Origin of the sequence: Martelella mediterranea (assembly GCF_004342225.1) — a bacterium.
GTDB classification, from domain to species: Bacteria; Pseudomonadota; Alphaproteobacteria; order Rhizobiales; family Rhizobiaceae; genus Martelella; species Martelella mediterranea_B.
The window spans coordinates 1-55,321 of the sequence record NZ_SMAR01000018.1; the positions used below are offsets into that span (position 1 = coordinate 1).

Below are 55,321 nucleotides of genomic sequence, written 5' to 3' on the forward strand. Positions count from 1 at the left end.
AGCAGGCCGAAAGCCCTATCCACACCCGCAGCTGCAAGATTGCCGCCAAGCCCGTTCATGGCGATGTTGTCGTTGGCGGCAAAGCCCTGCATCAGGCCGCCCATCGACCCCAAACCGCCGCCCACGCCACCATTGACGATCACGGTGGCGGCGGAAACGTTCATCGCGCCGACATTTTGACCGGTCAAGGCACCCAGCAGGCCGCCACCGGTCGAACCATTCATGATGTCGTCAAGCGTACCGTTATTGCCGCCAAGAAACCGGTTTTTGAGCGGATTGTTGATGGTCAGGTCCATCAGGGTCTGACCGATGCTCGATGTCAGATTGTCAAAGATCGATGCAAAATCACCGTTCTTGAGATCATCGAAATTGAAAATCGCATCGATGGCGCTTTCACCGGCCGACTTGACCTCGCCCCACGCATCGCGCATCCGTTCAAGTTCGCTTGTCTGGTCAGCGATGGCGCGCACATTCTGGATGCGCTGTTGTGACTCCTGAGAGCCAAGAGCCAGACCATCGCGGCGGATTGCCTGCATTTCTTCCAGCACAGCCAGTTCCCGGCGGCGTGCGTTTTCGCTGGCTCCGACAAGCGCGATTTCGGCGCGCAACTGCTCGGCTTCTTCCCCCTGGCTTCGAAGCGCTTCATACTGTGCCTGCCGGCGGTCCATCGCACTGGTCAGCTCAGCCTCGGCCGCAGCCAGTGCCAGCCGCGTCTGCCCGGCCTCACTGTCGAGAGCAATGCCCTCGCGTGTCAGGCGGTTTCTTTCTTCCAGGACGGCTAACGCACGGCGCTGTTCGGCTGATGTCGCGCCGATCAAGGCCATCTGGGTTTTCAGGCTTTCGATATTTTCCTGACGCGTCCGGATTGCATCGCGATTGCTTTGTGCCCGGTCGAGTTCGCTCTCGGCATCGGCGAGCGCTCTCGCTTGTTCGATGCCTTTGGCATACTCAGCATCACCGGGATTGTAGCCATCTTTCTTGAGACGCTTTTGCGCTTCCAGAACAGCGATCGCACGGCGGCGTTCGGCGGTTTCGGCACCAACGAGGCCAATCCGCGTCTGCAGAATGTCGAGTTCCTGTTGACCGGCGCGCAAAGCCTGTTCATTGGCGGCACGCCGTTGTTCTTCGGCAGCAGCCTCATAGGCCGTGCGCAGGCCTTCAACGGCCTCGGTCAATGCCTTCTTGTTCTCAATCCCGGCACTGTCGGCGGCCGCGATCAACGGGCGCAGCTGCAGCTCTTCCTGCAGCAATCGATTGACGTCAGAAGCGGGAATGAGGCCGGCTGCGACTTCCGCATTCAACCTGGCGCGGATTTCCGTCTCGATATTGATCTGGTCGGTCTTAGCCTTTGCACCGGCAATCGTGCTGGCAATGACATTGTTATAGGCCCGCTCGGCGTCTTCGTTGATCTTCGCCTGGCTGACTTCCTTCCCGGAATATTCCAGCCGTTTTCGCCGGGCCTCAAGTTCAGCGCGAAGCTGCGGGTTTCGCTCATTGGCAATCTGGATATCGAGGCGGTCCAGCTCATTGAGGGTTGCCTGCTTGTCAATCAGGCCGTCAAGTGCATGTTCCTTGGCTTCGAGCGCTTTGTTAAGCCGGTCACCTTCGCCTTCTTCGATGTCTTCCGGGGTCAGGTTGCCAATGCCCAACTGAATTCTGGCGATCTGGTTCTGGTAGGTCTCGATCTGGTTGGTTGTCGAAAGCGCCGGCGATGCATCGGCGATCGTTGAAGCAGCGGTGACCTTCTGACGTGCCTCGGCCTGTTGTCTTTTCTCTTCCGCCGCATTCAGACGCGATGTCAGAATACCGATCTGCAGCTCGTTTTCGGCCAGATCACGATACATCTGGCCACGCATCGCACCGGCAAACGGCCCTGTGTCTTCACGGCGAATACGCGCATAAAGATCGGCCTGCTCGGCCTGTAAATCCGACAATCTTTGTTCGTCAGAAGGACCGTCAATGGCGCGGTTGATACCACCGCCGATCGTGCCAAAGAAATTGCTGGCGTCTTCCCGCATGGACTTCCATGCACGGCCAAGGCGCGTCGATGCCTCACCGGCGTCGGCCAGTTTTTCCGGCAATTGATCAATCAAAAGCGCCTGTGCTTCCACAAGCCGGTTCTGTTCGGCCAGATTGCGCACCTGCCGGGCGGTCGCGGCATCAATCAGATTATACTGTTTTGACAGTGTGTCGGCGGCTTTTGCCGGATCGGCAAACATATCTGCAAGTGCCGATGCGGTATCGGCAGCGGCAATGCCCATCGTTGCGGCAAAGTCGTCTGATAGCCCGATCAGAGCTTCAAAATTCTCCGAGCCGATCTTGCCCGTTCGAAGAAACGCTGTCTGCATCGAGCGGGCGGCGGTTACAGAGATCCCGGCCGCAGCAGCACCGGCTTCAGCCGAGGCTTCCATTTCAGACATTGTCCCGGCGATTGCCCGACCAAGGCCGCTCGCCGCTGTCTGAACCGCCTTGGTCGAAGTCAGATAGTTGTTATAGGCAATCGCACCGAGCGCTGTTGCGGCCGTCAATCCGGCAATCCCGGCCGTCACCGGCGTGATGACACGTCCAAGACCGCTGAGGATCGACCCGAAATCCTGCATTGCCGTATTGACGCCGCCCTGACCGGCGTAAATCTGGAAGATCTGCGGTCCCTGCTGCGCAAGGATCATCCCCGGGTTCATACCCATAGCCGCCGTCTGGCCAATATCGAAAAGCTGATAGGTCAGGTTCTGACGGCGGAAACGACCTTCTCTGTCAGAGAACATGTCCGCGCCAGCCATCGCTGTGTTCCGGCCTTTGATGGCGTCAATCGTGGCAAGTGTGGCCTGACGCTGGCGGCTGATCGCTGCCGTCATCTCGTCGGCCGAGATCGCACCGGCGCGATGGGCCTGACGGATCTCCGAGACTTCCTGTTTGTAGCGTTGGGTGACCGCATAAAGTGGATTGTATTTGGCGCGCAGTCCGTCGAGCTGGGCACCATAGGCGGCGATATCTTCACCGGAGCGCGCCGGCAGGCCGGTGACACCGAGAAGGGCATCGGTCTGTTCACGAAAGCTGGTATCTACGAAGTTGTTGTAGGCGGCCTGTCGCTGACGGATGGAATTGACGGCATTCCGGTTGGCAAGCTCTTCGCGCTCGGTTGCGGCAACCCACTGGTCGATTGAGATTGCGCCGATCCGATAGGCCTCATCAATGCGGCCGATTTCTGCATTGTGCTGGCGTTCGGCGGCAAAAAGCGGACTATAGCGGGCGCGGACCTCATCGAGCCGGTCACCAAAGGCTGCCAGCGTCGTATTGGCAGCGGAAACACCAGACCCGATCCGGTCAAGCCCGGTCGATGTGGCGATCACGCCCTGAAGCGCGGTTTGCGCACTCGCCGCTGCCCCGGCAAATGCAGAAAAGCCTTGAGCGGCTTCGCTGCCAAAAGCCTCGGCAGCGCGGCCGGTTGTCTGAAGGGCCTGATTGACTTCCTGCGTTGCCGTCTTCGCCTGGGAATTATCGGCGGTGAAGACCATGGAAAACTTGAACGGCTGCGCCATCAGACACCTCCGCCGTTCAGGATTGCAAGCGCGGACGCTTCCATGACCTGAAGATCCGAAAACACAGGGTCAGAAAATGACATGCGCCGCAAGACAACATCGACAGCATTATAGTCGAGGCCGATCCAGATCAGGCCGGCGAGACCGGCAGCAACACGCCATTGCGTAGCGACTGCCAAAAACGCCTTCATGCTGTCGCGATTGCTCGCCATGATTTCCATTGCCTCGATATCGGTGTCTTCGGTCGGGATGCTGACCGCCAAGCCCATTTCGGCGAACTCGGCGGCGGCTTCTCCATCCATCGTGACCGGCTGTTGCGGATCAGCCCGGCCAATATGGGCGCACGCCCAGGCGCGCGCCGCCTTCTTCAGTTTCCCAGGCGGGCTTCCTCACCGGAAAGGGATTCCCGATAGGCGCGGTAAAGGGCCTGACGGAACCAGCTCTTGTTGATGGCACGTTTGAAGTTGTCTGCGGTGAAGGTGAACGGGTTGCCGTCATCGTCTTCGACACCGCGCCAGCCCTTGACGACGTCGGTGAGCTGCTGGCGCTCATGCTCGATTTGTTCACGTGCGGTTTTCAGTGTCTCGGACTTTTCGAGGCGCGCGATGGCCTCGTCCTGGCTTTCCGGTTCAAAGAAGACTTCAAGCTCCTGTTCGAGATAGCGACCGGCCCGGTCCGGGTCGGGAACGCGAACGACGACAGGCCACCAGTAGCGATCGATATCGGTCAGGATAAATTTCATCGTGGGTTTCCTTCTAACGGTTATGAGCGCAGCAAAAGCTGACGCGATGGCGGTTTGGCTCAGCGAACAGTGATCTTGAAATCGTCGAGACCGGCGTCAGGGGTGAAGGCCAGCGGCAGCGAATAGGTCGTGACATTGCTGGTCTGCCCATAGGTCGGCCGACCGATCTCGACAGCGGGAGCCGTGACCTCGACAATGTTTCCCTCAGTCGTGCCATGCACAAAGGAAAGCGGACCCAATGCGCCGCTCTTGGCGATATCGAACCAGTTGATGACCGAAAGCGGACGGGCTTCAACCACGGCCGTTCCGCTGACAGACCGGTCCGAGATCAGGATATATTCATCGCCGAAAGGAAAACGCGGGGTCAGTTCATTGCCAAGATCAATCGACAGGCTGTCACCCGTCGCTGTCCAGCCATGAAGGGTCATGACTGAGTTGTCCTTTGTGACCGCAACCGGCTTCATCCAACCGGCTTTTGTCACCGCAGGCATGGCCGCGTCATCGCTGATCGTGCCAAGCAGGCCAACGCATGTGAAACGATAGCGCGGGACAGACGTCACATCGAGCGTCAACGCGACGGACGCATGAACGCCGAGCATGACATGTTGAACACCGTCAAGCTTGAAATAGATCGATGCCGATTCAACACCGTCTTCGACGATGTCATATTCGACCGATGTGTCGGCGGTAATGGTCTGGGCAAAGCCGCAGGCGCGAAGCAGCGCGTCATATTTCGGGGCGGTTCCTGCTGTCCCTGACCCTGCTATTTCAACGTCAAAGACAAGCCGCGCATAAAGGCCGGTGAGGATCACACCCTGATTGCCCATGTATGGCAGCATCAGATCGCGGGAAAGCTCCTGGCCTTCCATCGGCGTCATTTCGACATTTGCGGCGAGAATGCCTTCGGCGGCAGTTGGCGCGGCATCAGTGGCATAGGTGTCCTCGATCTTGACGAGAATGGCCTTCTTCTGCCAGCGGCGTACATCGGAAGCGGGCATGGTTATTTTCCTTTCCCGGTGGCGCTCTTCGACGCCGCGTTGGTGTTGGTGGTCTCAGTGGTGTTGACCGTCGGTTCGGGATCGCCGGCAGGCTGCGGCGGTTCCTTCGAGATAGGCTTCAGCACCTTGGTTTTGGGGTCGCGGGTGTAGCAACCGCCCTTGTTCGGCCGTTTCATGTTTCAGCTCCTTCGAGATAACGGGTTGTCTGCCATGTCTGGACATAGACGGTGACGTTGTTGCCGAGCGGGGAGGCTTCGCCGCCGACAAGGGCCATCGGCTCGGCGTATTCGTCCGGCTGCCAACCGGCCAGAACGCCTTCGATCGCGGACCTGACGCTTTCGAAATGGGCGACGCGATCAGCGCCCCTGGCATCAGTGTGATGACGGATGACAACGGCAACGAGGAACTGAGCGTCGACCAGCTGACGAAAGCCACCGGTCGCGAGCATGTTGTCACGGCCACGTTCGGACCACGGGACGAGAAAAGTCGTGCCGCTTTTCGACGCCGTTCCACGGGCAACCGCGTCCAGGTTCTCTGCAAGCTCAACGGCAATGATCGGATCACCGGCGGTGCGAAGTTGGGCCGCAATCGTCTCAAGCATTGTTCCAGCCTTTCAGGATCGCGCCGGCATGCGATGTCGGGGCATCGGCGTTCAGATAGTCGCCGCCGTTGGCAGAGGCGTCAGGTGTTGAGCCATCGGCAATCGTCAGCGTGATTGCGCCGCGCGCAACATCCTTCAGCGCCGCGATGGCGTCCTTGTAGTCATTGACGACATAGTCTGGCGGGCCTTCATGGTGCAGGCGATAACGCGCGATCGAAACCGCCCAGGTTCTGACGAGATCGGGGACGCTTGCGAGCGGCAGACTGTATTTTCCGGCCAGATAGCCATCGATGATGTTGCCGGCATGGGCAAAAGCTGCATCGATGACGTCCGGGTCCGCCGCGCCGTTTCCGTCGCGGTCGGCAATCTGGAGGATTTCAACCTCGCCAGCCCGTTCGATCAGATCGTCAAGCGCGCCATACATGATTGTCAGGCCTCATCTTCCGGCAGTGCCACACGACCAGGCTGAAACACAGCCCGGTTTGCCGCCATGAAACCCTGTTCGATCGACGTGCGGGCAAGGGCCAGCCAGCGCTTATCAATGTTCTGGTCGGAGGCCATGGCGTCGAACTGGCGTAGAACACGCTCTTCCAGTTCCTTGTTGTGATTGACGGTGGCGATCTTGTCGCCCTGCTGTGGTCGGTAGCCTTTAACCGGCAGCCCGTTAGAAACTTGATCGTGCATGGCGTCCTCTAACGTTTGAGAGAAGTCCGGAGGCGACCGAAGCCGCCGCCGGCAGGAAGGGTTCAGTCCTTCGAGGCGGAGGGTTTGCGGGTCTTCGCCGTCTTGTTTTTTCCGCTGGTCGCACCCTGGGAGGTGTTCGTAGTGGCGGGAACGGTCTTTTCGCCGTCCCCGCCGGATGCGGAACCCGAAGACGTTGCTTCGCCCGCACTGGTATCGGTTGCGTCCGGCTGCGTTTCATCGGACGGCGGGCCTGACGCATCACTTTTCGCGTCGGGTTCGGGCTTCTCCGGATCGGGCTTGTCATCCGACCCGGTGGCACCGTCCTCGTTGTCAGAGGCGTTCTCGCCGCCCTCGAAACTGAGGGCCGCTGCTGACGCCTCCAGTTCGGCGATCCGCGTATTGGCGTCGTCGAGGAGGCCGATCAGCTCGGCGACTTCCCTCTTCAAGTCGCGGATCTGCGCCGCATCATCGAGCGCGTCCCGCGACAAGGCTTCGGGCGGCGGGGCAGCGATGCCTTCACGGATCAGCTCAATGGCGAGCGGTCGCGATACAGTGACCGTGTCGCCATCGCGGCGGCGTTTCCCGGCAATCTTCGCCGGCGTGTTAACGATCAGTACAACCTGGTCATCCATCAGACGCTGGCCCCCGCATTGGTGAACAAGAAGCCCGCCATGGCACTGGTCAGAAGCGGCGCACGTTCGGTTGTCGTCGGATAAATCCAGGACGAGATGGTCTTATCGAACCACGGTTGTTCGACCATGGGGTAACCGCGAAGCCGATATGTGTAGCCGTAAGAGGGAACCTGATAGGTGTCGCCGGCAGACGGCACATAGGCGAGCACAGCATCATTGCCCCAGACATCGAGCGCCAGATCATCCTCGTCGGCATTTTCAGGCAAGTAGACGGCTTTGCCGATGACCACGCGCTCAATGTCGAAATAGCGTGCAAGCATTTCATCGGTAACGCTGTCGGCCGACGTGTACTTGAACTGCTCCTTGATTTTCGGATGGTTTTTGAGAGCATTTCCGGCGGTCGGGCCGAGCGCGAGCGTGTTCGGATAGCGCCCGGTTGACCCACGAACCGATTCTTTGCCGGCATCGATATCAGCCTTCGGGTCACTGTTGACACCGTCGGTCCAGCGATCCGTGCCGGCAAGCGTGATCTTGTGATTGGCATCATAGCTGTCTGCATTGCGTGCCAGATTGGCGGCGGTTACTTCATCGCCCAGCGCCATGATATCCAGTACCGTATCGACTGCACCGGCACCCAGATCGATACCGGGAACCGTCTCAGCCTCTTCTTGGTGCTCGCGCGGAACAATGCCATCGAGCGCATCCTGGATGAGGGCAAGCGGATCGTCTGCATAGCCATACTGAACTCGCTTGCGGGCAGCACCGGGTGCACGGCGGGTATTCAGCAGGCGGAACGATTCCTTGCCGAACTTGATCACCCGCATCGAGCGGTTGGTGACCGTAACGATCGGAAACAGCACAGATGAGATCATCAGAGCGTTGCGATAGCCAACGGCGTGGGTTGTGAGGATCGGATCAATGACGGCTGCGCCGCGCTGATTCATGGGTGCCATGTGAGACTGCTCCTGTTAGCGGATAAGGATTTCGACCCACTCGCCATCGGCGGCGTCGGTCAGTGCGGTGGAAAAGACGTTGACGCTGGTTTCGTCGGCGGCCTGGACGCCGCCGGCTGCAGCCGAGACCAGTCCATCGCCTGCCTCGATCGCACCGAACGCCTTGACGCGCTCAAGCCCGATAGCCGTGGCCGCGACATCGAGGCCGATGGTGGCCGGTACCTGGGCAACACCTTTGACCGGCGCATCGTCGGCCGTAATCTTGCCGTCATCGAAGCCGATCAGGTCAGAGGCGGCCAACGCCGTGGTTGCGGTAATGGTGAGAGAAAGGACGGCGTGAAACTGTCGCATCGTAATCTCCTTCAGGATACGGCGTGCACGGCGGCGAGATAGGCCGTACCCGGATGGTTTTTCTGATAGGCCAGCGCCTTTTCGTGCGTGGCAAGGCGGTCGGGATCGACGGCTTTACCGTCAGACGCGAACGAGGCGCGGCCGTCACCGGAGGATGGTCCGTCACCAAGATCAAGCGCGCCGTAATCGACGATCTTCGGCAAGGCTTCCATGAGATCGGTAAGCGCCTTGCGCGGCGAGACCTTTTCCTCGCCCTCGGCAAAGGAGACCGATGCTTCGTCGGGCAGAGCATCGAGGATGGCGACGAGCTTGTCTTTTGCCGCCGGGATCAGTTTCTGGTCGGCAACCAGCTTTTCGGCAAAGGCAACATGGCCGTCATGGGCCATTTTCCGTTCGCTTTTGCTGATGGCGTCTTCGCGGGCCGCAAGTTTGGCCTCACGTTCGGCGAATGCGGGATCGTTCTTCGTTGTCACGGAGGGTGTCCTTTCAGGGGTTGGTGCGGCAAAGGCCGGACGACCGGGTTTGTCGATTTCGATTTCATCGAGCCAGTCAATCCGCCACGTCGGGATCGCCTTGTCGGCTTCTTCCAGGCTAAATTTCTCGATGATGAAGTCCCGAAGGCCGCGCAGGATATTCGCGGTCTCTTCAAAGCCACGTTCGCCAAAATCGGCAGAAAACGTCACGGTTGACCCGGTGTTGCCGAACTGAACATTCTTCAGGCCGGAAACAGCAGGCGCTGCCCCGCCTAAAAAGCCGACATGACGTGGGTACCATGTCCCTTTTTGGGGATTGGCTTCGCTGTCGGGTCGAAAGAAGGAAAGCGAGACCTTCTTGTAGCGGCCGGCTTTGACCGCAGTGGAAAAATCAGGGTCGATATCGGAAAGGTTGGCGAACAGCCGATCGGCGCTGGCGTCGTAATCAAAACTGTCGATCCAGCCATAAGCGGGCGCGTCGGTCGTGGGGTGACCGACAACGACCGGTGCAGGTGCCGTCTCACGATCGTAAGAATCGGCGATCGCGCTCAGGTCCGATGCGGAATACGTGATCGGATCGCCGTTCATCGGCGTGAAAGTACCGCTGCGGAAAACCTCGATACGGGCTTGGGTGGATTCGTTCGTCATGGTGCCTCCGGACAATCTGGAAGCCACTTTGACGTCGTCATAAAAAAGAACCGCCCGGAATTAAGTTCCGCACGGTTCACTTTCTCGATCTGGCGCGACAATGGCCCTGATCGGTTCCGATTGCAAGATTACATCCGCCCCTGACACGCAAATAGCCTCACAATCGATTTCTAACGGGGGTCTAACGCGACCCTTTCCGGTTTTCGGTATGTCCGGGCGGATCGTGACCGCGATGGCGCTCCTGAAGCCTCTCGTGAAATTTCGCTATTCTGTCTCAAGCCAACGTTCCGCAATCGCGATAATCGCGACCTGGTCATCCGCATTGATGCCGAGATAGGGGCGCGCCGGAATGTGAACCGTATATGAGCCGACCGTGACGTCCCTGGCGAAATTGGACTGCGCTTTTTTCCGGAAGCGCTGGTCGAGCGTTTCCGTCCGTGCATCGTAATGCTGATAGATCGTGCGGGTGTGAGAAGGGATGGTGATGTCGCCGCCCAACTGATGGATGGCTGCGTAGGGCATGGGCGAACCGATCCGGATATCACTGTTGCTCGCGACAAGGTTGATCGATCCGGCCAGTCGCCCCTCTGCCCGCAGGATGTGGACTGGGGTTTGTCCCTTGCTTTCACGGTTGCGGATCGTTTTATCCTTCAGCCGTTGCCATGGTTCGCCGTCCGGTCCGCTTTCCTTCTCAAAATTCTCCCGCGTGGCATTGATTAAATGCTCGCCAACTTCACGGTAAAAGCCCTGTGGCTGATTCATCATGGCGACCAGTCGTTCCAGCCGCGTGCGTATCGAACCGTCAGATAGGCTGAGTTTGTAACTGATGCCGCTCATGGACTTGTCTCTCCGTTCGTACTATATTGCACCTGTCAGGCACGCGATGACCGGTGATGGTCCAGGTAGCTACCTGACAACAGGGCCGGATCACTCCCGGCCCTTTTTCTTATCGCTTGTAAACCAGCTTTCCACCGCGCCGGCGATCAAGCGCCTTGAAGTCAGGATCGCCTTTCTTCGTCGTTGGATTATAACTGGTAATGGCATCCCAATAACGTTCCCCGATTTCGAAAACGATCTGGATGCCGGTCTTGCGATCGACACGGATATAGCGGCGATCGACAACAAGCTCTTCTGTGTCCTGGTCCCTGGCACTGGCTTTTCGTGCCACGCCCATCCAGATTTCATCCGGATCGAGCAAGGTTTCAGCCATAAGCGGTGTGAGCCGATGCCGGCCGCGCTTCAAGACCTTGAACGCGCCGGAGCGATCACGGAACAGCTGATCGGATACGGGAACTTTCGTGCCGGCCTTGTCCTCGAACAGGACCGCCTTTCCAATATCCGCACCGAACGGTTTGAGAAACGCCCGGACATAATCCTCAGGCTCAAGTCCTTCCTTCATCGGTTTGGCCTTGAATGGCCTTGCAGTTTTCAACAACTCATCAATCGGTTCGGGGTCGTCGATCGCAACGGCCTGGCGTGGGTTTGTCAGTTGCGTGTCGCCATCATCCAGCAGGGCCTGGGGCGTAAGGCCGCGCTCCCAGAGATCGCCCGGCATATAATCCCAGCCAAACCCGATGCCCTGCGGCTTTTCCGACAGCTGACCGGTCATCGGATCGATGAAGGGCTGCATCAGATCTTCAGGGGCCTTGTCTGGGCCGTCCTTGCCGCGCCGTTTCAGGTCATCATAAGAAAGTGTGCGAACGCCGCAGGAGCAAAGCCAGCCGTTTGGCGGATAGTGCTTTTCCCACCAGGCATGATCATGACGCAGGACCAGGCCGTGCCATGCAACATGCGACGGCCGTGGCGACTTCGGAACACGCGTTTCGCCGTGGCGATATTCCCAGAACGGCCGCAGCTTGATCACGTCCGGGTCGCGCATCTGTTTCAGCCGGCCTGCCATATAGGATGTGCGGATATTGGTCTCGAAGATCACACGTGTGCGCCAGCCACGTTCGCCCTTGTATTGCCAGCCGTAACGGTCAACGATCTGATCAAAGTCCTTGCGGAAACCCTCCAGCGTACCGCCGTTCTCAATCGCTTCACCAATGGCCGTCTGAAAATCACTGACGATGGCCATATCGTTTGCACCGGCCACGACGAAAGCGCGGTCATGAATACCGCGCATGGCATCCGTCCAGGCTTTGGTCGGCTTGCCACGTTTCTGGCGAAAGAATTCAATCTGTTCTGCAAAAGACTGGTTGATAACCTCGAAAGCATCATCGGCAAAGGACGCTTCCGCATCGGTAAACACAGCTTCGCGGCCATAGAGCGCCGACAGCTCAAGCGCCTCGCCGATCGGGCGGGCAAGGGCTGCGGGCGACCATCTGGCGGCAAGTTTCAGCAGTGCGCGCTGTGCATCGGCCAGATCGGAAGCCGCGTCAATCGCCCGGCGAACAGCGTTGATCCGACGTGCAACAAGCCCTTCGGCCGCATCCTCAAGGCTGTTGGTCAGTTGCTCGACGGGATCGTCATCGGCCGCGAAACAGGCCGGATTATTCAGTTTTTTTTTGAGCGATCACCGAACAGTTGGGCAAACATCGGGCTTTCTTCCACCGCCTGTCGCAGATCCCGGCCGCGCTTCCCGCCTTCCATAAACGCAAACCGGGCCTCGACCAGCCGCTCGATCGCAGTTTCGGTCAGATGATCGACAATCCCGGACCCCACGATCATCTCACGTGCGGCTTCGTCATCGTCGATCATGCCGGCTGTCCTGAGCACCGCGACGAGGGCCTTATCGGAAGCACTGGCAGCATCGGCTTTGGATTTTCGCGTTTCAGCGGCCTGTTTTTCATCTTCCGGTTTGACGCGCCAGATATCCGGCACGCCTGCACCAGGGAAATTATAATCGATCAGCCATTGCGCCAACTGGCTCTTGAGCGTTCCCGAAAGCATATCGCCGTCAGAGCCGACCAGCAGGGACAGGATATCGGCATGGGTTTCTGACGCTGCCCTGGAACCGTTTGCACCGATATCGGTTGTGAGCGTTTCGCCGTTGATGCAAATTGTGATCTGCTTGTCCCAATAGGCGAGCCATTCGCCATAGGAGACGCTACCGGATCGTGCCGCTTCGAGAAAACTGACATCGGTATCCATGGGCACCACCGAGGCGGCGCTGGTGCGCATTCGCGTCAGTGTATTCAGGAGTTTGCGCTGTTCGGCCGGCAGGCTGCCGAGCGGGGTTTTGCCGACAATGGTCGGGCCTGCAAATTTATCAAGGTAATGAAGCCAGAAGGCGACACCCTCCCGCTTGAACAACACCGCCCAGAACAGCCGGCTGCCAAGACCAAGGCCATAAGGATTGTTGCCCTTTACGCCAAAGCGGTGAACGATGAACTTGCGCTGCGGCAGCTCGATGCCCTTTGACATGTTCTGCCAGGTCAACAAACGTGGCTGCCAGTCCTCGCCGAAAACGAATCGGCGCTGATCATGGCTGACAATACGTTCGGGAATAATCCGGTTTCCATCGCGCTTCCAGACGATCTCACTGACGGCAAACCCTTTCAGCGTTGCGTCCAGGAGGCCTTCGCAAATGTCGTCAAACTGCAGTTTCTGAAGCGTCTGTCTGACAAAATCAGCAGCTTCGATATCGCGGGGCTTGTCACTGGCGGCATCGACATCCCAATCACGCGCAAGTAAAAGCCGCTTTCGCTTCTGCAGAACGGCATAGGCATGAGTGTCACGCTCAATCTGGTCATAGATCTTCAGCCCAAGACCACCACCGCGCTCGATCAGCGTGTCATCGGCAGGCTGAAGGGTTTCGTTGAAAAACGGAATGGTGATGTCATTGCGCGCGTCGGCAATCAGACCTTTCGCGTCAGACGACAGGTTCTTGCGTGTCTCAGTCGTTGTTTCAGACGTCATAGGCGGTATCCTTGTAGCGTATCGCTGCCGCCGGTTGATCCGCCCGTTAAGATACCGGAGCTATGTCCGGCGGATGCGCCGCCTGAATAGTGCACGGCGTTCTGCCAAAGCATATCGAGGCAGTCGGGTCCGTCATCGTGGTCGGCATTCGGCCATTGCTGCAACTGGTCGATCAGGGTCTGTTGTGTGGAATTGATGCGGATCAGCCCGGCAGAAATCGGCAGTTGCAGGCGTTCGATGCGCAACATCTTGTCGGTATTCGGGGTGATCGGTACCGCTGACAGGGCGACACCCTGTTTTGCCGCCGTCTGCATCAGCGATGTACGCAGGAATTCCTGAAACTGGATGGTTTCGACAAACCATAAAAGACAGCCATATTCACGCTGAAACGCGATGATGTCCGATATGATAACATCGGGCAAGCGTCGCCGGATCGAGGCAACGGCAAGATCCATCGTGCCTGTCAGACGATCTATTCCACCAACGAGAATGGCCGACGGATCGCGGCCCTTGCCCTTTTTGCCAAGCGAGGGGTCAACCGCACCGAAAAACAGTAAGTCCCGGCGTTCAAGCACCCAGAAAGTCAGGTCGCCAAACGGGTTCCCGTCCGAAATCGGCTGGTTCTGATACTCAGACGCAAAGCCATCGTGAGACCCGGCGCGCTCGCTCATGAGGAAGTAAAGCGGCTGAACCGAGGGCCAGTTTACGACTGCACCGGCGTCCATGTCGGCCCGGTTATCGTTATAAAATAGCTGAGCCGCCTCGTTGCCCTCATTGCGCAGTTCTTCTTCCCAAAGCTCCCAGAGGTCCATCCTGTCGGGCCACTGGACGATCGCCTGAAACTTCGTGGTGCTCCAGACATGAGATTTCGATGCGCGCACGATGACCGCATCAAAATGCAGCACCGTGCCAACCCAGATCACGTCCATGGAGCCATCCGGCGGTCCAACCTTGAGCGCAGCACGGTTGATCCAGTTCTCAAGCTTCTGACGTTGTTCCGGAGATCGAACAGCCTCATCGTTTTCCAGATCGTCAAAGAACATCAGATCCGGACGAAATGGCCCATGCCGGCGACCACGGATCTTCTGCAACGCGCCAAGGCCTTCAATGCGAACATTGTTGCGGGTAACGATTTCGCCCTCACGCCAGACACGGCCTTCACCACAAGCGTCAGGAAAATCGTAGGACAGACGCGGGTTTGTGGTCAGTTCAGCCTTGATCGCTTCGATCAGCAAGGCCGCCTGAGCGTAAACATCGCAGACTTCCAGAATATAACGCTTGCGACCGGTCACGATGCAATAAAGCGCAAAGCCGAGTGAAAGGTGTGTGGATTTCGAGGAACCACGCGGGGCAATGAACAGGTCCCGCACACCTTTCGGACTGCCAAGGATTTCCGGGCAACGCGCAAAGATAGCCTCATGAAACAGACTGTGGTCACCACGTACATAATGCGGCAAGTAGATTTCCATGAACGACCGGAAGCCGGTTTCGGGATCTCTGATCTTGCGAAGCCGTTCCTGCCTGGCTTTGGGGTCGGCGGGAAACGCCTCGATCGACAGCTCGATCCAGCGCGAGAAATCACTGGCCATTTCGGCCAGTGAGGTCCGCAGTTCCTTGGCCGAGACCGGCGCTTTAAGCCTGGGTTTTCTCATGAGTGATAAAGCCCTGCGAGCCGTTCACCGAACGGCTCGATGATTTCGAGGATGACACCGGCGTGGTGTGGAAATTCTTCGCGAACAAATTCCAGAAGGTGGCGCATAACGTCCTGAGCAACACCCATTTCGGAAATCGTCGGCGCAAGCTTGCCCGCCGAAGACGTCATCTTCGTCATCGCATCGGCCAGCGCGACCAGGTGTTTTACCTTGTCCGCGACGGTCAATTCACCGTGTTTGATTTCATCAAGCACGGCCTCGGCCATGATCATGAAATCTTCAACCACTGTGGAGACGACGGTCTCGATACCTTCGCCGGCGATAATCGATGCAGAACGCAGCATATCCCAATTGTCGCCGTCGGTTTTGGCGGACTTTTTCCAGCGCGAAATCGTTGCCTGGGAAACACCGCGAACCTGCGAAATCGTGGCGATGGTCATACGCCGGTTGATGTAGTCAGAGCGGACTTTCCGCTTCAGATCAGGATCAGAAGCCATTGAGACCACCCTTCACAACAAATGTAACGATCGCGCCGATGATGCCTGCGGCAAACAGCCAGACGATCTTCGACAGAATATTTTCGATTTTGGTCAAGGAGGCCTGAATGCCACGCAGCCGTTCATCCAGCACGGCCGCATCCATTTCGACCTTGCTGAGGCGTAAGTTCAGCGTGTCGATACGATCATGCGCCATATCAACGCGCTCCTTGATCGCATGAACCATGTCAGTCAATTTTACCCCCGTTCGCGACTTCTGCGGCCGCGTTTGCATTGTCGATACTGTTGACCGCGCCAGCTCGGCGTCTGTCACAGGTTTTGATGGCCAACCGGTCATTGCCCCATAGATTTGTGACATCTTCCTCGTTCAGACCACCTTCGGCAGGCAGGCTGGACATGAGGTCGAGACACGACTGGCGTGATGCATCAGGCACCATGACCTTTGTTGTCACGGTTCTGATGACTGGTTGAGGATCAGCGGGGGAGCAGGCGGACACGGTCAGAGCCGAGACCGCAAGCATCACCGCCCGGCAGTGCCGCATTGGCTTCCTCCAATTCGTCAAGTTGATCTCTGGCGGCCTTTTCGGCCGCTTTGATTTGCCGGTCCGTTTCAAGAACCTGTTCTGATAACGCCTTTTCCAGTTGGATGATTTCGAGGTTCGAAGCGGCAAGTTCAGCTTTCCAGTGGGCATCACGCTCATCGCGGGCAGCGACAACCCGGTCATCGATCAGATCGGAAACCTTGCCAATCGCCATGCGTGCCGAAACCCCACCGACGGCAATGAACAGCGCAGCCAGCAACCACGGCGCTGTCTTCTTCGAAAACAGGCTTGAGAGAAGTGCCATCATCATGCACCTCCGGCCTGCTCACGCGGGATTTTTGCCAACGTGCGCAGATCCCTTGAACCGGTGACCCGGTGAATGCCGAGCATGGCAGCGATCAATCCGGCCATGATCGGGATAACCGTTGGGGCCAGCGCCTGTGCACCCTTTGAACCAAGTGAGGCAGCGACCACGATCACGAAAATCACGAGCCAGGCACAGCCGTGCGAGACAGCCAGATACCGTTTCGAAGATCGGTATTGTGGCTTCTGTGGTGAGAAATCCTGAATTTGTTCAGCCGAGATACGCACCATGAACCCACCCTCGAACACCGTTTAGCGGACCATCGCTGACTTCGACCAACCGCCAGTCATCATCTGCCGACAGAATTTTGACAGTCGTGTTCCTTTCGAGCGCACCGGGCGGATCGATCCTTGCGTAATCGATGCCGGGGCCTTTGCGAATATTGAGACGTGACGCTGTTACGGACTTCACGCGCGGGGCCGGGTTACGGTCGCCGAGAAGCGTGCGAAAAGAATCCATAGGAAACGCAGGGCCGGGGTCTGTTTTCCAGCCCCGCGTGTCGATTTCCTCATGGCTGACAATCGCGCTGATTGGATACTGGTCGGTCAAGGCCTTCAGGATGGCATGACCGGTGTCCAACTGCGCTTTCGTATAGTTCGGCCAGGCATAAACCAGCCCACCAACACGCGGGTGCGATGCCTGGATAAAACCGCCAGCCGCATCCAGCTCATCTTTACTGCGGCGATGCCCGTAAGGGTCAATCCATTGATCATTCCCGTCAGGGCTTAACGGGCCGGAGTTGACAAACTCGATACCGATCGCGTGATCGTTCAGGCTTTGCAGGTCACCATAGCGCGAAGGTCCGGCATGCCAGGCAACGCGATCAAACGGCGCGATCTGCCAGGCCGTTCCATCCCGGTCAATAACAACATGGGCGCTGGAGCCTTTATTGGAGGTTCCACCGGCCGCGCCCATCAGCCAGTCGCGACTGCCTTCACCGTTCCAGCCGGTCGTATAGTGCATGACGATCATCGACGGGTTAAGCGTGCGGCCTGCCGACAGATTGCTTGTCTGCTTATACCAGATTGAAGGAATACGGTGGTTCTTGACAGTCATTTCCCGGTGCATCAACGTTCTCCGCAGGCGATTTGGAAGCTGCAGCGACGTTGCGCATTCGCGAATACAAATCAGCCCGGAAGAGTGTTCCGGGCTGCTAGTCTGAAAAAAGGTCTGGATGGTCAGGCGGCGGGTCATTCGCCATTTTGCGCACCCACCTTTGGGTGATTCCGAGGCGGCGGGCGATTTCACCGCGTGTCAGTCCCTCTGCCTCAAGCCGTTGGATTTCGGCTTTTGCATTTCTGCGTGGCCGGCAATGAGGAACAGACAACGTCCCGCCTGCCATATAATTGCAGACTTTGTACCCGTCTTCTTTGCCAAGCGCCACAATAACCGGGTGATTATCCGACGGATTGCCTGGAAATTTGATTTCACGGCCACCAAACACCGCCACGATCTTCAGCGCAAGGCGCATGCCGATTGCCTCGCCGATCTCTTCGATCGAGCCTGGCAGATTGTCGCGATGATCGGGAAGCGAATTCATTTTCCGCGCGTCTCCATGACCTTCAGCGCTTCGATGATCGGGCTGGCTTCATCATAGGTCAGCAAATCCGGGTCTTCTTTTGGTGAACGGGCGCTGACAAAAGCGCGCAAAGCCTTGCGCGAACCGTCAGAAATAACGCCACGGCGATGGCAGCTCTTCCAAAGCGCATGGATCATCCGGATATAGGGCCTGGTTGAAACCGGCAGGGACTTGCCGCCGGAACGAACACGAAAGCCCCGGCGCTTCATTTCTTCGACAACATCAATGCGCTGGCGCTCGCTCATGGCACGAAGCGAATCCCGTCCCGTCACACGGACAAGAAGCGCACGATACGCATCCTCTTCGAGGCCAAGCTGTTGCTTTGCAATGTTGATGATCGCTGTGGTGTTCATGATGGCACCACGTCTTTTTGACGGGCATCGCCGGGAAAGAAATAGGGAACCACAATGCGGGCATAGACCGGCAAAACCTGCCAGCCCTCTTTCTGTTTCTCGGCCCAGAGACCAGGCGTTCCTGCAAAGACGCTTTCAACGGCCGCGTCCGAACTCGCACGGTAGCTGTGGCCAAGGACCGTGCCGGCAGGCGTTACCAGGGCAAAACCCTGCGACGAGGAAGGTGCATATAACTTCATACGCCGCCTGCCTTTCCGGCTTCTGAATTCTCCGAACTTTGATGGTGCGCGTACCGCAGCTTCTGTAAGATGGCTTTGGGAAATTCATCAATCGTCGCCAGGCAAATGTCTCCGCCCTGCGCCATCAGGGTGTAGACGACAACAAAGTCTCTCAATTCCTTCATAAGAAGGTCGCGGTTCGACGTAGCAGGATCAGCTGGATGAAAACTCTCGTAGCCATGCCGGAGAATTTTGCCGACGATCTGGACGATCTCGCCAGCTTCTTCAGCCAGCATAGCAAGGCGTTCCGCTTCGGCAGGTGATAGTTTGTTGTAATGCTCGCTCATTACAGGCCTGCCTTTCCATCAACGTGAAGGAACATGCCCTGATCGGGGAAAGCCCATCTGTGCCATTGTCTGAAAGCAACCAATGCTTCCTCTTCGCTGTCCGCTTCAGGAATACCGGGAACCAACAGTGTCTCGCCGTCATAGGCATGACGCGCCCGGACACGAACCTTCTGCATCAGTTCGTCGTCACCGTCTGCAAAGACCATCACTCCTAAAGGAACGTTATCCAGGCAGTCAGCAAATTCGATAACGCCTCGGCGGTCACAGAATGCCAACTTTCTCATCACGCACCTACCTTTCCGAATGCCTGGTCAATTTGGTCGGCCAAACTGCCGCCAATTTTTCGAAGATCCGCGTTCTCAAACATTTTCGTGGCACCAGACCAGCCGCTATCGGTGTCCGGCCAAGGACCGAAACACATGGTTGGCTCAACGCCGTGGCGTTCGGAAATCTGCAACGCAATGACGGGACCGGACCGGCCTTCATCATCTTCATCGCGGCGCAGTGTCATCAGAACCTGGCCGAATTCGTGCGTCTCAAGGCGGGCGAAATCTCGCGTCATCGGTCCACCCTCACGCATTTGCCAGATCAAGGGCAACGCGGCGATCACTGCCGTTTTCCTTGTCGGTGCAATAGAAGTTTGCATATTCCTTGGAGGCCATGACCCGGACGCTGTCGGAGATGATGTCCATGGCTTTTTGCCATTCGCCGGTATCATCCTCGATCTTCAGCCGACGCAAACCGAGAATGCGATCGGTATTGATCTTGCCGGCCTTGTCGACCTGAAAGGCCTGATCGACTAAAGCGCGGATATTGTCGTTAGAACCGACGGACCAGCGGCGAATACAGCCATCAATAACCTCTTTGGCAACTTCCAGCGCCGGGCCGAAGGTGAGCGTTTCGCCAACCTTGATCGACAGACGAAGCGACGTGTCGACGGTGGAAAAGGTGATGTTGCCTTTCTTGCCGCCCTTTTTAACGCCGTATTTTTCAGCGAGCAGTTCACGCATGGCCAGCGCCTCGGTGAAGATTTCTTCACGAAACGCCGCAAGCTTTTCATTCATCCGAGCCGCCTTCGCACTCAGGCGGCGAACCATTTCATCCTCCTCGATGTCTTCCGGTTTGATCGCGGACAAGGGTTTCATGTCACCCTTGGCCAGCGCCACGTAATCAACGCCGTTGATTTTCTCGATCGGCAGTTCGGTCTCAATATTATGTTTCAAGGGTTTTCTCCTTCACTTAGGCAGCGTCGTTGCCATCTGGCGGCTCGCTGCCGCCGTCTGTTCCAAAATCGACATGAATGATGTTTTGAGGTGTGCGGCCATCCTGAAAGTGCAGCATCAGGCAGGCCAAGGTTGTCAGCATACGAGCAAGCGTTGCCGTTACATCCGGACCATATTCAAGATCGGAGCAAGCACGCCGTTTGATGTCTTCCGCTGATCGCTGCAACTGATCGGCACTGGCGATAATAACGTCACGCTCAGCCATGTTTGACCTCCTCCGATCTGGTTTCGGTCGGTGTGATCAACATGCCGTCGAGCGGGACATGCGGGTGTCCGGAGAGCAGGAGAATACGGTTTTCCATTTCACGCGCCTCCATCTCGAACATATGAAGCAGAAGGGTCATTTCCGGATCTTCCTGGAAGGTCGTCTTGCGCAGGTTGCGCATCGTGTCCGACAGCATGGCCAGCCCCTTTGTTGCTGTTGTTTTGCATATCGCCCTGTCTACCCGGATTGAGCGGGCAGGCCCGGCATGCCGCCCATTGCTTCAGCCTGACGGGATCAGACATGGTCATCGGGGCGTCACGGTTGTCCTGGCATTGCTCGTTGGAAATCGATGTATGAAGGTGAGCGCACCAGACCCGGCTGCCATAAAGCGCCATCACGCGAGCGGCGATCTTGACGGCCACCTTTTCCAGTCGGGCGGTATATTTTCCCGCGATGATAAGTGAGACAGCCGGGCGGGATATGCCAAGCTCCCTGGCAATGGCGGACTTGGTGCGCCCCGGTTTATCTGCTTCGGCGCGCAATGTCTCAATCCATTCAGGATCGGCCAGCGGCATCAGTTGTTCTTGTCGCACGATACGTCCTCCCGCAGATTGTAGTCGTAGATCGTGTGTTTTCCCGGTCTGTAGACGGGGGCGACCGGTCCGGTGTTGCGCACCAGGCGATAGCGTTTGAAACCGTTGGAGGTTATCCGCGTGCCCTTCTGGCGGATCGGCATTTCGATCACATAACCGGCTTGAACCAGAGCACGGACATAGCGTCCGGCGTTAGAGGTGGCATCGCGATCATTGCGGGAAGCCGCGACAACAATATCACCGAGGGTGAAGGATGCCGACATGCGCATAGTGGCCCATGCGCGCTGGCGCAGGGTGTCACGCCATGGCCTGGATGCTTTGCCCGTATGGGGGCCGGTCGGTCCACTGGTGAGAACAACGCCTTCGTCGCGGGCTTTTACGCCCTCAGCCGTCAGCTGATAGCAACCGACCTCAGCGCGCTCGACAAATCCCCGCATGATCAGTTTCGACATGGTTTTGGATATCTGACGCCGCGTCAGACCCAGATCGTTTTCTAACGTGTCTATCGTCAGGCAAACGCCATCGCGAAGGTGATGAAGCACTTTGATCAGAAGCTCGCCGGGCGCGTGGGTGGTGCGTTCGTCGGACATTAATATGCCTCCGGAACATAGATCGGGGTGCCGCTTGCCCGGTCGTTCATCAGCTTCTCGCCAGCCATATCAGCCATTGATATGCCGTCCGCGCCGATCTCAATACGGAAGCCGAAACGCTCGATGCTGGCGATGGCTTCCAGAACCTCGCGGTTATAGCCCTTCGACATTTTCGCCACGAATTTCATAAGGTCATCGGCGACTTTGATCTCGCAGCGGCTTTCGATCAGTTTGCGGACATCATCTTCCTTCATCGGGTCAAAGCGAACCTTCTGGCTGACGCGCGATGCGACCTGGGGGAAGCGTTTCAGATTGTCGTTGACCTTGCCCATGCCGACAAAAATGGTCGGCAATTCGAGCAGATCGGAAATATCACGGCACGTTTCCAGAATGGCGGGGCGTGACGAGCAATGGTCGAACTCATCGATAACGAGACTGAAGGATCTTCGGTTCTGGATTGCCAGTTGCTGACGGTCGGCCAGCTCCGAGATGACCTTGGTGTATTTCTGCTCAATCCCGCGCGGCTTCTCGACATTAAGCGCATCGAGCAGTTCGTTCAGCATCCATTTCGGGTGCCACTCCTTTTTGGCCCGAAGATAGATGGAGCCGGTCTGGGCAACATGGTGCTGCATGGTCGTTGTCTTTCCAAGTCCGGGCGCGCCGTCGACAACCACGATGCAGGCCTCTTCCGCGCCGCGTTCTTCCAGCGCGGAAAGGGCGGACAGGTAGTCTTTGACGTTGGCGGTCTCGACAAACACGTTTTTCATGCTATTTTCCTTCTCTCTTGTTGTGGGTGTCAGGCAGCGGTCGCACGGAGGAGGTTTCGAAGCGCCTCCAGATCGATGCCTGACATTCTCAAAACTTCACGCGCTGCCGGTCTGTTGAGGCACGAGCGCAGTACGCGAAGCTGGTTTTCTGAAAGTTTCTCCGGATTTTCCAATGCGAAGGCTGCCAGTTCCTCATCCGTGCGAATGAGGTTGCGTTTAGGTTTGGCCGGCGCTGTCTTTTCCTTGTTGTCGACAACAAGATGCGGTGCGGCTTCCGGTGCGGTGAGCGGCTCCATGGGAATGACGCTGGATTCGTTGAGCAAAGCTGCCGGAACGAATTCTTCCTCGATTTCCCGACGCTTTTTGTCGACCCTGTTGAGGCGTCCCTTGAAGCGTTTCTCTTCTGCCGCACGCTGGGCCGTTAAAGGCACATAGTCGCGACGATTGCCGTGGAAGTCTGCAACACAGATCAGACGACCAGGCTGGCCTTCTTCACGGTCGATTTCACGCACCCACACCTTGGACGCATCAGCGAAGTCATAGCCGACCATGACCTCTTCGTCGTGGTAAGCCTCAAGGGCTTGGTGGAAGTACTCGTTGTTGTTCCAGAAGACCTGAGACCGGCGGGCAACGCGGATTTCATAAGGACGGAACAGGTCGTCGACCTCGTCCTCGCTGACCGCGACCGGTTCAAAGCCGTCGCGAACATGCAACTGCCAGAATTCGTCGGGCGAATAGTGCCGGTATTTTCCGGTTGTCTCGTCTCGATAACGCGGGAGCCCGTCGTGGGCCGTGGCGTTGTATTCGGCAACCGCTTCTTCGCACATAGCGTGGAAATCATCCCATGTGGGCAACAAGCGAGACGCGCCGAATTCCGTGATGTCGGATCGTGTCTGCTTGTGGGCAATTTGTGCAGCTTCCTTGTCCATCTCCTTGCCGAGATAGGTCGGTAGCTTGCGCGCCAGTCGGTTCCATGCTGTCCGGTTGAAGCGTTCGATGATGCCCTTTGCCTGGGAATTATAAGGCAATGCGTGCATCTTGGTGATCGAGAGCCGTCCCATCAGGCCGTTGACATCGGCGTCGAAGGTTTTGTTTTTGTAACCGGGGCCTCGGTCAACGTAGAAGATTGCAGGAATGCCATGACCGCAGCAGGAGTTGCGCAGCGCTTCGGTAACAGCAATGACGTTTTCCTTGAACGAAACCGCATAGCCGACACAACGGCGTGTCGCGACATCCAGAATGGACGTGATCTCTGGCTTGATCGCCCTGCGGCTGACGGGGTGTTCGATCTCCGCATCGAAAGTCTTGCCGTCAGCGGTGTAGATCGTTGTCGGAAGCAGATTCTCCGTCGAGCGCGTGATATAGGCCATACGTGACCGCAGTGTCAGAAGCCCTTCGCGACCGACATTACGCTCGATATCGTTGAGCTTGCGTTTCAGCGTATAACGAACCTGATCGATCGTCAGAGAGGTTTCAGGATTGGCCTTTTTGAAAGCAGAAAGCGCTTCTGTGGCCGTCGGTTTCGTGGGCTTGGCGTAAAAACTTAAGAATGCCCTGAATTCGTCAGAGACCGGTTCGTCTTCCTTCGTCAGGGCCGGGGCAAGGGCCGTGATGCCGCCTTTGTCCCTAACGGAAAACCAGCGCTGCACGGTTCTGGTGGAGACACGATAATCGCCGCCACACCGATCATTGGCGAGCTTCAGAGTGTTTTCGGAAAGACCGAATCCGTTGGGGTCAGAAAGCAAAGACGGACGCTCAATAAGCAGACGCTCGCGATCGTTTAACGGTTCTCCGGCATTGGCCTTTTCGAGTGCTTCTGTGCGCTCGAAATGCTCTTCCTGAGCGCGAACAAACATCAGGATGGCCTCTCTGCGCGCGGCCATGCCATTCATGGCGACATAGCGGTCGATCGCGACGAGGATTTCGCCGCGCGCTTCCATCGCGTTGCGTTGACGGAATCTGAGAGAGGTGACAGGGATCAGAGATGCGCGCTTCTGGGCGAGTTGATTATGCTGGTTCTGAACGGCAAGCTGCGTCTCTTTCGTTTCGATGCCGTGAAGCGTCGCTGACATAACGTCGGGCAGAAGCGAACGGTGATATTCACGACCGCCGCCACCTTCGCTTCCTTTTCGCATGCGGCAAAGGTTGTCTGGGAGGCCGTTCCAGCCGTATTCGGCCGCCCTGTCCCTGACCCCTCTTTCCGAATTAGGAAAGCTCTTCAAACCTCGCGCCTTTGCGATGTCGGCCAGTTCTCTGGCCGTGAACCATTCCTTGATCATGACTGAGCCTCCGCATCACGGCGGCAGCGCTCTCGCTCTCTGCGGGCAATCCCGTAGAATTCGTTCCAGGCGATATTGGCACACTGGCGTAGCTCATCACTGACAGGTCTTCCGGCACGGCGATTGCGGTCATACGTATTCAATGACTTTCTTAAGTTGCAATAGGCTGAGCGCTCATCGCAATCAGGTAACGTGCAGGAAAAGCAGGGGTGTTTGACAGTCATTTTAGCGACGTCCTTTCCTTCTGGCAGCCAGCACTTGGCGGCGCGCTTGCATTTCTTCGATGTGATCTTCGAGGAGACGCTCCTCGATCAGGTCGGCGTATTCCGCCTCGATCACGGTCAGCCCGAACTCACCGGGGACGAATCCGAGCAGGTCTTTTGCATCGGTGGCGCGGACAAGAGCGATAAAGGCATCAAGCGGAATGCGGTGACCTTCCGAACTTTCTGATGTCCATTTGTAGAGCGTGGTTGCACTGATATCCCGTCCGAGAAAGGTGCTCATCTCAGCCGCGATTTCGTCACGCCCCATGCCGTCCTCGCGCGCATCGCGCAGAGCCTGCCCGACAAGCCGGGCGATCTTGCCGTCCAGCCGTCCGCGACCGATCACGTCTTCGCTGTAGCCAACCGAGATCTTCGGTGGCTCCCACGAAAACAGATCTTTGGTGAGCGGGTCGCGGCGGCGGGCCATGATCAGATGCGCCCCCGGCGCTTCAGTGAGGCCAGTACGCGGTCCTCATTCGCCAGCACCAGCCGGTCGAACGTCTCGTCTGGCAACGCAGAGATCGTCCTGGATATGGTGAGGAACTTCTTCTCGATCGGCGCGACGGCCACACCGTTATTGAGATAGTCGAGAGCCTCCTGGACGCTCTTCGCTCCATTATCTTCCGAGAGAATAAGGTCGAGAATCTTCTTCTGCAGCGGTCCTGCCTGCGCCGACAAAAGCTTCAGTTCTGACTGCTTTTCGGCGATTGCCGTTCCGGCCAGGCGGATGCGGCTGGCCTGTGTCAGATCCTTCCAGATTTTTACAGCGATCTGGATGGCACGGGTCGATAGGCCTATTTTTTCTGCAACATCGGTAGCAAACGAAAAGATTTCGTTTGCTGATCCGTGGCGGGCGAGCGCACCAGCCGTTCCGGCTTTGGTTTCCGGATACAGTCTCTCATAGGCCTGTTTCAGTTCGTAAAGATGATGGCAGCGGTCGAGCGCGTTCAGCTCGTTGCGGCCGAGGTTCTCCATGACTTCTTCAAGTCTGGCCTCATCATCGTTGGCAGCGTCAGAAAGGCGCGCCCGGATATTGGCAAGTCCGATCAGCCTGTGCGCGTCAACGCGGTGCAGGCCGGTGACAAGACGGTAGCCGTCATCCGTTTTGCGCACTGTGATAGCATTGGTCAGGCCGGAGGTGGCGATCAACTGACCGAGTGCTCTGGACCAGTCTTTATCAAGATTGCGAGCGCGGTCATCAGGGATTTCAATCTGATCGATTGGAAGTTCAAATTCACCGATTTGCATTGTCATACGTCTTCTCCGGCGGAGCGGTAGTAAGGGTTATCTTCTTCATTTTTGGAAATGCGACGTTTCTGTTCCGCATGGGCTTTCCGCCAGATTGCAGTCGTCACCCACCAGATCAGCAGGAGAGCTGTCAGGATCATCCAAAAAGCGATACCTGGTGCGACGGGTGCAGAAAGGGCGGAAAGCAACGATCTGATCACTTTCAACTCTCAGGTTTTTTGTCGATGTATTTGGTGCCGCAAAATGGACAGTAGCTCGCAAGCATGGAAACTGCCTTGGCCTTGCCACGCCCGGTCTCAATCTGACGGGTTTGAATATGTGGGCGGACGCCATCGACATAATGGAAGATGATGTCTGTCTGAATTTCGGTATTGCGCTCTGCAAGCTTGGCTTCGATGTCTTCCAGGCAATTGCATGTCATGCTGCACCGCCTTCCGGAGCCATAAGCGCCCGCAATTGCGTGTCGACAATCTGCTCCGCGGTTTTCTGGATATCCCGGCTAAGCGCGTTTGCGGTATCCCGGATCAGCTGTTCACGCACATTTTTGAGAGAGGCAGCCACATCGGTTTCGACACTGGAATACAAAGGCGTCAGCGGAGGCAGGCGTCCTTCTTCAGTGACAAACGGGTCGGCTGATGGTGTGGGAATAGGAGGCGGAGCTTCGCCCCGTTCTTTCTCGGCCTGCCGGGGCTTATTGTTCTTTCCGGACCTGACGGCTGCGGCGGCTTCATCTGCACCACCTGGTCGTTTAACGTCACCGGCTGCAATAGCCTTCACCCACGCGTAAAACACTTCACGCGTTGGCGGCTTTTCGCCAATGCCTTCAAATTCTTTGGAAAGGCTGCGGAAGACGGCAGCGTCAGAGAAATGACCACCGGCGATATTATCATAAGCCGATTGCAGGCCCGGAATGCACCATTTTGGCAGTTTCTCGAAATAAGCGAGGGACGTCTTGGTCATGATACTGACCTCCAAAACTCGATGATCGTGGATGCAGCGCTTGCCCACTTGCAAACTGCAATGACAAAAGCGGTGATGGCGACAAAAGCGAGCAGCTCACGTGCAAGGTCGCCGATGGTTACAGCGCATTCGCTCATGCTGCCGCCCTCACGCTGCGAAAACGCAAAGCGATGGAGCGCATCAGTTCAAATTCAAACTGATTGATAAGCGCTACAATGACGGCCTGATCGGCATTCAACTTCGCGAAACTTTCCTCAATATCGAAACTTGGAACGACAGCATCAGGACCGAAACCAAACACACCGGGGCCGTATTCCGCCCCTGCATTCAGGATCGTATGCACCGCACGGCGTTGAAGAGCGCTTGGCTCAAATGCTTCCGGATTGGTGTCGACGTGTGATCCGAGGATGATTGCCTTCGCCTGATCAAGCGTCATCAGTGGCGCAGGTGTGTCAGAAAAGGACACGCGTTCTGACATAAAGGCGGTCATGCGGCCCTCCTGCTGTCAGAAACATCATCTGATTTTTGACTTTCTAACGGTCCCCATTTTCGGCTATCGTAGATGCGGGACTTCGTTTGGGGGTACCGGTCGGGCCACAGCTCTTTGGCATCCGCGCCGATGAAATCGGCAATGATCTGCTGATCGATGCTGTTTTTCTGGCGTGAGACTTTGCGGAATGAATTCGGATTGCGGCCATTGCGAAGGGCGAGCTGTTCGAGCGTCATCCCGCGCTCATGGATTTGCCAGAGGATACGTTTCCAGGTCCAGTTGGTCGGCTTACTCATACGGAACTCCTGCCTGAAAGCGGGCGGTGCAACGCCCGCTTTCTTTAGGTTGGTTTGGAACAACTGCACCCCGCTGCTATGGGGTGCTGTGAATAGGTATAATCCACGAATGGGATTTTGTAAATCTCAATCGTTGATTATCGGTGGGAAAAATTGGCGCGCGACGAGAAGATAAAAACAGATCTTGGTCAAAGACTTAGAGATATTCGTGCGCATTTCGGCGACCCGGATCGTGAGGTTTTTTGTCAACGTTTGGGAATAAGTAAGGGGTCGCTTGGAAATTATGAAAGAGGGGATCGTATTCCTGATTCTCTCGTTTTACAGGCCTATCGGCGAGAGCTAGGTGTGGATGCGAATTGGCTGCTGACCGGTGAAGGCGAACCTTTTGCCAGCACCAACCACTCGTTAAATGCGAAGCTATCTGAAGAAATTGTAGATGTTCAGTTTCAAGATTTGCGTGTGTCAGCCGGGCCAGGGTTGACGGTAATCGACGAGCGTAGTGCTGAAATGATTGGTATGAGCCGCCGGATACTAAACGAACTTGGGCTTTCACCACTCCAAACGTTAATTATGATGGTTGACGGTGATTCAATGTCACCTTCAATTACGGATGGTGCTGTCATATTCGTGAATCGCAACGAGCAATATATGCGAGAGGGCCGTGTCTATGTTTTATCTTTGGCAGGGGACTTGGTCGTAAAACGCATTCAACTCGATCTAGACGGCGGCATCACTCTTCTGTCGGATGCAGATGGACCGGCATTTCCACCACGAAGAATTGATCCGGTTGATGTTGAGCGCATAAAAGTAGTCGGCCGTGTTGTCTGCGCTATGTCGCCGATTTGAGTATTGACTATTTCGTACGACCATTCCCGATATAGAGACTATCTGAAAGGAAGATCATGAAGGTGGTAAAGGTACTGGTAGCAGCCGCTTTGTTGGCCCCGACGACCTGCTTTGCCGACGAATTGCCGACGGCTGAAGAAACCGTGGCGTTCATCCTTTATGGTATCGAGAATGGAAGCTATGTAGATGTCGGCTCCACCTCGCTTGGGACATATAGAAGTGGCATTGTATCCCAGACGAGCTCGGCCCCAGCTGAGTATTCTTTTCCCGACGACATGGGAGAGTACAGAAGCATCTCTGTGAAGCAGACTGATCCATGCGTTTTCAGCGTCAACAGCCGCGATAAGGCCGGACAGAAAGAAAGACGCAATTACGACTTCAACCATTTCGCCACGTTGGTTTTTACCAGCCGGGGTGATGGACGGATTGCATTCTCTGGAGAATGCCCAATCGTGCGAGAGGACGGCAATTGTGGAAAAAACGGAACGATCAAGGTCGACAACATAATCTTCGCGGACCGGTTGGGAAAAGCCGTCGATTTTTTGAGGCAGACCTATTGTCCGGGAGCGCCGTTTTGAGGTTTGGGGTTTCAGTTCGGAGCATACTTCGACTGCCGACCATCCATTTCGATAAGTCGCGCTCGGAATAACGAAAAATATATCTAAAACAATGCTCTATTAATGGTCGGCAGTTTTCGTTGAAGGTCGGCACAGATTGCCGACCTTGACGCCTGCGATTGAAACTACCTTTGGCGCAAAATCCGGCCTAGTCTTTTGGCGGCGATGCGTGGGGCGGATAGGAAAAGCTTCGGAAAGCCTGATTTTCAGCGACCCTAGCCGGTTTGAGGGCTTTATGCGTAAATTGAGCGGCTTCCGGCGTTTTCTGATAGCGTTTTGATCGAGAATGATCTGGTTTCCGCCATTTTCGCTACAGCTTTTGCATTTTGCTTTCCGGTGAAATCCTCCCCGTTAGCGTGTATTCGCCTTTAATTTCAGCGCTTTATCCACATCAACCCGTCACTCTCCCCGTGTGTCAAAGGTATTACCCCCCTACATATTCGGCGACCAGAAAAGGTGGTGACCATGACCCCGAATACCGATACGAACGCCAAATCCCCGATGGATGCCATACATCCCGCGCTTGCCTCTGCCCTCGCGGCGAAAGGCTACAGCGCACTCACGCCGGTTCAAATGGCGATGACGAATGAAGATCACGGTGACTCCGATCTTCTGGTCTCGGCGCAGACGGGTTCGGGAAAGACTGTCGCCTTTGGCATCGCGATCGCGCCGACGCTGCTTGGAAGTGGCGAATGTTTCGCCGCCGCCGCCGCACCGCTGGCTCTGGTGATCGCGCCGACGCGCGAACTTGCCATTCAGGTCCAAAGGGAACTCGACTGGCTCTATGCGGCTGCCAAGGTCCAGATCGCGACCTGCGTGGGCGGTATGGATATGCGCAACGAACGCCGTGCGCTTGAGCGTGGTGCCCATATCGTCGTTGGTACACCCGGGCGCCTGCGTGATCATATCATGCGGCGAGCGCTGGATCTCAGCGCCATCCGCGCCGTGGTGCTCGACGAAGCCGACGAGATGCTGGATCTCGGGTTTCGCGACGACCTGGAATTTATCCTCGGTGCAGCTCCGCAGGAGCGCCGCACATTGCTGTTTTCAGCGACCGTGCGGCGCGGTATCGCGGAGCTCGCCAGAACCGTGCAGACCAACGCGGTGCGCATCGAGACGACCGGTTCCACCGAGCAGCATGCCGATATCGAATACCAGATGATGCTCGTGCGGCGCGACGAGCGCGAACACGCCATCATCAACACGCTGCTCGATTCCGACAGCGCAAGCGCTCTGGTGTTCTGCCACACGCGTGAAGCGGTTCGCCATTTGACGGCGCGTCTCGCAAACCGCGGTTTCGCGGTGGTTTCGCTTTCGGGCGAGATGGCACAGTCGGAGCGCTCGAATGCGCTGCAATCCATGCGCGACGGGCGCTCACGTGTCTGCGTGGCGACTGATGTCGCTGCGCGCGGTATTGACCTTCCAAACCTCGACCTCGTGGTTCACGCTGACGTGCCTAGCAATCCTGAAACCCTGCTGCATCGCTCCGGCCGGACCGGCCGCGCCGGTCGGAAGGGTGTCTGCGTCCTCATCGTTCCGCAAAACAGGCGAGGTGCTGCCCAGCGCGTACTGACATTGGCGAAGCTGACGGCGACCGTGCGTGCGGCGCCCGGCATTGCCGATATCGAGGCGCGTAACCGCCGGCGCATCATCGATGCCGCCGCGTCTGCTGCTGAGCCCGACGGAGCGGAGGCTGAATTCGTGGCGGAATTGCTAAACCGGGTAGAGCCTGAACGTATCGCCGTAGCGTTCCTTCGGCAGCAATTGGCTGCCCATCCCGTTCCCGAAGAGCTGTTGCCGCTTCCTGCAGAAGCATTCGAGGATAAGAAATCCACGCGCGCCCGACGGGGCGCAGATAAACGCGCGCCGGTTCGCGAGCCGCGAGGCCCTGACATGCAGAACGGCGTATGGTTCACCATCTCGCTCGGGCGCAAGCAGCGCGCCGATCCGAAGTTTCTGCTGCCAATGATCTGCAACGCTGGCGGCGTGACAAAACGCGATGTCGGCGTGATCAGGATCGAAGATACCGAGACTCGTTTCGAGATCGCTGAGGATAAGGCAGCTGGCTATGCGGAGCAGATCAGTCAGCCCGGTAGCCTCGAGAAAGGCATCCGCATTGCACCGGCTGGTGAGGTGCGCGGAAAATCCAGGCAAGCGAAACCGAAATTCAGGCAGGATGGCAAGCCTTCCCAAAAGCACAAGGCTCCTTCGGCTGAGCGGAGTAAAACATCCAAACACAAGGGGAGCCGTAAACCGAAGCGCAACGCGTGATCGGTATGTTTTTCGATGGTAGGCTGGCGTTTGTGCCCGGCGCAAAATCCCTTGCTCAATCAGTGGTGAGCTTCGGAACCTGCAGGCGAATACAGGCGTTGTCTGTAAGGGCCGGAGAGTAGCGGGCTCGTTGTTAAAATGAGACCGGTCCGGTTTGTTTCAACGTAGGGTCTCGTCTGCAAGTGATCCGCATTTTGTCAGAAAGGCGGTCATGATATGGCCATAAGCGCGCGCTGCATTGCTGGACAGTAGAATGGAAAAGTATGATCGAGTTCATTGGCCTTTCCCCTGCCATCGTGGCGCTGGTGCTTCTGGCGTTTCTGCTTGTCGCCTTCGTCCTTGAAAAATACCCTCCGGATGTCACTGCCGTCATAGGCGCTGCCGTTTTTATTGTCCTCGGGCTGGTCCCTGCGGATGATGTGATGGGAGTCTTTTCCAGCTCCGCGCCGATCACGATTGGTGCCATGTTTGTGGTTTCGGGCGCCTTGTTGCGGACAGGCGTCCTTGATGCGCTCGCAGATTTCGTAGTGGTTCGCGCTAAATCCCATCCTGTCTTTGCGATTGTGTTTTTCATCATCATTGCAGCATTTGCATCTGCCTTCATGAACAGCACACCGGTCGTACTGGTCCTTATCCCGGTGGTTATGCGTCTTGCTGCAAGCCTGAGCATGGCGCCCACGCGATTGCTGATACCGCTTTCATATACAGCCATTCTCGGAGGGACCTGCACGTTGATCGGCACTTCCACGAACCTTCTGGTGGCAGGCGTTTCGCAACAAAACGGTCTGGAGCCGTTCTCCATATTCGAGATCGCGCCTGTCGGGATTATTTCAGCGGTCGTGGGCGGTATTTCCGTTTTCGTGCTGGGCAGGTTTCTGCTGCCGCACCGGGACAGCGACGAGAATATTGGCGATGAGGAGACGCCGTTTCTCTCCGAGGTCACCGTTCTTTCCGACTATGCTGGTATCGGCAAGCCGCTCTCCGAAATCAGCGACTTCCAGCGTTCCGGTATTCGTGTAACAGGTGTCAGGCGCGGTAGTAAGATCGAACGAAGCAACCTGCCTGAACATGTTTTGAAGCAGGGGGATTCGGTGATCCTTATCGCGCCGACATCCGAACTTCTGACTTTCGAAGAACAGGCCGGCCTGCAGGTTGGTTTGCGTCGCTCTGTTTTTCTGGAACCGGATGCAGAAGTGAGGGTGGCCGAGGTTATTGTTTCCCCATCGCGCAGAAGCTCCGGCACGAGGATTGCGAATCTGGCACTTGGCAGACGCACGGGCATGCGTGTTCTTGGGGCTTACCGCGCCAGTCGTGTGGCGGGGCCTGATCTGCCTAATGTACAACTGCGTCCTGCTGATAAGCTACTTCTGGAAGGCACGTCTGAGGGTTTCAGTGACCTCTCGCGAGTTGGCGATGTTGTTTCCGTTACGGAACCCGGCGGACGCGCTTTTCGTCGACGCCAGGCCCCGATTGCGGTTTTGACCTTGGTTGGTATTGTCACCCTTGCCGCTTTCAATGTATTGCCAATCGGAATCCTCGCGCTTTTGGGCATTTCGGTCATCCTTGCGCTTCGCTGCATCGACAGCGACGAAGCATGGAAGAGCATTGATGGGTCTATCCTCGTTCTGATCTTTGCAATGCTGATCATCGGCGCCGGTCTGGAGAACAGCGGAGCCGTGGAGCTCGTCGTGGATATGCTGAAGCCATGGCTGGAGACGCTTTCACCGGTGCTGATGCTGCTGGCAGTCTATCTTGCGGGGTCTGTTCTGACGGAGATCGTCACCAACAATGCCGTCGCTGTCGTATACACGCCCGTCGTTATCTCGCTCGCCACGCAACTCGGTCTTGATCCCCGGCCGTTTGTCGTTGCTGTTATGTTTTCGGCCGGTGCAAGCTTTGCGACCCCAATCGGTTATCAGACCAACACGCTCGTTTATGGTGCTGGCAACTACCGGTTCAGCGATTTCCTCAGAATGGGCGTTCCGATGAACATCATTGTCGGTCTGACGTCCGTCTTCGCGATAAGCCTTTTCTTCCCGATGTGAGTGGTACGGCAATTTGGATGGCGCTGCTTAAAGTCGGAAGCTGTTCGTTCCAGGCTTTGAGGCACGTCCAGACAACCGGGAGGTTGGAAAGTGATCGCTTGGCTATCGTCTGCAAGGTAGTATCTTGTGCTGGGTGCGTGCATCTTCTGCCATTGGTAAAGCGTCGATGGCGAGCGTATTTCGAAGTTAGCCCTTAACGATGGCTTTTATCTCGTCTACACGGTCTGTCTCGTTTCACGAAAAGGAAGGTGTTGGTTTGACTTCGTTCTTTGAGCTTCTCGCCGTTTCCCTTTTCCTGTGGCTCGCATTGTCAAATTCGGGGATGAAGAAACGCCTCAAGAGCTTGGAAGACGACCAGCGGAAAAATCGCGAGCGGCTGGAACTGCTGGAGCACTGGAAGAATGGGGCAGGGGCTGTCGCATCAGATGGTGTGGAGAGCCCTGTCGAAACGTCTGTCACCGAAGTGAAAACGAGCCAGGGTGAAGATACCGCGCTGGTCGATGATACGAAGCCGGAAAATGTCGGACCGGCTGAAACCGAAAAAACATCATCCGTGACGAGCGGTCCCCCACGCGCTTTTGTCTTCACCGGAACACTCTTTCAGCAGCTCGGTCAGTGGCTCCGTCAGAACTGGACGATAGCACTCGCCGCACTTTCGTTGGCACTGGGCGGTGTTTTCATGGTTCAGTATGGCGTCGAGAACGGTCTTCTTACTCCATTCTGGCGCGTTGCTGGCGCGCTGCTGCTGGGCGCGCTGCTTGTTTGTGCAGGCGAAGTGATCCGCCGTCGCTATGGCGATGAAAAAAGCGACGCGACTCGCTATCTGCCTTCTGCCTTTGCCGGGGCTGGCCTCATTACGCTTTTTTCAGCAGTGCTGGCCGCCCGTCTCCTTTACGGCCTTGTTTCAGCCGAAACGACACTGGCCGGGCTGGTTGTTGTCAGCATTCTGGCTGTGGCGCTCGGTTGGCTTTACGGCTCTGTGCTCAGCGCTGTCGGCATTATCGGCGCCACGGCCGCACCCTTTCTCGTGGGTGGAGAATCGGAAAGCAGCTGGCTGTTTTCTTACTATTTTGCGCTCATTTCGATTATCGGCCTTGCCGTCGACAGCGTTAAGCGCTGGGCATGGGTTTCGGCCGTGGTCCTGATCGTGACGGCGTTTGCAGCAACTATGCTTTACGCCGCGACGGGTGGCCTGATCCATTACGCTGCCTACCTTGCCTTGTCCTGGTTGGCTGCGAGCATTATTCCGGTGCAGAATTTTGTCCCCTCACATAAAGGCCAGACCGTGCTGGCGACCCTTTCGGGGAGCAGGCCACGAGCTGATTTCCCGACCCGCGTCGTTGCGGCAATGACACTTTTTGTCAGCGTGGCCTTTGTAATCCTTTCTATTGATGCACAGACCGTAACTGAAGCGAACATCGCTGTTGTATCGATTGCCCTGATTCTTGGCGCGACGCTGATATGGATGCACCGGGCAGAAGCGCTGGCGGATATACCGATTGTACCAGCCGCCGCATTTCTGGCTGTGCCTGTCGTGCAGGCCTTTGAGCCTGGACCGCTTTTCAGCCCTTTCACCGGCATGTCGCTGTCGCAGGCCGAACCGGTTTCTCACACTGCAGCGTCGACCTTTGTTACATATGTTCTGATCCTGTCAGTGGTGGCCTCTCTCATGGCTTTCTGGCGAATGTACCGGGTTGCCGACAATGCGCGCGCACAGCTCGGTTTTGCCCTGGGGGCTGCGGTATTTGCGCCGACAATGGCATTCATTTTGCAGTTTCTCTGGTCTCCGGCAGACGTTTTCGGGGATCGTGTCTGGAGTCTTTATATTCTTGCTATCTCGGCGGTCATGGCGTTTCTGACTGACCGGGTGTTGCGGGATGATAGGCGATCCGGACGCCAGCTGCATGCGGCACTTTTTTCCATAGCTGCGCTCTCGATGCTGGCGCTGGCGCTGTTTGTTCTGCTGACGCAAACGGCCCTTACTCTGGCGCTTGGCGTTATTGTCGTTCTGACGATCTGGCTCGACAGGCGTTTTGATCTTGCCCTGATCGGCATCTTCACAAAGTTGGCTCTCGCGATTATCGCTTTCCGGCTGGTGGCCAATCCCGGCTTCTTCTGGGCCATGCGCGAGAACACATCATGGCTTGCCTTTCTGGAAGCCTACCTTGGCACGCTGATCCTGCTTTACGCTGGTTGACGTCTGACCGTGCTGCGTGCACGTCAAACTGTACAGGTTGCCATCGAAACCACGACATGGACGATCGCCTCTGTCTTCGTTTGTGCGCTGCTGCAACGACTTGTGCCGGATGAGCCGGGCTTGCTGGCTGCCGTGCTGTCCATCGCGATGCTCGCCCAGCTCAATCGTTTGCAAACCACGGGCAAGTGGTTGCGGTTCCTGCGCGGGAGTTTGGCGGTTGTTTTCGGTCTTGTGGCTTCCGCTCTGATTGCCGTTCCATTGACGATTTCGAATCCGTTGCTGTTCCGCTACAACACGGTGACGGGACCGTTGGTGTTCGACAGCCTGGCCCTCAGCTATCTGCCGCTTTCGGCCGTACTGGCTTTCGGCGCCTGGAAGGTTACTCATCTCGCGAAATGGCTACGGATCGGCTTCGCCGGTATCTCGGGCCTGCTCGCTGGTTTTTATGTTGTTTGCGAGATCCGCCGGTTCTGGCGTGGCCCTGATCTCTCGGTTGGTGGTGTCACCCAGCCCGAGCTCTACAGCTACACAATTGCGCTTGTGGTCCTCTGCGCCAGTTTACTGGTGGTCAGCCTCTATTTGCGCTCGCATGTCTTGCGCAAGCTTGCCATGGCCGCGACTGGCCTCACGATCGCAAAGGTCTTTCTCTTTGATATTTCAGGTCTGGAAGGGTTGCTGCGTGTTGTCTCTTTCATTGGTCTTGGGCTGGCTCTGGCGGGCCTCGGCCTGCTCGACCGCAGCATGAGCCGTCGCTGGAGCGGGATATCTGACCGGCCTGCGGACAATGGCGGCGGTGAAGGTTAAAGGATGGCGCGCTGAAAGTTTTTAGCGCGCGCCACTCTGATCGCCTGCGCCTCTTCGCCGCTATCGTCATTGTATTGCAAATCGGCTTTGCGTGAATTCAACAGACTGCTGCCTGAGAACTTTTTTGTTCTTTTCGATTCTGTTTGTTCGCGGCCTAACCGAGATAGACGGTGCCTGAAGGGTAACCGATGCGGCTCGGCTTGCGGGTGGCAAGAAGGAACCCCAGCGTTATTGGCCCAACGCGACCGATAAACATCACCACCATGATGACAGCTCTACCGGCAGTATCGAGGTCGCCGGTGGTTCCTTGAGACATGCCCACTGTCGCGAAGGCTGAGACTGTTTCGAACGCAATTGAAAGAAAGTCACCTTCATGAAACAGGAGGAGAATGAAAACCGAGGAAATGATGAGCAGAATACTGGTCGTCGCGAGGGCCAGAACTTTCATGACCTGTTCCAGTTCCAGCTCACGTCCAAAGACATGGATACTGGCTCGTCGCTTGAAAAATGCCAGAGTTGCGAGCATCAGGACGATAAATGTCGTGACCTTGATCCCACCGCCGGTTGAGGTGCTGCCTGCGCCGATGAACATCAGGATCATGAACATAAGCGAGGTGTTGTCGGAAAGATTTCCGATTTCGACAGTATTGAAGCCGGCGGTGCGTGTGGTTGCCGCCTGAAACCAACTCGCCCACAGACGATCAGGCCATGCAAGCGAGCCAAGGGTTCCCGGGTTGGTCCACTCCATCATGGCAAAGGCGGCCGTCGAGCTCAGGAGCAGTGCCGCTGTGCCGATCAGCATCAGCTTTGTGTGCAGCGAGAAATGCCGCCAGCTTCGAATGCGCCAGATGTCTGAAGCGACTGTGAAACCAAGGCCGCCCATGATGAAAAGCGCTGGGATTGTCAGATTGATGATCGGGTTGCCGGCCCATTGGCTCAAACTATCCGGGAAGAGTGCAAAACCGGCATTGTTGAATGCGGAGACGGAGTGAAAAACGGCTTGCCACAAACCGTCACGCCACCCGGCCTCCGGAACGAAGACAAGGGCCAGAATGGCCGCGCCAACCATCTCACAGACGAGCACAACCTTCAGGATCATCCTTGAGAGCGCAAGGAGATCCGTCGCCGAAGTCTGATTGAGATCTTCCTTCAGATAGAGACGGTGCGTAAAGCCAACCGGCAGCCCGAACATCGAGAGTATCAAAACCGCGAATGTCATGAGGCCGAGACCGCCGAGCTGTATCAGAATCATCACGATGGCCTGGCCAAAACCGCTATAAATGCTGCCGGTGTCTACGACGACAAGACCTGTCACTGTCACGGCTGAAGTTGCCGTGAAAGCCGCGTCAGACCAGGTGACCGGGCTCGTGGTTGCAGGCGGGAGTTTCAGCGCTATCGTGCCAAGTATAATGAGTCCGGCATAGATCAGGATCAGGACAAGCGGCGGTGCCAGTCTGGGGGCGTTACGTTTCGAATGAACGCGGATCATGCTTTAGTTTCCGTCCCGCAAATCATCCGCAAATTGTCGCAGGTCCGTGCGTCTGCCGAGCAGAAGCAGTTTGTCATCTTCTTTCAGTGTGAGGTCGCCATCGTCACAGGATAGATACTGGCTGTCACGCATCGCGCCCAGTGCCCTGACATTATAGCGTTCGAAAATGGCAGCCTTGCCGACCATCTTGCCATCGAGCTCGGCAGGCACTTTAAAATCCACGACATGATAGCCGTTTCCAAGGCTGACATAGTCCCGCACGAGCGGGTTGTGCAGCATTTGCGCAATGTGCTGCCCGATTTCCTGTTCAGGCAGCAATACGCGGTCGGCCCCCAGCTTTGTCAGGATCCGGTGGTGCGTCCGGCTGAGTGCTTTCACCCAGATCGTCTCAACGCCAAGCATCTTGACGTTCATTGTGCAAAGAACGTTCGCTTCGAGATCCTCACCGATGGCAACGACGGCGACATCATAATCGCCGACACCGGCCTCTTTGAGAGCGTCTTCGTCTCTGCCATCTGCGATAACGGCTTCCGTCAATGTCTCGGCAAGGCGTGTTACGTTTTGCCCGTCAATATCGATCCCCAAAACCGGATTACCAAAATGGGCCAGTTCACTGGCTATCGTGGTGCCAAATGTACCAAGGCCGATGACGGCAAAGCTGCGTGTCTTCATAGGTTCCGCCTTTCCGGCTTTTTCAGGTAACATAAGGGACGCTATCTTCACTGAAACTCTAAAGAACGGCCATGGTCTGTCATCTACAGGCATTTAGAGTAGGGCGCCTCGCCGATCAACCATGATGGAGCTGACTTTCAGATCGTTACCTTGATGTGCCCTGGTGCCTGAAAAGCCTTTTCGTAATAGAACCTTCCTCGCGGCGTTGGCCGCCCGACTGTGCTGTTCGCCATTCGCGACTATGTTTCAGACTTTGTCGATGGTTAGAATAACAGATCCACGCACCTTGCCGCCCTCGATTTCGCGGTGTGCCGCCGCGCAGTCTTCAAGCGGCATCAGCCGGGCGATGCGGTGCTGCAGGCGGCCCATTTCGAGTGCATCCTGGATATCGGAGACGGCCTGCGCTTTCGCAGCTTCAGGCATTGCGTAAACTATGATCATCCTGACCGTGATATCGAGATACATCATCTTTAAGAATGGCAGTTGCGGCTCTTTCACCACAGTCGAGGAATAGGTGGCGATCACGCCATTGGTCTCGATCACCTTCAGTGTGTTTTCGAGATTGGCACCGAACTCGACATCGATGACGCGATTGACCTTTTCTCCGCCGGTGGCTGCCAAGAGACTTTCCGGCCAGTTCTCGTCTCGGTGATTGATGATGATGGAAGCGCCAGCATTGCGGCAGGCATCGGCATCTGCGTCATTGCTGGCGGTTGCAATCACGCGGGCGCCGGAAAGTGCTGCCCACTGGATTGCATAAAAGCCGACCCGGCCTGCACCACCAGTCACCAGAACGGTCTGACCATCAACTGCACCATCGGCAAAGACGCAGCGGTGTGCCGTCATAGCCGGAATGCCGAGGCAGGCTCCGACCTCAAAGTCTGCCGCTTCCGGCAGGCACGGCGCATGGGCAGAGGGCAGTGCGACATATTCAGCCGCCGTGCCGAACCGGCGACCATATTGCGCATTGAATGTGAAAACCCGTTCGCCAATCCGGGCTTCAGGTACGCCACCGCCGACGGCTTCAATAATGCCTGCACCATCGCTGTGGGGGATCACATATCCATTGTCGAGCAGATCCGGGAAAGATGCCATCCGCTTCTTAGTGTCAGACGGATTAACAGCGCTGGTCTTCAACCTGACCAGCACTTCACCGGGACCGGCGACGGGCTTTTCGATGTCGCCAAAGATCAGGACGTCATCTGCCGGTCCAAACTTTTCGAAACGGATCGCTTTCATGCATATTCTCCTAAAACGGGACCGAAAGGCTTTCGGTGTGGCCATCGACAGCAATCACCTGACCCGACACCATATTGGCTGCGTCTGATAACAGAAAGGCGCACATCCGGGCGATATCATCGCCGCTGACAAATTTTCGCATGGAAACCTGAGCTTCGTAAATCTGTCTGACGTCTTTGATCGCCATGCCACGGTTTTTCGCATCGCGTTCGATCACACCGTCTATGCGCGGACCTTCGACCGAACCCGGGCAGATCGCGTTGGCACGGATGCCGAAGGGACCAAGTTCCATGGCCAGTGTTTTCGTAAGGCCTATGATTGCCCATTTCGAGGCGGCATAGGAGGTGCGGTTGGGGTATCCGAAAAGTGCCGCCGTTGAGGCGATGTTGATAATCGCGCCAGCCCCGTTTCGTTTCAGGGCCGGAACAGCCTGTTTGAGAAAGTAGAACGCGCCGTTGACATTCACATCCATGGTGCGGCGAAAGTCATCGCTATCGACGTTTTCAACCGCCGCATTCATGCCGGAAATCCCGGCATTGTTCACGAGAGCACTGAGCGTTCCACCTGTTGCATTAAGAACATTGGCAATACAGGCGCCAACGTCCTTTTCATCCGCAACATTGCACACCAGCGCCCCGATATCCGGGTGATCTTTCGCAAACGCGGCGACAGCACCGGGGTCACGGTCACAGATGAAGACCTGAAAGCCGTCTTCTTCAAGTTTTAGCGCAATGGCTTTGCCAATACCGGCGGCTGCCCCGGTGACAAGGGCCGCTGGTTTTTCGTTGTTGGTCATAGCAGAAAGGTCCGGTTTGATGTTTTTTTTCGAGGAGGCGTCAGGTGGGCAGGTGCTCATCCAGTGCCTCAAGCGTATCTTCAAGCCAGCCTATGCGCATTTCCGGAACGGAGCGCATCAGCAGTTTGGTGTAATCATCAAACGGCGGTGAGAGCACCTCCTGTTTGCCGCCATAGCGAACCACTTCGCCCTGATACATCACAGCAATTGTATCTGCGACTTCGCGCACAGCAGCGATGTCATGGGTGATGAAGATATAGGTCACCCCATCTTTAAGCTGCAGGTCGCGCAGAAGTTTCAAAATGCCTTTTGCGACCAGCGGGTCGAGCGCGCTCGTCACCTCGTCGCAGATGATCAGCTTCGGTTCCGCCGCAAGCGCGCGGGCGATGCAGACGCGCTGCTTCTGCCCGCCTGAAAGTTCCGCCGGATAGCGGTCGACGAATTCTTCGCCGAGTTCGATCCGGTCGAGCAGCTGAATAACCCGCTGGCGCTGCTCCTTGCCCTTCATGCCGAAATAGAATTCCAGCGGCCGACCGATGATCGTGCCGACGGTCTGGCGCGGATTCATCGCCACGTCGGCCATCTGGTAGATCATCTGCAGTTCCTGCAGATCCTGCTTCGAACGCCCCTTGAGCGCGGAAGACAGAATCGAACCGTCAAACTCGACCGCGCCGGTATGCGGCTGCAAAAGCCCCGTCAGCACGCGGGCGAGCGTGGACTTGCCCGATCCGCTCTCGCCGACGATTGCCAAGGTCGTGCCCGGCTGGACTTCCATATTGATGTCTTTCAGCACATCGAAATCGAGCCCGCTATAACGTGCAGAAATGTTTCTGATGGTCAGTACCGGCGCGCCGTCCGGATCACGCTCGCGCCGCTCAACATTGATCGCAGAGACAAGGTCACGGGTATAGTCTTCCTGCGGGTCATTGATAATCTGGTCGCAGGTTCCGTATTCCACGGTCTCACCGCATCTCAAAACCATGATGTCGTCGGCAATCTGGGCAACGACAGCAAGGTCGTGGGTGATATAGAGTGCAGCCACGCCGAAATCGCGGATCGCTTTCTTGATGGCCGCCAGAACGCCGAGTTGGGTGGTGACATCGAGGGCCGTCGTCGGCTCATCAAAGACAACAAGGTCCGGTTTCGGGCAGAGCGCCATGGCGGTCATGGCGCGCTGAAGCTGGCCGCCGGAGACCTGATGCGGGTATCGGTCACCGAAGGTTTCAGGGTCAGGCAGGCCGAGGCGGGTGAAGAGTTCGACAGCTCGTTCTTTGGCTTGGGTTCGGCTCATGCGCTTGTGCTTCACGGTCGATTCGATGACCTGATCCATCAGCTTACGCGCGGGATTAAAAGCGGCGGCCGCTGATTGCGCCACATAGGTGACCTCCGCCCCGCGGGCAGAGCGCAGCACCTTGCCGGGCGCCCGTCGCATTTCCCGGCCATTAAGCTTGATCGAACCGCCCGTCAGCCGCACACCGCCACGGCCATAGCCCATGGCGGAAAGGCCGATGGTCGACTTTCCCGCACCTGACTCACCAATCAGACCCAGCACTTTTCCTTCTTCCAGCTTCAGCGAGACACCATCAACAATTGTGATTTTCTGGGGTTTTTCGCCAGGCGGGTAGCTGGTTGCCTCGATTTTCAGGTCATCAATTTCCAGAAGGGGTTCAGCCATTGCGGCCTCCTTTCAGTGAGGTCGTGCGCTCGAGAATCCAGTCGGCTACGAGATTGACAGAAATGGCGAGCGCGGCGATGGCAACAGCGGGCAGCAGTGCGGCCGGAATGCCATAAACAATACCATCCTTGTTTTCCTTCACGATGCCGCCCCAGTCAGCGTTCGGCGGCTGGATACCAAGCCCGAGGAAGGACAACGTCGAGATGAACAGCACGACGAAGATGAAACGCATGCCGAGTTCGGCAATCAGCGGCGAAATCGCATTCGGCAGAATTTCCCGGAAGATAACCCAGATCTGGCCTTCACCGCGAAGCTTTGCGGCCTCGACGAAGTCCATGACCGCAAGATCGGCTGCCACCGCGCGCGACAGCCGGAACATGCGGGTCGCCTCGAGAAGGCCGATAACGACAATCAGGATCGGCACGGTCACCGGCATCACTGAAAGCACCACCAGGGCAAAGATCAGCGATGGGATGGCCATGATGAGGTCGACAAGGCGCGACAACATCTGATCAAGCCAGCCCCCGACTGTAGCGGCGAAAAGCCCGAGCGATGCGCCGATGATGAAGGCGACAAGGGTCGCGGCAACAGCGACGAAAATCGTGGTGCGGCCGCCATAGATCAGGCGCGACAGCAGATCGCGGCCGATATTGTCGGTGCCAAGCCAGTGCGCGGCGGATGACGGTTCCCAGACATCACCGACAATTTCGCTCATGCCGTAAGGCGCAAGCCAGGGCGCAAAGATGGCAGCGAAGAAAAAACAGGCGGCGACAAAAAGACCCAAAAGGGTTGGAAGTGGAATTTTTCTCATGGTTTTTGCCTCCTCATCTTGGGTGCCGGAGGCGTGGATTGGCCAGAATTGAGAAGATATCCGCCAGCATGTTCAAGGTGATGTAGACGCCTGCGAAGATGATGCCACAGGCCTGAACAACAGGGACATCGCGCTTGGCCACATGATCGACCAGATACTGACCCATGCCGGGGTAGACAAAGACGACTTCCACGACGACCACCCCGACGACGAGATAGGCCATGTTCAGCATCACAACATTGACGATCGGCGCAATGGCGTTGGGAAACGCGTGGCGCCAGATCACCTTGAAGCGGGAAAGTCCGTTCAGTTCGGCGGTTTCGATATAGGCCGACTGCATGACGTTCAAAAGCGCCGCCCGCGTCATGCGCATCATATGCGCCAGCACGACCATCACCAGAACGGTAACGGGAAGCGCAATGGCATGCAGCTTGGCGAAGAACGACATGTTCGCACTGATCATCGCCACCGATGGCGCCCAGCCGAGTTGCACGCCGATATAGAAGATCAGGATGTAGCTCAGCATGAATTCCGGCACGGAAATCGATGCAAGCGTAATGGTCGAGATCAGCTTGTCCGGCCAGCGGTTGCGGTAGAGCACCGAAACGAGGCCGAGAATGATGGCAAGCGGCACCGAGATGATTGCCGCACACCCCGCCAGAAACAGCGTGTTGGAAAGCCGGCCCTCAATGGCGGTGGCGATGTTCTGGCCGTTGGTCAAGGACGTGCCGAGATCGCCGTGCAAGAGGCCTGCAAGCCACGTGAGGTAGCGTTGATAGACCGGCGCGTTCAGACCGAGTTCGGCGCGCAGGTTTGCCAAGGCTTCAGGTGTGGCGGACTGGCCGAGAATGGCCTGGGCGACATCGCCGGGCAGCATCTGGGTGCCGGAGAAAATCAGGATCGATACGAAAAAGATCAGCATGAGGCCCAGCGACAAGCGCTGGACCACAAGCTTGAGAAGGGAGGCGTTCATGGGCGCCTCAAGCCTTCCAGCATTTTACAGGAGCAAGACCGTTCATCAGCTCGAAGACGCCGTTTTCTTCCCAGCCCTGAACATCGGTGCTGACGGCCTGAACGAACTCGTTGAACATCGGGCAGATGAGACCACCCTCGTCGCGCAGGATCTGCGCCATCTGGCTGTACTGTTCTTTACGCTTTTGCTGGTCCAGCTCGCCCTTGGCCTGGAACAGAAGCTCATCGAACTCTTCATTGTAGAAGTGGGTGTCGTTCCAGTCGGCACTGGAAAGATAGGCGGTGGTGTACATCTGGTCCTGAACCGGACGGCCATCCCAATAGGAAGCGCAGAACGGCGTGTTGTTCCAGACATCCGACCAGTAGCCATCATCCGGCTCGCGCTGGATTTCAAGCGGAATGCCGGCGGCCCGTGCGCTCTGCTGGAAAAGCTGCGCGGCATCGACGGCGCCCGGGAAGGCGGTTTCGGCAACACGCAGAATGATCGGGCTGCCATCATGACCGGAAGCCTTGTAGAGTTCGGCGGCCTTTTCCGGATCGTAAGTGCGCTGCTCGATGCTGTCATCGAACAGCGGATAGCTTTCGTTGATCGGGAAATCATTACCGACCGAACCGTAGCCACGCAGGATCTTTTCGACCATTTCCTCGCGGTTGATCGCGTATTTCAGTGCGTTGCGCAGTTCCTTGTTGTCGAAGGGCGGCTGGTCGCACTGCATGATGAAGACATAGTGGCCACGACCGGCAACATGGTCGACATTGATGTTCGGCGCACGGTCGAGGAGGCCTGCAACGCGGGGCGCGACCTGGTTGGCGATATCGACCTGTCCGGACTGAAGGGCGGCATTGCGCGCCGTCGCATCGTTGATGATGGTCATCTCGATCGTATCGAAGTGACCGCGGCTGTCATCCCAGTAGTCTGCGAACTTTTCGAAGGTGTAGCGAACGCCGGGTTCCGCTTCGACAATTTTGTAAGCTCCGGTACCGATACCGGCAGTCGGATCTTCGCGACCGCCGCCCGGCTGGATCGCCAGATGGAAGTCGGAAAGGAGGTAGGGAAGGTCCGCCGTCGGCACGTCGACCTCGACGATCAGGTTTTCGCCATCGACGCGGATATCGGAAATGCCGCGCATGATGCCGAGCGCGCCGGACTTCGAATCCTCATCCGAATGGCGCAGCAGCGTCTGGCGCACATCTTCCGGCGTCATCGTCTCGCCATTGTGGAATTTGACGCCCTGGCGGATCTTGAAGGTCCAGGTCTTGGCATCGTCGGAGGCCTCATAGGATTCCGCCAGACGCGGGTTCAGCGAACCATCGGCATTCACTTCGAGAAGCTGTTCGCCATAGGCGCGAACGACGTGAAATGGCACCTGGCTGGCAATCAGCGCCGGGTCGAGCGAGGTCGTGGACGAGCCGCCGCCAAGGCCCATGCGCAGCGTGCCACCCTTGACCGGCTCCTGCGCCATGGCCATGCGGCCGAACATCGAATTGGCGGCCACAGCACCGACGCCGAACGCCGTGGTGCGGGCGATGAATGCGCGGCGGGACATGCCGCTCTTCAACATGCCGGGTGTAAAAAAATTCCGATAATTGTTCATTTTGCTTCCCTCTTGGTTTGGATTTGTCCGAAAACGAGACGGCTCGTATGCCTCTCAGATAGGGCGGAATAAAAGTGTTGGTACGAGCCCGTATGAAACTTGGCAGCTAACGATCTCCGGGACGCTCTCCGACAAAGCGTCCGGCGCCATCGGCCGGAATATCGGCATGCATACGCTCAAATTCCGCCAGCTTATCGGCCACCGAACCGTCCGGCACGCAGGTGCGCCGGGCATTCAGATCGGTATGCAGCAGCAGCGTTTCGACGGTTGCCGCCAGTTCGCCGTCGCCGCGGAAAAGCCGGTGGAAGAGATGCATCTTCTTTCCCTGGCCGGAGAGCAGCTGCGAGGTCGCCGTCAGCCTGTCGCCCTCGTGAACCTCGTTCAGATAACGCACATGGCTTTCGACCGTGAAGTAACTTAGACCTTTGGCAATATAGGCGCTGTCAGCGCCGATCAGCTGCATGAAGCCATCCGTTGCCCTGGAGCCGGCCTCCAGATAGAAAGCCTCGTTCATATGGCCGTTATAGTCGGTCCAAGAAGCTGGAACCTGATGGCGAAGCGTGACAGGCATTCCGTCATGTGTCCCACTGAAAGCAAGTGTCGCTTCATGGTCGGAAATGACCTTGCCGCCCGCATTGTTGCTGACCTTCAGCGCACGCAGAATGCCAACAAGGTTATCGTCGCGCTCCCGCTCCAGTTCACGGATCGTCTTTTTCCCGGACTGATCCTCCGACTGACCGGCGATCAGGTCGACCAGTTCTTCATTGAATTTCGGGACATCCATCAGCTTCGTCCACGGCCAGGAAAGGGCCGGGCCGAACTGTCCCATGAAATGTCGCATTCCAGCTTCGCCCCCGGCGATTCGATAGGTCTCGAAAAGCCCCATCTGGGCAAAACGCAGGCCAAAACCCATACGGATTGCTTCATCAATATCTTCTGTGGTGGCGATGCCGTCTTTTACCAGCCAAAGGCTTTCGCGCCAGATTGCTTCGAGCAGGCGATCAGCAATATGAGCGTCGATTTCCTTTTTAACCGACAGCGGGTGCATGCCGATCGAACGCAATACCGCAGCGGCTTTTGCACACTCTGCTCTTTCGCCAACCAGCTCCACCAGAGGCAGAAGATAAACGGGATTAAATGGGTGGGCAACAATGGCACGCGCACCTCTGGAGCAAAGCTCGGAAGGCTTGAAGCCTGAAGTCGATGAACCGATCACCGCTTCGGCCGGTGCGGCGTTGGTGATGGCTGCATGAACCGCATGTTTAAGCTGAAGGCGTTCCGGGACACTTTCCTGCACGTAGTCTGCGCCTTGAACGGCTTGTTCAAGCGTTTCGCAGAAGATGAGCTCACCTTCTTGCGGGAGTGGTCTATCGTAAAGCGCGGGCAGGGAGCGACGGGCATTGGCGATAACCTCACCGAATTTTCGTTCGGCTTCCGGGTCGGGGTCGAAAACTGAAACGTCGTACCCGTTCAGCAGAAAGCGCGCAGCCCATCCGCCGCCAATAACACCGCCGCCGATAATCGCAGCTTTGCAACTGCCATTATTGCTCATCATGCTTTGACCTTCGGAGCCCGCTTCACAAGGCCGAACTTTTCACGCACGGCGTCCGGCCCAATGACACGTCCACCCATGTTCTCGGCAATCGCGACGGCCTTTTCGACGAGCTGCGCATTGGTGGCGAGCACACCTTTCGACAGATAGATATTGTCTTCCAGTCCGACGCGAATATTGCCGCCCGCAAGCATGGCTGCCGCTGCATAAGGCATCTGATCGCGGCCAAGAGAGAAGGCTGACCATTGCCAGTCTTCCGGTACGTTGTTGACCATTGCCATGAAGGTGTTGAGGTCGTTTGGCGCACCCCACGGCACACCCATGCAAAGCTGAACCAGGGCGGGCGACGCCAGTACGCCTTCCTTGACCAGCTGTTTGGCAAACCAGAGATGGCCGGTATCAAAAGCTTCGATTTCAGGTTTAACGCCAAGGTCAGTCATCATCTGCCCCATGGCGCGCAGCATGCCCGGTGTATTGGTCATCACGTAATCGGCTTCGGCGAAATTCATCGTGCCACAATCGAGCGTACACAGTTCCGGCAGGCATTCGGCTATATGGGCCACGCGTTCGGCAGCGCCGATCATGTCGGTTCCTGCCTCATTCACGGGCAGCGGTGCTTCCGTCGAACCAAAGGTAATATCACCGCCCATTCCGGCTGTGAGATTCAGGACAACATCAACTTCTGCATCGCGGATCCGGTCGGTCACCTCGCGGTAAAGCTCCAGAAGACGTGAAGGGGTGCCGGTTTCAGGGTCCCGTACATGGCAATGAACAATCGCAGCGCCGGCCTTTGCAGCATCGATGGCGCTTGCCGCGATGTCTTTCGGCGAGCGCGGCACGTGTGGCGAACGGTCCTGCGTTGCGCCGGAACCAGTCACGGCGCAGGTGATGAACACGTCTCTGTTCATTGTCAGAGGCATGAATACTCCTGTCATGTTCGCGACGGTCTGCTGTTAAACGTGTCGCGAGATTTCATTTCTTTCGACCCGCTTGAGAGCGGAACTGATGGCATCGCGCGGATTGACGCTCCGCGTGGCGTTGAACACATGTTAATCGTAACGACTGGATCACAGGCGCACAGGGTGTGAACGAGCCCGTTGCAAAAGCTGCGGGCCGACCCGGCGGAAACACCCGAGACCGGGTGGGTCCTTAACAGCGAAGAACATTCATCGCCGGATCATCCAATCCTGCTCTCTGTCCAGGCTGAATGGGCCATCAGAAGAGCTTCAAGACTTGAGTGGTTGCAAATGTAGGCTAGCCAGCGCGGCAACAATTGTCCTATATTGCCAAAAATTATTCAAAACGGGTCATATTTTGAGATATGAAAGTCACCTACCTGCTGCTTGACGGTTTTTCCAATCTGATTCTATCGTGTCTTCTAGAGCCGCTTAGAGTGGTGGAAGAGCAATATGGTGAAGGTATTTCCTGGCGAATGGTGACGGTTGATGATGAACCCGCACGCACCTCTTCCGACCTTTACTTCCTGCCCAACACGCGCATCGGTGAACTTGATTATTCCGATATGCTGGTCATCATTTCGAGTAACGGATTCCGCCAGCATGTTACGCCCGCAAACCAACGGCTGGTCATGAAGCTTTCACGCCAGAGTGAGATCGTTATCGGGGCGGATGCCGGAGCGTGGCTTCTGGCCGCAACAGGTCTTCTGGATGATATGGCCGCGACCGTACACTGGCAGGTTATGGCTGACTTTGCCGAGGCCTTTCCGCAGGTGCGACTCAGCAGTGAGACGTTCGTGAGGGAAGGGCGCATATGGAGCTGCGGCGGTGCGTCGACTGGGCTCGATATGATACTTGATTTTATTGGAGAGCGGTTCGGGGCTGACAAAGCCTTCACAGCCTCTTCAATGTTTATGCATGAGGCCAATCCGCAAAAAAGCGATCATCACCCGCCCACACCGCTTTCGGGAGCAGGTGGCAATAAGCTGCATGAAATCATGAGCATTATGACCGAGACAATCGAAAATCCTCTGTCACTCAACATGCTGGCCGAACGCGCCTGCCTTTCGCCGCGTACTCTTAACCGGCTGTTCAAAGGGGAGCTTGGTATGTCTCCGGGGCAGTATTATCAGTCTATGCGCCTTGCACGCGCGCGGGAACTGGCCGACGGTACTTCGCTTGATCTGCGCGAAATTGCACTACGCTGCGGCTATTGTGATGCTGCGGCTCTCGCCAAAGCCTTCAAACGGGTCTACGGCCATTCCCTTCGCAAGCCGCAGGCTGCTATCGGTGTGGTTTCTGAGCCGTTTCTGCGCGACAACGTTCGGATATCGCGGCAATGATGCGTTCAAACTGCGCCTTTGCCCGCTCGCTTTTATGCCGGGCGCGCAACCAGCCATGGACCAGGCCGGTGCCGGTTTCCAGAGTGACGTCAACACCTTGTGAAAGTGCAGTGTCGCGGTAACGCAGTGCGTCGTCATGCAACGGGTCACATTCTGCGGGGAAGAGGCGTGTCGGTGGCAGATGTTTGAAATCGCCTGCTTTCGGTGTCGCGGTCGGATCATCGGCTGCACCGCCACGGATGTCGCTGTAACCAAGAAGTTCGTCGCGGCTGAGAAGCGGTGCATTGGCGTGCGTTTCGAAACTACCGCCCTTGGGGTCAAATCCCAGTGAAGGGTAAATCAGAATCTGGCCTTTGAGCGCCGGTGTTGTCCATGTTCCTGCGATGGATGCACAAAGCGTTGCTCCGGCACTGTCACCGCATAAAACGAGGGCGTGATGTTGCGCCAGCGTTTCAGCGACCTTCAGCACATCGTCATAAGCGGCAGGATGCCGATGTTCAGGGGCCAGACGGTAATCGACTGCGACAATCTGGTATTCGGTCTTTGCAGCGATCTCGGCGCAGACATCGTCATGGCTTTCCAGCCCACCCAGAACAAAGCCGCCGCCATGGGCATAGAGAATCACTGTTTCGGTCGCCGGGCCATACCGGCGCACCGGGACGGCAGAAAATCGTTCATTTGAAACAGCAAGTCCGTATGGGCGCGGTGACCGGAAATGCGCGGCCATACGATTATAAACCGAACGCTGCTTTATCCAGTCATCAGCCTCCAGGTCTTTCGGGTAGAAGGACTGTGTTTCTTCAATAAAACTGAGAACTTGTTGATTTAAGTATCTTTTGTAATTCAACAAGTTATCCTTTCTGTGGCTCAACGAAACACCGCGATCAAGGCAGTCGTCAGTCTCTGATGTCTTCGCCACTGATCCAGAAGCACCTCTGGCTCGCGAAGCGATCCTGCGCCAGTTTGTCTTTCAGAAATGGCAGGATCTGATGAAGCTCCTGCTTCAGCGTGTAAGGGGGATTCACAAATATCATACCCGATCCCGTCAGACCTTCCGTCGTCCGGTCGCTGCGAACGGATAACTCCGCGCAGAGGATTTTCGGGATATTGAGAGCTTCCAGCGCTGCATGAAATTCGCGTATCGGAGATCCCTTTTTAATCGGATACCACAGGCAGTAGGTTCCGGTTGCAAAACGGCGATAGGCTTTTGCCAGTCCTGTAATCAACCGGTCAAACTCGCCGTCCTTTTCAAAGGGGGGATCGACGAGAATAATGGCGCGACGTTCTTTTGGAGGCAGGTGGCTTGCCAGCGTCAGCCAGCCATCAAGCTTTGTCACTCTGACCTGATGGTCACCGGAAAACAGCGCTGAAAGTGTTTCAAAATCGGCATCATGAAGTTCCATTGCGGAAAGCCGGTCCTGTTTGCGCATCAGTGTACGTGTCAGCTTAGGCGAACCCGGATAACGCCGGATGGACCCATCCGGGTTAAGTGTTCTGACACAATCGAGATAAGGTGCCAGAAGCTCCACGACGGCGTCAGGTATCTCGGCATCGAGAAGCCGTCCGATTCCCTCCCGCCATTCGCCGGTCTTCTGTGCTTCTTCGCTTGTCAGATCGTAAAGCCCGATTCCGGCATGCGTGTCGAGAACCCGGAAGGCACTTTCTTTGCGCTGTGAATAGACCAGCAGGCGGGTAAGAGCCACATGTTTGAAAACATCGGCGAAATTGCCCGCATGATAGATATGGCGGTAGTTCATCGCAGTATCCGTTTCTGACCACAGTCCGGTCGTGACTGCGTTCGCGCTTCGTGACTGCGCTTGTATGGTCGTTAGGTCAATAATACAAGAAATCTCACAAGCAGGAAAAGCGATGAAGGATCTGTCATGTCACAATCGAACGACAACCAAATTTCGATGATTTCCAAAGACGTCCTTTATCAAGGCTGGAGTCGAATTGTGGACTATCGCTTCACCTATCAAAGAGGTGATGGCACTGTCAGCGAGCGCTCCTGGGAGGTGTGTGAACGCCCGGAGGCGTCGGCGGTGCTCGTTTATAATCGCGATCTCGGCAAGCTCATTTTCGTCCGTCAGTTTCGGCCGCCAGTCTATGCCATGAAACATGGCGATGGCTTTTTTCTCGAAATCGCTGCTGGTCTTATCGATGAGGGAGAAACACCTGATGTCGCTGCCCGACGCGAAGTGAGAGAAGAAACGGGTTATGCGGTTGGAAAACTTGAGCCGATCACTGCGATGATCTCAGCTCCGGGGCTCATGACGGAAAAGGTTCACTGCTTCGCAGCCATTGTCGATGGGACGATGCATGTCGATGATGGGGGCGGGCTTGCAGAGGAACACGAAGATATCGAACTTGTCGAGCTTTCGCTTGATGAGGCTTCGGCCATGATCCAAAGCGGCGAGATATCTGACGCCAAAACCGTCATTGCTGTTCAGTGGGCGCTGCTGAACCCGGCTTTTTTCGAAGCCTGAGCGCAACGACGACCAGGAGCACAAGCGATTAATCCGAAAATTGCTCGGCCAGAATGCGCTCTGACCATGAGCGATTGGGATCCGAAAGGACTTTGGCGCGAGCTTCAGGGTCCTGCTCGACGCGGACATGAAGGATGTGGCGTACTTCTGTATGATCAGCAAAGGCATTGACCAGTCGCTTTTCCGGTTCCAGTACCTCAAGTTCAACGACCGATGTGTTTTGCAACAGGGCGCCGCGCCAGCGACGCGGGCGGAACGCACTGACCGGTGTGATGGCAAGCAGAGGCGCTTCCAGCGGTATGATCGGGCCGTGAACCGACAGATTGTAAGCCGTTGAGCCCGCCGGAGTTGCCACCAGAATGCCGTCGCAGGCGAGTTCGGGCAGTCGAACTTTGCCGTCGACTGTCACTTTCAGCTTTGCGGCCTGGTGAGATTGCCGCAGCAGCGAGACTTCGTTAATCGCCAGCGCGATTGAGGATGTGCCGTCAGCATTCTCTGTGGTCATCCTCAAAGGGCGGATCACATTTATATCGGCCGCAGCGAGTCGATCGTGAAGGTCGTCCTCAGAGTATTCGTTCATCAGGAAGCCAACCGAACCGCGATTCATCCCGTAAACGAGTTTCCCCGAATTCATCGTTTCATGCAGCGTCTGAAGCATGAAGCCGTCGCCGCCAAGTGCGACGATATAGTCGGCATCTTCTGCAGAAACGTTCCCGTATTGCTCTGTCAGCGCGATATGGGCTTTTTGCGCCTCTTCGCTGTCAGAGGCGAGAAAACAGATGGTGGGCTTACTATTCGGCATAAATTCTTCCCTGGGCGGGCTCGGTCTTTTTCCGTGGCCAGATCACCTGAGCAGGCGGTGATTTGCAAGCCCCTGAAGCGGTCAGTTTTGGATTGATTGTCAAAATACCGCTGTTTCGATGCATTTTTTGTTTTACACAGAGAACAAATCTGCTAGGTGGCATGGCCAATGCCCTTGTAGCTCAGTTGGTAGAGCATCTGATTTGTAATCAGAGGGTCGGGAGTTCGAGTCTCTCCGGGGGCACCAAGTCGCTTCGGTAACGTGCAGAAACGGGCTGGTACCGGCTTTCAGCACCGGCTTGAAAATCGGTGTCGATTGGCTTGTCGCGATGATTCGCTCGCGCGGGAGCCTTCAAAGGCGTCAGGACAGGCGTTTCATGCGCTTTGATCGAGTGGCAGAGAAATTGCCATTTTGTCCAAGCGCCGAACGCTTGCCAAAATGTTGTGAGTATTGCATGAAGTCGCACCCGGCTTTGCCGGTGTTTGTGCGCTAGAAACCCCACGGTCCCGGATGAAGCCGAGGGCCGAGATGAAATGAAGGTAGGAATATGCAGGTAACCGAAACGCTCGCCGAAGGGCTGAAGCGCGAAATCAAGATCACAGTTCCTGCGGATGATCTGAAGGCGCAGATGAACGAACGCCTGGCGGATGCCAAGGATAAGGTTCGTATCAATGGTTTTCGTCCGGGCAAAGTGCCGCTTTCGCATCTGAAGAAGCTCTACGGCCGTTCAATCATGGCCGAAATTATCAATGAAACGCTGCAGGAAAAGCCGCAGTCGATCATTACCGAGCGCGGCGAAAAGGCTGCTGGCCAGCCCAAGGTCGATATGACCGAGGACGAAGACGAAGCAAACAAGGTTCTCGCCGGCGAAGCTGATTTCGAATTTTCCGTATCCTATGAAATCCTGCCGGAATTTGAACTGCAGGCGACCGATGGTCTGAAAGTTGAGCGTCCGGTTGTTGAGATTTCCGACGAGGAAGTTGAAGAGCAGGTCAAGGCTGTTGCCGAGAACGCTCGCGAATACGAAACCAAGGAAGGTGCAGCCGAAAACGGTGACCGCGTGACCATGGATTACGTGGGCAAGATTGATGGCGAAGCCTTTGAGGGCGGTACTGACACTGATTCGCAGCTTGTTATCGGTTCCGGTCGTTTCATTCCGGGTTTTGAAGATCAACTGACCGGCGCCAAGGCTGGCGACGAAAAGCAGGTCAAGGTTACCTTCCCGGAAGACTATCCGGCTGAGCATCTGGCAGGCAAGGAAGCCCTCTTTGATGTGACCATCAAGGAAATCGCCAGCGCCGGTGAACTCGAAATCAATGATGAGCTGGCCGAGAAGATGGGTCTCGAATCGGCTGAGCGTCTTCGCCAGCTCGTTCGTGAGCAGATTGAAGGTCAGTACAACCAGTTTACCCGCCAGAAGGTGAAGCGTCAGATTCTCGACCAGCTTGACGGTCAGTATTCTTTTGAAGCCCCTGAAACGCTGGTGGAAGCCGAGTTCGATAACATCTGGCGTCAGGTCAATGCCGACCTCGAGCGTTCGGGCAAGACCTTTGAAGACGAAGACACCACAGAAGAAGAAGCACGTGCGGAATACCGCAAGCTTGCTGAGCGTCGTGTTCGTCTGGGTCTCGTTCTCTCCGAAATCGGTGAGAAGGCTGGCGTAGAAGTTTCCGAAGAAGAAATGCAGCGTGCGCTTTATGATCAGATGCGTCAGTATCCCGGTCAGGAGCAGGAAATCCTGAAATTCTTCCGCGAAACGCCCGGTGCTGCAGCTTCCCTTCGTGCTCCGATCTTTGAAGAAAAGGTCGTCGACCACCTGCTGAGCGAAATTGAAGTCAAGGACATCACTGTTTCCAAGGAAGAGCTGATGGCCGAAGACGAAGAAGAGGGTGCTTCAGCCAAGTCTGAAGAGGCGAAGGAAGCGAAAAAGCCTGCGCCGAAGAAGAAGGCTGCACCGAAGAAAAAGGCGCCTGCAAAGGCCAAGGCTGAGGACGAAGCTGCTGAAGAGGCTGCCGGTGAAGCTGATGAAGCCAAGCCCGCACCAAAGAAGCGCGCCCCTGCCAAGAAGAAGGCGCCGGCCAAGGCCAAGGCTGACGACGCTGAAAAGAGCGAATAAGCTCTTCTTCGAAAGAAATTGAAAAAAGG

The 55,321-nt window shown here is 56.6% G+C and carries 64 protein-coding genes and 1 tRNA gene; 10 read left to right on the plus strand and 55 right to left on the minus strand.

The window, feature by feature from the left end; genetic code table 11:
• The 42 genes from EDC90_RS12120 to EDC90_RS12320 all read right to left on the minus strand — a co-directional run.
• Positions 1–3,539, minus strand: a 3,539-nt coding sequence (locus EDC90_RS12120) for a phage tail length tape measure family protein (RefSeq protein WP_132311937.1), incomplete at its 3' end; no start/stop codon positions are given.
• Positions 3,539–3,841: a DUF1799 domain-containing protein gene (locus EDC90_RS12125; protein WP_132311939.1), complete on the minus strand. Its 303-nt coding sequence runs from the start codon at positions 3,839–3,841 to the stop codon at positions 3,539–3,541. The genes EDC90_RS12120 and EDC90_RS12125, both read right to left, overlap by 1 nt.
• A 65-nt stretch (positions 3,842–3,906) precedes the next feature.
• On the minus strand, positions 3,907–4,281 hold the full coding sequence (locus EDC90_RS12130; protein WP_132311941.1) for a hypothetical protein: 375 nt from the start codon (positions 4,279–4,281) through the stop codon (positions 3,907–3,909).
• Positions 4,282–4,340: 59 nt separating this feature from the next.
• Positions 4,341–5,279 (minus strand): phage tail tube protein, encoded by a 939-nt coding sequence (locus EDC90_RS12135; RefSeq protein WP_132311943.1) that lies wholly within the window; start codon positions 5,277–5,279, stop codon positions 4,341–4,343.
• Between the two features lie 2 nt (positions 5,280–5,281).
• Positions 5,282–5,455, minus strand: coding sequence for a hypothetical protein (locus EDC90_RS20895; RefSeq protein ID WP_165972824.1), 174 nt, complete (start codon positions 5,453–5,455; stop codon positions 5,282–5,284).
• Positions 5,452–5,880, minus strand: coding sequence for a phage tail terminator protein (locus tag EDC90_RS12140; protein WP_132311945.1), 429 nt, complete (start codon positions 5,878–5,880; stop codon positions 5,452–5,454). Before EDC90_RS12140 ends, EDC90_RS20895 begins: the two co-directional genes overlap by 4 nt.
• Positions 5,873–6,304 carry a gp436 family protein gene (locus EDC90_RS12145; RefSeq protein WP_245511038.1) on the minus strand — a complete coding sequence of 144 codons (432 nt, stop codon included), beginning with the start codon at positions 6,302–6,304 and terminating at the stop codon, positions 5,873–5,875. The genes EDC90_RS12140 and EDC90_RS12145 overlap by 8 nt, the downstream gene beginning before the upstream one ends.
• 5 nt (positions 6,305–6,309) lie before the next feature.
• Positions 6,310–6,564: a DUF7681 family protein gene (locus tag EDC90_RS12150; protein WP_132311949.1), complete on the minus strand. Its 255-nt coding sequence runs from the start codon at positions 6,562–6,564 to the stop codon at positions 6,310–6,312.
• 62 nt (positions 6,565–6,626) lie between these two features.
• On the minus strand, positions 6,627–7,196 hold the full coding sequence (locus EDC90_RS12155; protein WP_132311951.1) for a hypothetical protein: 570 nt from the start codon (positions 7,194–7,196) through the stop codon (positions 6,627–6,629).
• A complete protein-coding gene (locus EDC90_RS12160; protein WP_132311953.1) occupies positions 7,196–8,149 on the minus strand; it encodes a major capsid protein in 954 nt (317 codons plus the stop codon). Before EDC90_RS12160 ends, EDC90_RS12155 begins: the two co-directional genes overlap by 1 nt.
• 15 nt (positions 8,150–8,164) lie before the next feature.
• Complete coding sequence (locus tag EDC90_RS12165) at positions 8,165–8,500, minus strand: capsid cement protein (protein WP_132311955.1); 336 nt, start codon at positions 8,498–8,500, stop codon at positions 8,165–8,167.
• Between the two features lie 11 nt (positions 8,501–8,511).
• Entirely contained in the window at positions 8,512–9,621 is a 1,110-nt protein-coding gene (locus EDC90_RS12170; RefSeq protein ID WP_132311957.1) for a hypothetical protein, read from the minus strand.
• A 264-nt stretch (positions 9,622–9,885) separates the two neighbouring features.
• Positions 9,886–10,458: a phage virion morphogenesis protein gene (locus EDC90_RS12175; RefSeq protein ID WP_132311959.1), complete on the minus strand. Its 573-nt coding sequence runs from the start codon at positions 10,456–10,458 to the stop codon at positions 9,886–9,888.
• 109 nt (positions 10,459–10,567) lie between these two features.
• Positions 10,568–11,872, minus strand: coding sequence for a PBECR2 nuclease fold domain-containing protein (locus EDC90_RS12180; RefSeq protein WP_245511039.1), 1,305 nt, complete (start codon positions 11,870–11,872; stop codon positions 10,568–10,570).
• Between the two features lie 245 nt (positions 11,873–12,117).
• The gene (locus EDC90_RS12185) at positions 12,118–13,482 is read right to left on the minus strand and encodes a phage portal protein family protein (protein ID WP_132311963.1); all 1,365 of its coding nucleotides are present in this window, start codon (positions 13,480–13,482) and stop codon (positions 12,118–12,120) included.
• On the minus strand, positions 13,479–15,134 hold the full coding sequence (gene terL, locus EDC90_RS12190) for a phage terminase large subunit (RefSeq protein ID WP_132311965.1): 1,656 nt from the start codon (positions 15,132–15,134) through the stop codon (positions 13,479–13,481). The genes EDC90_RS12185 and terL overlap by 4 nt, the downstream gene beginning before the upstream one ends.
• The gene (locus EDC90_RS12195; protein WP_132311967.1) at positions 15,131–15,631 is read right to left on the minus strand and encodes a DUF1804 family protein; all 501 of its coding nucleotides are present in this window, start codon (positions 15,629–15,631) and stop codon (positions 15,131–15,133) included. The genes terL and EDC90_RS12195 overlap by 4 nt, the downstream gene beginning before the upstream one ends.
• Positions 15,621–15,866, minus strand: coding sequence for a hemolysin XhlA family protein (locus tag EDC90_RS12200; RefSeq protein WP_132311969.1), 246 nt, complete (start codon positions 15,864–15,866; stop codon positions 15,621–15,623). The genes EDC90_RS12195 and EDC90_RS12200 overlap by 11 nt, the downstream gene beginning before the upstream one ends.
• A gap of 239 nt (positions 15,867–16,105) precedes the next feature.
• Entirely contained in the window at positions 16,106–16,483 is a 378-nt protein-coding gene (locus EDC90_RS12205; protein ID WP_245511040.1) for a hypothetical protein, read from the minus strand.
• Positions 16,480–16,767: an NAD(P)+ transhydrogenase beta chain gene (locus EDC90_RS12210; protein ID WP_132311971.1), complete on the minus strand. Its 288-nt coding sequence runs from the start codon at positions 16,765–16,767 to the stop codon at positions 16,480–16,482. The genes EDC90_RS12205 and EDC90_RS12210 overlap by 4 nt, the downstream gene beginning before the upstream one ends.
• Positions 16,748–17,605, minus strand: coding sequence for an N-acetylmuramoyl-L-alanine amidase (locus EDC90_RS12215; RefSeq protein WP_165972825.1), 858 nt, complete (start codon positions 17,603–17,605; stop codon positions 16,748–16,750). Before EDC90_RS12215 ends, EDC90_RS12210 begins: the two co-directional genes overlap by 20 nt.
• 85 nt (positions 17,606–17,690) lie before the next feature.
• Positions 17,691–18,077 (minus strand): helix-turn-helix domain-containing protein, encoded by a 387-nt coding sequence (locus tag EDC90_RS12220; RefSeq protein WP_132311975.1) that lies wholly within the window; start codon positions 18,075–18,077, stop codon positions 17,691–17,693.
• Positions 18,074–18,469, minus strand: a complete 396-nt coding sequence (locus EDC90_RS12225) for a gp16 family protein (RefSeq protein ID WP_132311977.1) — start codon at positions 18,467–18,469, stop codon at positions 18,074–18,076. Before EDC90_RS12225 ends, EDC90_RS12220 begins: the two co-directional genes overlap by 4 nt.
• Positions 18,466–18,708, minus strand: a complete 243-nt coding sequence (locus tag EDC90_RS12230; protein WP_132311979.1) for a hypothetical protein — start codon at positions 18,706–18,708, stop codon at positions 18,466–18,468. Before EDC90_RS12230 ends, EDC90_RS12225 begins: the two co-directional genes overlap by 4 nt.
• Complete coding sequence (locus EDC90_RS12235) at positions 18,705–19,034, minus strand: hypothetical protein (RefSeq protein ID WP_132311981.1); 330 nt, start codon at positions 19,032–19,034, stop codon at positions 18,705–18,707. The genes EDC90_RS12230 and EDC90_RS12235 overlap by 4 nt, the downstream gene beginning before the upstream one ends.
• On the minus strand, positions 19,034–19,318 hold the full coding sequence (locus EDC90_RS12240; protein ID WP_132311983.1) for a host nuclease inhibitor protein: 285 nt from the start codon (positions 19,316–19,318) through the stop codon (positions 19,034–19,036). The genes EDC90_RS12235 and EDC90_RS12240 overlap by 1 nt, the downstream gene beginning before the upstream one ends.
• On the minus strand, positions 19,318–19,545 hold the full coding sequence (locus tag EDC90_RS12245; protein ID WP_165972826.1) for a hypothetical protein: 228 nt from the start codon (positions 19,543–19,545) through the stop codon (positions 19,318–19,320). Before EDC90_RS12245 ends, EDC90_RS12240 begins: the two co-directional genes overlap by 1 nt.
• A 61-nt stretch (positions 19,546–19,606) precedes the next feature.
• On the minus strand, positions 19,607–20,257 hold the full coding sequence (locus tag EDC90_RS12250; RefSeq protein WP_132311987.1) for a DUF3164 family protein: 651 nt from the start codon (positions 20,255–20,257) through the stop codon (positions 19,607–19,609).
• A 16-nt stretch (positions 20,258–20,273) separates the two neighbouring features.
• Positions 20,274–20,522 carry a hypothetical protein gene (locus EDC90_RS12255; RefSeq protein WP_132311989.1) on the minus strand — a complete coding sequence of 83 codons (249 nt, stop codon included), beginning with the start codon at positions 20,520–20,522 and terminating at the stop codon, positions 20,274–20,276.
• The gene (locus tag EDC90_RS12260; RefSeq protein WP_245511041.1) at positions 20,515–20,661 is read right to left on the minus strand and encodes a hypothetical protein; all 147 of its coding nucleotides are present in this window, start codon (positions 20,659–20,661) and stop codon (positions 20,515–20,517) included. The genes EDC90_RS12255 and EDC90_RS12260 overlap by 8 nt, the downstream gene beginning before the upstream one ends.
• Positions 20,621–21,115: a helix-turn-helix domain-containing protein gene (locus tag EDC90_RS12265; RefSeq protein WP_207903902.1), complete on the minus strand. Its 495-nt coding sequence runs from the start codon at positions 21,113–21,115 to the stop codon at positions 20,621–20,623. The genes EDC90_RS12260 and EDC90_RS12265 overlap by 41 nt, the downstream gene beginning before the upstream one ends.
• Positions 21,097–21,705 (minus strand): hypothetical protein, encoded by a 609-nt coding sequence (locus EDC90_RS12270; RefSeq protein WP_132311993.1) that lies wholly within the window; start codon positions 21,703–21,705, stop codon positions 21,097–21,099. Before EDC90_RS12270 ends, EDC90_RS12265 begins: the two co-directional genes overlap by 19 nt.
• Positions 21,705–22,472: an AAA family ATPase gene (locus EDC90_RS12275; protein ID WP_132311995.1), complete on the minus strand. Its 768-nt coding sequence runs from the start codon at positions 22,470–22,472 to the stop codon at positions 21,705–21,707. Before EDC90_RS12275 ends, EDC90_RS12270 begins: the two co-directional genes overlap by 1 nt.
• Before the next feature lie 29 nt (positions 22,473–22,501).
• Positions 22,502–24,751: a Mu transposase C-terminal domain-containing protein gene (locus tag EDC90_RS12280; protein ID WP_132311997.1), complete on the minus strand. Its 2,250-nt coding sequence runs from the start codon at positions 24,749–24,751 to the stop codon at positions 22,502–22,504.
• Complete coding sequence (locus tag EDC90_RS12285) at positions 24,748–24,975, minus strand: hypothetical protein (protein WP_132311999.1); 228 nt, start codon at positions 24,973–24,975, stop codon at positions 24,748–24,750. Before EDC90_RS12285 ends, EDC90_RS12280 begins: the two co-directional genes overlap by 4 nt.
• Position 24,976: 1 nt before the next feature.
• Positions 24,977–25,441 carry a hypothetical protein gene (locus EDC90_RS12290; RefSeq protein ID WP_165972827.1) on the minus strand — a complete coding sequence of 155 codons (465 nt, stop codon included), beginning with the start codon at positions 25,439–25,441 and terminating at the stop codon, positions 24,977–24,979.
• A gap of 2 nt (positions 25,442–25,443) precedes the next feature.
• Positions 25,444–26,268 (minus strand): ParB/RepB/Spo0J family partition protein, encoded by an 825-nt coding sequence (locus tag EDC90_RS12295; protein WP_132312003.1) that lies wholly within the window; start codon positions 26,266–26,268, stop codon positions 25,444–25,446.
• Positions 26,265–26,462: a hypothetical protein gene (locus EDC90_RS12300; RefSeq protein WP_132312005.1), complete on the minus strand. Its 198-nt coding sequence runs from the start codon at positions 26,460–26,462 to the stop codon at positions 26,265–26,267. Before EDC90_RS12300 ends, EDC90_RS12295 begins: the two co-directional genes overlap by 4 nt.
• Before the next feature lie 2 nt (positions 26,463–26,464).
• Positions 26,465–26,683: a hypothetical protein gene (locus EDC90_RS12305; RefSeq protein WP_132311851.1), complete on the minus strand. Its 219-nt coding sequence runs from the start codon at positions 26,681–26,683 to the stop codon at positions 26,465–26,467.
• On the minus strand, positions 26,680–27,222 hold the full coding sequence (locus EDC90_RS12310) for a hypothetical protein (RefSeq protein ID WP_132312007.1): 543 nt from the start codon (positions 27,220–27,222) through the stop codon (positions 26,680–26,682). The genes EDC90_RS12305 and EDC90_RS12310 overlap by 4 nt, the downstream gene beginning before the upstream one ends.
• A gap of 133 nt (positions 27,223–27,355) precedes the next feature.
• On the minus strand, positions 27,356–27,712 hold the full coding sequence (locus EDC90_RS12315; protein ID WP_132312009.1) for a hypothetical protein: 357 nt from the start codon (positions 27,710–27,712) through the stop codon (positions 27,356–27,358).
• Complete coding sequence (locus EDC90_RS12320) at positions 27,709–28,008, minus strand: helix-turn-helix domain-containing protein (RefSeq protein WP_132312011.1); 300 nt, start codon at positions 28,006–28,008, stop codon at positions 27,709–27,711. Before EDC90_RS12320 ends, EDC90_RS12315 begins: the two co-directional genes overlap by 4 nt.
• A 153-nt stretch (positions 28,009–28,161) precedes the next feature.
• On the opposite strand from EDC90_RS12320, the gene EDC90_RS12325 reads away from it, so the two are divergent.
• The 6 genes from EDC90_RS12325 (at position 28,162) to EDC90_RS21550 (ending at position 36,788) form a co-directional block, all read left to right on the plus strand.
• Positions 28,162–28,854 carry an XRE family transcriptional regulator gene (locus EDC90_RS12325; protein WP_132312013.1) on the plus strand — a complete coding sequence of 231 codons (693 nt, stop codon included), beginning with the start codon at positions 28,162–28,164 and terminating at the stop codon, positions 28,852–28,854.
• A gap of 56 nt (positions 28,855–28,910) precedes the next feature.
• Positions 28,911–29,432, plus strand: coding sequence for a hypothetical protein (locus EDC90_RS12330; RefSeq protein ID WP_132312015.1), 522 nt, complete (start codon positions 28,911–28,913; stop codon positions 29,430–29,432).
• 504 nt (positions 29,433–29,936) lie between these two features.
• Positions 29,937–31,742 (plus strand): DEAD/DEAH box helicase, encoded by a 1,806-nt coding sequence (locus EDC90_RS12335; RefSeq protein WP_132312018.1) that lies wholly within the window; start codon positions 29,937–29,939, stop codon positions 31,740–31,742.
• A 263-nt stretch (positions 31,743–32,005) separates the two neighbouring features.
• Positions 32,006–33,787 (plus strand): SLC13 family permease, encoded by a 1,782-nt coding sequence (locus tag EDC90_RS12340; protein ID WP_132312020.1) that lies wholly within the window; start codon positions 32,006–32,008, stop codon positions 33,785–33,787.
• A gap of 256 nt (positions 33,788–34,043) precedes the next feature.
• On the plus strand, positions 34,044–35,984 hold the full coding sequence (locus EDC90_RS21220; RefSeq protein ID WP_165972829.1) for a DUF2339 domain-containing protein: 1,941 nt from the start codon (positions 34,044–34,046) through the stop codon (positions 35,982–35,984).
• A 9-nt stretch (positions 35,985–35,993) separates the two neighbouring features.
• Positions 35,994–36,788, plus strand: coding sequence for a DUF2339 domain-containing protein (locus EDC90_RS21550; protein WP_165972830.1), 795 nt, complete (start codon positions 35,994–35,996; stop codon positions 36,786–36,788).
• Positions 36,789–36,942: 154 nt separating this feature from the next.
• Here the strand turns inward: EDC90_RS21550 and EDC90_RS12355 are convergent, their stop codons facing one another.
• From EDC90_RS12355 to EDC90_RS12400, 10 genes are all read right to left on the minus strand, one after another.
• Positions 36,943–38,277 (minus strand): TrkH family potassium uptake protein, encoded by a 1,335-nt coding sequence (locus tag EDC90_RS12355; RefSeq protein ID WP_132312026.1) that lies wholly within the window; start codon positions 38,275–38,277, stop codon positions 36,943–36,945.
• Between the two features lie 3 nt (positions 38,278–38,280).
• Positions 38,281–38,949, minus strand: coding sequence for a potassium channel family protein (locus tag EDC90_RS12360; RefSeq protein WP_132312028.1), 669 nt, complete (start codon positions 38,947–38,949; stop codon positions 38,281–38,283).
• A gap of 246 nt (positions 38,950–39,195) precedes the next feature.
• A complete protein-coding gene (locus EDC90_RS12365; protein WP_132312030.1) occupies positions 39,196–40,188 on the minus strand; it encodes an NADPH:quinone reductase in 993 nt (330 codons plus the stop codon).
• Between the two features lie 10 nt (positions 40,189–40,198).
• A complete protein-coding gene (locus EDC90_RS12370; RefSeq protein ID WP_132312032.1) occupies positions 40,199–40,984 on the minus strand; it encodes an SDR family oxidoreductase in 786 nt (261 codons plus the stop codon).
• 40 nt (positions 40,985–41,024) lie between these two features.
• Positions 41,025–42,659: an ABC transporter ATP-binding protein gene (locus tag EDC90_RS12375; RefSeq protein ID WP_132312034.1), complete on the minus strand. Its 1,635-nt coding sequence runs from the start codon at positions 42,657–42,659 to the stop codon at positions 41,025–41,027.
• Positions 42,652–43,470 carry an ABC transporter permease gene (locus EDC90_RS12380; RefSeq protein WP_132312036.1) on the minus strand — a complete coding sequence of 273 codons (819 nt, stop codon included), beginning with the start codon at positions 43,468–43,470 and terminating at the stop codon, positions 42,652–42,654. The genes EDC90_RS12375 and EDC90_RS12380 overlap by 8 nt, the downstream gene beginning before the upstream one ends.
• Before the next feature lie 13 nt (positions 43,471–43,483).
• Positions 43,484–44,443, minus strand: coding sequence for an ABC transporter permease (locus EDC90_RS12385; protein ID WP_132312038.1), 960 nt, complete (start codon positions 44,441–44,443; stop codon positions 43,484–43,486).
• Positions 44,444–44,450: 7 nt separating this feature from the next.
• Positions 44,451–46,037, minus strand: a complete 1,587-nt coding sequence (locus tag EDC90_RS12390; protein WP_132312040.1) for an ABC transporter substrate-binding protein — start codon at positions 46,035–46,037, stop codon at positions 44,451–44,453.
• Positions 46,038–46,143: 106 nt separating this feature from the next.
• A complete protein-coding gene (locus EDC90_RS12395; protein WP_432420004.1) occupies positions 46,144–47,592 on the minus strand; it encodes a carnitine 3-dehydrogenase in 1,449 nt (482 codons plus the stop codon).
• Positions 47,589–48,509 carry a 3-keto-5-aminohexanoate cleavage protein gene (locus EDC90_RS12400; protein ID WP_132312042.1) on the minus strand — a complete coding sequence of 307 codons (921 nt, stop codon included), beginning with the start codon at positions 48,507–48,509 and terminating at the stop codon, positions 47,589–47,591. Before EDC90_RS12400 ends, EDC90_RS12395 begins: the two co-directional genes overlap by 4 nt.
• 401 nt (positions 48,510–48,910) lie before the next feature.
• Here EDC90_RS12400 and EDC90_RS12405 point away from each other — a divergent pair, with 401 nt between their 5' ends.
• Complete coding sequence (locus EDC90_RS12405) at positions 48,911–49,888, plus strand: GlxA family transcriptional regulator (RefSeq protein WP_132312044.1); 978 nt, start codon at positions 48,911–48,913, stop codon at positions 49,886–49,888.
• On the opposite strand, the gene EDC90_RS12410 is transcribed toward EDC90_RS12405, so the two are convergent.
• A complete protein-coding gene (locus EDC90_RS12410; protein WP_132312046.1) occupies positions 49,830–50,735 on the minus strand; it encodes an alpha/beta hydrolase in 906 nt (301 codons plus the stop codon). The two genes, EDC90_RS12405 and EDC90_RS12410, sit on opposite strands and share 59 nt — an antisense overlap.
• Positions 50,736–50,784: 49 nt before the next feature.
• Entirely contained in the window at positions 50,785–51,645 is an 861-nt protein-coding gene (locus tag EDC90_RS12415) for a 23S rRNA (adenine(2030)-N(6))-methyltransferase RlmJ (RefSeq protein ID WP_132312048.1), read from the minus strand.
• 156 nt (positions 51,646–51,801) lie between these two features.
• Here EDC90_RS12415 and EDC90_RS12420 point away from each other — a divergent pair, with 156 nt between their 5' ends.
• Positions 51,802–52,374 carry an NUDIX domain-containing protein gene (locus EDC90_RS12420; RefSeq protein ID WP_281015410.1) on the plus strand — a complete coding sequence of 191 codons (573 nt, stop codon included), beginning with the start codon at positions 51,802–51,804 and terminating at the stop codon, positions 52,372–52,374.
• Between the two features lie 28 nt (positions 52,375–52,402).
• Here the strand turns inward: EDC90_RS12420 and EDC90_RS12425 are convergent, their stop codons facing one another.
• A complete protein-coding gene (locus EDC90_RS12425; RefSeq protein WP_132312052.1) occupies positions 52,403–53,176 on the minus strand; it encodes an NAD kinase in 774 nt (257 codons plus the stop codon).
• Between the two features lie 170 nt (positions 53,177–53,346).
• On the opposite strand from EDC90_RS12425, the gene EDC90_RS12430 reads away from it, so the two are divergent.
• Together EDC90_RS12430 and tig are read left to right on the plus strand one after the other, a co-directional pair.
• Positions 53,347–53,422 (plus strand) — tRNA-Thr (locus tag EDC90_RS12430).
• Between the two features lie 301 nt (positions 53,423–53,723).
• Complete coding sequence (gene tig / locus EDC90_RS12435) at positions 53,724–55,292, plus strand: trigger factor (protein ID WP_132312054.1); 1,569 nt, start codon at positions 53,724–53,726, stop codon at positions 55,290–55,292.
• Positions 55,293–55,321 lie beyond the last annotated feature (29 nt).

Bases quoted from the DNA above. Each gene is read 5' to 3' on its own strand.
- EDC90_RS20895 (WP_165972824.1), bottom strand. From the start codon at position 5,455: ATGAAACGGCCGAACAAGGGCGGTTGCTACACCCGCGACCCCAAAACC.
- EDC90_RS12175 (WP_132311959.1), bottom strand. From the start codon at position 10,458: ATGAGCGGCATCAGTTACAAACTCAGCCTATCTGACGGTTCGATACGC.
- tig (WP_132312054.1), top strand. From the start codon at position 53,724: ATGCAGGTAACCGAAACGCTCGCCGAAGGGCTGAAGCGCGAAATCAAG.
- EDC90_RS12170 (WP_132311957.1), bottom strand. From the start codon at position 9,621: ATGACGAACGAATCCACCCAAGCCCGTATCGAGGTTTTCCGCAGCGGT.
- EDC90_RS12280 (WP_132311997.1), bottom strand. From the start codon at position 24,751: ATGATCAAGGAATGGTTCACGGCCAGAGAACTGGCCGACATCGCAAAG.
- EDC90_RS12255 (WP_132311989.1), bottom strand. From the start codon at position 20,522: ATGGCTGAGCGTGACGTTATTATCGCCAGTGCCGATCAGTTGCAGCGA.
- EDC90_RS12230 (WP_132311979.1), bottom strand. From the start codon at position 18,708: ATGAAGTTATATGCACCTTCCTCGTCGCAGGGTTTTGCCCTGGTAACG.
- EDC90_RS12205 (WP_245511040.1), bottom strand. From the start codon at position 16,483: ATGATGATGGCACTTCTCTCAAGCCTGTTTTCGAAGAAGACAGCGCCG.
- EDC90_RS12245 (WP_165972826.1), bottom strand. From the start codon at position 19,545: ATGACACTGCGCCGCGATGAAGATGATGAAGGCCGGTCCGGTCCCGTC.
- EDC90_RS12275 (WP_132311995.1), bottom strand. From the start codon at position 22,472: ATGAAAAACGTGTTTGTCGAGACCGCCAACGTCAAAGACTACCTGTCC.
- EDC90_RS12270 (WP_132311993.1), bottom strand. From the start codon at position 21,705: ATGTCCGACGAACGCACCACCCACGCGCCCGGCGAGCTTCTGATCAAA.
- EDC90_RS12305 (WP_132311851.1), bottom strand. From the start codon at position 26,683: ATGACATGCAATTGCCTGGAAGACATCGAAGCCAAGCTTGCAGAGCGC.
- EDC90_RS12390 (WP_132312040.1), bottom strand. From the start codon at position 46,037: ATGAACAATTATCGGAATTTTTTTACACCCGGCATGTTGAAGAGCGGC.
- EDC90_RS12235 (WP_132311981.1), bottom strand. From the start codon at position 19,034: ATGAGCGAGCATTACAACAAACTATCACCTGCCGAAGCGGAACGCCTT.
- EDC90_RS12355 (WP_132312026.1), bottom strand. From the start codon at position 38,277: ATGATCCGCGTTCATTCGAAACGTAACGCCCCCAGACTGGCACCGCCG.
- EDC90_RS12210 (WP_132311971.1), bottom strand. From the start codon at position 16,767: ATGGTGCGTATCTCGGCTGAACAAATTCAGGATTTCTCACCACAGAAG.
- EDC90_RS12125 (WP_132311939.1), bottom strand. From the start codon at position 3,841: ATGGATGGAGAAGCCGCCGCCGAGTTCGCCGAAATGGGCTTGGCGGTC.
- EDC90_RS12260 (WP_245511041.1), bottom strand. From the start codon at position 20,661: ATGACCCTTCTGCTTCATATGTTCGAGATGGAGGCGCGTGAAATGGAA.
- EDC90_RS12155 (WP_132311951.1), bottom strand. From the start codon at position 7,196: ATGGATGACCAGGTTGTACTGATCGTTAACACGCCGGCGAAGATTGCC.
- EDC90_RS12135 (WP_132311943.1), bottom strand. From the start codon at position 5,279: ATGCCCGCTTCCGATGTACGCCGCTGGCAGAAGAAGGCCATTCTCGTC.
- EDC90_RS12145 (WP_245511038.1), bottom strand. From the start codon at position 6,304: ATGTATGGCGCGCTTGACGATCTGATCGAACGGGCTGGCGAGGTTGAA.
- EDC90_RS12285 (WP_132311999.1), bottom strand. From the start codon at position 24,975: ATGACTGTCAAACACCCCTGCTTTTCCTGCACGTTACCTGATTGCGAT.
- EDC90_RS12415 (WP_132312048.1), bottom strand. From the start codon at position 51,645: ATGAACTACCGCCATATCTATCATGCGGGCAATTTCGCCGATGTTTTC.
- EDC90_RS12165 (WP_132311955.1), bottom strand. From the start codon at position 8,500: ATGCGACAGTTTCACGCCGTCCTTTCTCTCACCATTACCGCAACCACG.
- EDC90_RS12360 (WP_132312028.1), bottom strand. From the start codon at position 38,949: ATGAAGACACGCAGCTTTGCCGTCATCGGCCTTGGTACATTTGGCACC.
- EDC90_RS12295 (WP_132312003.1), bottom strand. From the start codon at position 26,268: ATGACAATGCAAATCGGTGAATTTGAACTTCCAATCGATCAGATTGAA.
- EDC90_RS12335 (WP_132312018.1), top strand. From the start codon at position 29,937: ATGACCCCGAATACCGATACGAACGCCAAATCCCCGATGGATGCCATA.
- EDC90_RS12420 (WP_281015410.1), top strand. From the start codon at position 51,802: ATGATTTCCAAAGACGTCCTTTATCAAGGCTGGAGTCGAATTGTGGAC.
- EDC90_RS12220 (WP_132311975.1), bottom strand. From the start codon at position 18,077: ATGAATTCGCTTCCCGATCATCGCGACAATCTGCCAGGCTCGATCGAA.
- EDC90_RS12340 (WP_132312020.1), top strand. From the start codon at position 32,006: ATGATCGAGTTCATTGGCCTTTCCCCTGCCATCGTGGCGCTGGTGCTT.
- EDC90_RS12310 (WP_132312007.1), bottom strand. From the start codon at position 27,222: ATGACCAAGACGTCCCTCGCTTATTTCGAGAAACTGCCAAAATGGTGC.
- EDC90_RS12375 (WP_132312034.1), bottom strand. From the start codon at position 42,659: ATGGCTGAACCCCTTCTGGAAATTGATGACCTGAAAATCGAGGCAACC.
- EDC90_RS12290 (WP_165972827.1), bottom strand. From the start codon at position 25,441: ATGGCCCGCCGCCGCGACCCGCTCACCAAAGATCTGTTTTCGTGGGAG.
- EDC90_RS12225 (WP_132311977.1), bottom strand. From the start codon at position 18,469: ATGAACACCACAGCGATCATCAACATTGCAAAGCAACAGCTTGGCCTC.
- EDC90_RS12365 (WP_132312030.1), bottom strand. From the start codon at position 40,188: ATGAAAGCGATCCGTTTCGAAAAGTTTGGACCGGCAGATGACGTCCTG.
- EDC90_RS12400 (WP_132312042.1), bottom strand. From the start codon at position 48,509: ATGCCTCTGACAATGAACAGAGACGTGTTCATCACCTGCGCCGTGACT.
- EDC90_RS12160 (WP_132311953.1), bottom strand. From the start codon at position 8,149: ATGGCACCCATGAATCAGCGCGGCGCAGCCGTCATTGATCCGATCCTC.
- EDC90_RS12330 (WP_132312015.1), top strand. From the start codon at position 28,911: ATGAAGGTGGTAAAGGTACTGGTAGCAGCCGCTTTGTTGGCCCCGACG.
- EDC90_RS12320 (WP_132312011.1), bottom strand. From the start codon at position 28,008: ATGAGTAAGCCGACCAACTGGACCTGGAAACGTATCCTCTGGCAAATC.
- EDC90_RS12405 (WP_132312044.1), top strand. From the start codon at position 48,911: ATGAAAGTCACCTACCTGCTGCTTGACGGTTTTTCCAATCTGATTCTA.
- EDC90_RS12240 (WP_132311983.1), bottom strand. From the start codon at position 19,318: ATGAGAAAGTTGGCATTCTGTGACCGCCGAGGCGTTATCGAATTTGCT.
- EDC90_RS12370 (WP_132312032.1), bottom strand. From the start codon at position 40,984: ATGACCAACAACGAAAAACCAGCGGCCCTTGTCACCGGGGCAGCCGCC.
- EDC90_RS12385 (WP_132312038.1), bottom strand. From the start codon at position 44,443: ATGAACGCCTCCCTTCTCAAGCTTGTGGTCCAGCGCTTGTCGCTGGGC.
- EDC90_RS12195 (WP_132311967.1), bottom strand. From the start codon at position 15,631: ATGGCTTCTGATCCTGATCTGAAGCGGAAAGTCCGCTCTGACTACATC.
- EDC90_RS12315 (WP_132312009.1), bottom strand. From the start codon at position 27,712: ATGACCGCCTTTATGTCAGAACGCGTGTCCTTTTCTGACACACCTGCG.
- EDC90_RS12185 (WP_132311963.1), bottom strand. From the start codon at position 13,482: ATGACGTCTGAAACAACGACTGAGACACGCAAGAACCTGTCGTCTGAC.
- terL (WP_132311965.1), bottom strand. From the start codon at position 15,134: ATGAGAAAACCCAGGCTTAAAGCGCCGGTCTCGGCCAAGGAACTGCGG.
- EDC90_RS12130 (WP_132311941.1), bottom strand. From the start codon at position 4,281: ATGAAATTTATCCTGACCGATATCGATCGCTACTGGTGGCCTGTCGTC.
- EDC90_RS12380 (WP_132312036.1), bottom strand. From the start codon at position 43,470: ATGAGAAAAATTCCACTTCCAACCCTTTTGGGTCTTTTTGTCGCCGCC.
- EDC90_RS12425 (WP_132312052.1), bottom strand. From the start codon at position 53,176: ATGCCGAATAGTAAGCCCACCATCTGTTTTCTCGCCTCTGACAGCGAA.
- EDC90_RS12150 (WP_132311949.1), bottom strand. From the start codon at position 6,564: ATGCACGATCAAGTTTCTAACGGGCTGCCGGTTAAAGGCTACCGACCA.
- EDC90_RS12215 (WP_165972825.1), bottom strand. From the start codon at position 17,605: ATGCACCGGGAAATGACTGTCAAGAACCACCGTATTCCTTCAATCTGG.
- EDC90_RS12395 (WP_432420004.1), bottom strand. From the start codon at position 47,592: ATGATGAGCAATAATGGCAGTTGCAAAGCTGCGATTATCGGCGGCGGT.
- EDC90_RS12140 (WP_132311945.1), bottom strand. From the start codon at position 5,880: ATGCTTGAGACGATTGCGGCCCAACTTCGCACCGCCGGTGATCCGATC.